This is a genomic window from Niallia nealsonii, assembly GCF_002835805.1.
In the GTDB taxonomy this organism is placed as follows: Bacteria; Bacillota; Bacilli; order Bacillales; family Cytobacillaceae; genus Niallia; species Niallia nealsonii.
Genome location: NZ_PISE01000029.1, coordinates 1 through 57671, shown reverse-complemented (window position 1 = coordinate 57671; position 57671 = coordinate 1). Strand labels below are relative to the sequence as shown.

The 57671-nt window shown below is 35.8% G+C and carries 51 protein-coding genes, 2 pseudogenes and 1 riboswitch; of the genes and pseudogenes, 11 read left to right on the top strand and 42 right to left on the bottom strand.

Going from position 1 to position 57671, the window contains the following annotated elements:
* Positions 1-115: 115 nt before the first annotated feature.
* Both CWS01_RS13710 and CWS01_RS13705 read right to left on the bottom strand, forming a co-directional pair.
* Complete coding sequence (locus CWS01_RS13710; RefSeq protein WP_101177760.1) at positions 116-823, bottom strand: M48 family metallopeptidase; 708 nt, start codon at positions 821-823, stop codon at positions 116-118.
* Between the two features lie 16 nt (positions 824-839).
* A complete protein-coding gene (locus tag CWS01_RS13705; protein ID WP_101177759.1) occupies positions 840-1355 on the bottom strand; it encodes a YehS family protein in 516 nt (171 codons plus the stop codon).
* 409 nt (positions 1356-1764) lie between these two features.
* On the opposite strand from CWS01_RS13705, the pseudogene CWS01_RS13700 reads away from it, so the two are divergent.
* A pseudogene (locus CWS01_RS13700) lies at positions 1765-2061 on the top strand (GNAT family N-acetyltransferase); the annotation flags it as partial.
* Positions 2062-2308: 247 nt separating this feature from the next.
* Here CWS01_RS13700 and CWS01_RS13695 read toward each other — a convergent pair.
* Complete coding sequence (locus CWS01_RS13695) at positions 2309-2860, bottom strand: GNAT family N-acetyltransferase (RefSeq protein WP_157827654.1); 552 nt, start codon at positions 2858-2860, stop codon at positions 2309-2311.
* Positions 2861-3096: 236 nt separating this feature from the next.
* Positions 3097-3510 (bottom strand): VOC family protein, encoded by a 414-nt coding sequence (locus CWS01_RS13690; RefSeq protein WP_101177757.1) that lies wholly within the window; start codon positions 3508-3510, stop codon positions 3097-3099.
* A gap of 518 nt (positions 3511-4028) precedes the next feature.
* On the opposite strand from CWS01_RS13690, the gene CWS01_RS13685 reads away from it, so the two are divergent.
* Entirely contained in the window at positions 4029-4847 is an 819-nt protein-coding gene (locus CWS01_RS13685) for a mechanosensitive ion channel family protein (RefSeq protein WP_101177756.1), read from the top strand.
* Between the two features lie 408 nt (positions 4848-5255).
* Here the strand turns inward: CWS01_RS13685 and CWS01_RS13680 are convergent, their stop codons facing one another.
* Complete coding sequence (locus tag CWS01_RS13680) at positions 5256-6284, bottom strand: alpha/beta hydrolase (RefSeq protein ID WP_101177755.1); 1029 nt, start codon at positions 6282-6284, stop codon at positions 5256-5258.
* Between the two features lie 627 nt (positions 6285-6911).
* Positions 6912-6996, bottom strand: a riboswitch (cyclic di-GMP riboswitch).
* A gap of 154 nt (positions 6997-7150) precedes the next feature.
* Here CWS01_RS13680 and CWS01_RS23485 point away from each other — a divergent pair.
* On the top strand, positions 7151-7420 hold the full coding sequence (locus tag CWS01_RS23485; RefSeq protein ID WP_101177754.1) for a tyrosine-type recombinase/integrase: 270 nt from the start codon (positions 7151-7153) through the stop codon (positions 7418-7420).
* Positions 7386-7754, top strand: coding sequence for a tyrosine-type recombinase/integrase (locus tag CWS01_RS13670; RefSeq protein WP_101177753.1), 369 nt, complete (start codon positions 7386-7388; stop codon positions 7752-7754). The genes CWS01_RS23485 and CWS01_RS13670 overlap by 35 nt, the downstream gene beginning before the upstream one ends.
* A 111-nt stretch (positions 7755-7865) precedes the next feature.
* On the opposite strand, the gene CWS01_RS13665 is transcribed toward CWS01_RS13670, so the two are convergent.
* From CWS01_RS13665 to mutS, 3 genes are all read right to left on the bottom strand, one after another.
* Positions 7866-8495, bottom strand: coding sequence for a chloramphenicol phosphotransferase CPT family protein (locus tag CWS01_RS13665; RefSeq protein ID WP_101177752.1), 630 nt, complete (start codon positions 8493-8495; stop codon positions 7866-7868).
* Positions 8496-8661: 166 nt separating this feature from the next.
* Positions 8662-10557 (bottom strand): DNA mismatch repair endonuclease MutL, encoded by a 1896-nt coding sequence (gene mutL / locus CWS01_RS13660; protein ID WP_101177751.1) that lies wholly within the window; start codon positions 10555-10557, stop codon positions 8662-8664.
* Between the two features lie 66 nt (positions 10558-10623).
* Positions 10624-13248, bottom strand: a complete 2625-nt coding sequence (gene mutS, locus CWS01_RS13655) for a DNA mismatch repair protein MutS (RefSeq protein ID WP_193603780.1) — start codon at positions 13246-13248, stop codon at positions 10624-10626.
* 306 nt (positions 13249-13554) lie between these two features.
* On the opposite strand from mutS, the gene CWS01_RS13650 reads away from it, so the two are divergent.
* Positions 13555-13824 (top strand): excalibur calcium-binding domain-containing protein, encoded by a 270-nt coding sequence (locus tag CWS01_RS13650; RefSeq protein WP_101177750.1) that lies wholly within the window; start codon positions 13555-13557, stop codon positions 13822-13824.
* A gap of 154 nt (positions 13825-13978) precedes the next feature.
* Here CWS01_RS13650 and CWS01_RS13645 read toward each other — a convergent pair whose 3' ends face one another.
* Together CWS01_RS13645 and CWS01_RS22410 are read right to left on the bottom strand one after the other, a co-directional pair.
* The gene (locus tag CWS01_RS13645) at positions 13979-14530 is read right to left on the bottom strand and encodes an outer spore coat protein CotE (protein WP_101177749.1); all 552 of its coding nucleotides are present in this window, start codon (positions 14528-14530) and stop codon (positions 13979-13981) included.
* A gap of 209 nt (positions 14531-14739) precedes the next feature.
* Positions 14740-14895, bottom strand: a complete 156-nt coding sequence (locus CWS01_RS22410) for a hypothetical protein (RefSeq protein WP_157827652.1) — start codon at positions 14893-14895, stop codon at positions 14740-14742.
* Between the two features lie 136 nt (positions 14896-15031).
* On the opposite strand from CWS01_RS22410, the gene CWS01_RS13640 reads away from it, so the two are divergent.
* The 3 genes from CWS01_RS13640 to CWS01_RS13630 all read left to right on the top strand — a co-directional run bounded on the left by CWS01_RS13640 (position 15032) and on the right by CWS01_RS13630 (position 16190).
* Positions 15032-15415 carry a hypothetical protein gene (locus CWS01_RS13640; protein WP_101177748.1) on the top strand — a complete coding sequence of 128 codons (384 nt, stop codon included), beginning with the start codon at positions 15032-15034 and terminating at the stop codon, positions 15413-15415.
* Positions 15416-15456: 41 nt separating this feature from the next.
* Positions 15457-15729, top strand: coding sequence for a hypothetical protein (locus CWS01_RS13635; protein WP_101177747.1), 273 nt, complete (start codon positions 15457-15459; stop codon positions 15727-15729).
* A gap of 107 nt (positions 15730-15836) precedes the next feature.
* Complete coding sequence (locus tag CWS01_RS13630; RefSeq protein WP_101177746.1) at positions 15837-16190, top strand: hypothetical protein; 354 nt, start codon at positions 15837-15839, stop codon at positions 16188-16190.
* Between the two features lie 114 nt (positions 16191-16304).
* On the opposite strand, the gene CWS01_RS13625 is transcribed toward CWS01_RS13630, so the two are convergent.
* The 25 genes from CWS01_RS13625 to CWS01_RS13500 form a co-directional block, all read right to left on the bottom strand.
* Positions 16305-16679 carry a RicAFT regulatory complex protein RicA family protein gene (locus tag CWS01_RS13625; protein ID WP_101177745.1) on the bottom strand — a complete coding sequence of 125 codons (375 nt, stop codon included), beginning with the start codon at positions 16677-16679 and terminating at the stop codon, positions 16305-16307.
* Positions 16679-18223, bottom strand: coding sequence for a tRNA (N6-isopentenyl adenosine(37)-C2)-methylthiotransferase MiaB (miaB, locus tag CWS01_RS13620; protein ID WP_101177744.1), 1545 nt, complete (start codon positions 18221-18223; stop codon positions 16679-16681). The genes CWS01_RS13625 and miaB overlap by 1 nt, the downstream gene beginning before the upstream one ends.
* Before the next feature lie 258 nt (positions 18224-18481).
* Positions 18482-19417: a dipeptidase gene (locus CWS01_RS13615; RefSeq protein WP_193603779.1), complete on the bottom strand. Its 936-nt coding sequence runs from the start codon at positions 19415-19417 to the stop codon at positions 18482-18484.
* Between the two features lie 183 nt (positions 19418-19600).
* A complete protein-coding gene (spoVS, locus tag CWS01_RS13610; protein WP_016201204.1) occupies positions 19601-19861 on the bottom strand; it encodes a stage V sporulation protein SpoVS in 261 nt (86 codons plus the stop codon).
* 288 nt (positions 19862-20149) lie between these two features.
* Positions 20150-20947 (bottom strand): TIGR00282 family metallophosphoesterase, encoded by a 798-nt coding sequence (locus tag CWS01_RS13605; RefSeq protein WP_101177743.1) that lies wholly within the window; start codon positions 20945-20947, stop codon positions 20150-20152.
* Positions 20948-21037: 90 nt separating this feature from the next.
* Positions 21038-22609 carry a ribonuclease Y gene (gene rny / locus CWS01_RS13600; RefSeq protein WP_101177742.1) on the bottom strand — a complete coding sequence of 524 codons (1572 nt, stop codon included), beginning with the start codon at positions 22607-22609 and terminating at the stop codon, positions 21038-21040.
* A gap of 390 nt (positions 22610-22999) precedes the next feature.
* Entirely contained in the window at positions 23000-24049 is a 1050-nt protein-coding gene (recA, locus tag CWS01_RS13595; RefSeq protein ID WP_101177741.1) for a recombinase RecA, read from the bottom strand.
* Positions 24050-24241: 192 nt separating this feature from the next.
* On the bottom strand, positions 24242-25480 hold the full coding sequence (locus CWS01_RS13590) for a competence/damage-inducible protein A (RefSeq protein ID WP_101177740.1): 1239 nt from the start codon (positions 25478-25480) through the stop codon (positions 24242-24244).
* 214 nt (positions 25481-25694) lie between these two features.
* Positions 25695-26273 (bottom strand): CDP-diacylglycerol--glycerol-3-phosphate 3-phosphatidyltransferase, encoded by a 579-nt coding sequence (pgsA, locus tag CWS01_RS13585; RefSeq protein ID WP_101177739.1) that lies wholly within the window; start codon positions 26271-26273, stop codon positions 25695-25697.
* Between the two features lie 160 nt (positions 26274-26433).
* Complete coding sequence (locus CWS01_RS13580; protein ID WP_101177738.1) at positions 26434-27333, bottom strand: helix-turn-helix domain-containing protein; 900 nt, start codon at positions 27331-27333, stop codon at positions 26434-26436.
* Positions 27334-27352: 19 nt separating this feature from the next.
* Entirely contained in the window at positions 27353-28144 is a 792-nt protein-coding gene (locus CWS01_RS13575; protein WP_101177737.1) for a DUF3388 domain-containing protein, read from the bottom strand.
* A 260-nt stretch (positions 28145-28404) separates the two neighbouring features.
* Positions 28405-28662: a DUF3243 domain-containing protein gene (locus CWS01_RS13570; protein WP_101177782.1), complete on the bottom strand. Its 258-nt coding sequence runs from the start codon at positions 28660-28662 to the stop codon at positions 28405-28407.
* Positions 28663-28765: 103 nt separating this feature from the next.
* Positions 28766-29488: an elongation factor P 5-aminopentanone reductase gene (gene ymfI, locus CWS01_RS13565; RefSeq protein WP_101177781.1), complete on the bottom strand. Its 723-nt coding sequence runs from the start codon at positions 29486-29488 to the stop codon at positions 28766-28768.
* A gap of 124 nt (positions 29489-29612) precedes the next feature.
* Positions 29613-30899 carry an EF-P 5-aminopentanol modification-associated protein YfmH gene (yfmH, locus tag CWS01_RS13560; protein ID WP_101177736.1) on the bottom strand — a complete coding sequence of 429 codons (1287 nt, stop codon included), beginning with the start codon at positions 30897-30899 and terminating at the stop codon, positions 29613-29615.
* Positions 30899-32179 carry an EF-P 5-aminopentanol modification-associated protein YfmF gene (gene yfmF, locus CWS01_RS13555; RefSeq protein WP_101177735.1) on the bottom strand — a complete coding sequence of 427 codons (1281 nt, stop codon included), beginning with the start codon at positions 32177-32179 and terminating at the stop codon, positions 30899-30901. The genes yfmH and yfmF overlap by 1 nt, the downstream gene beginning before the upstream one ends.
* Positions 32180-32730: 551 nt before the next feature.
* The gene (locus CWS01_RS13545) at positions 32731-33690 is read right to left on the bottom strand and encodes an ABC transporter permease (protein WP_101177733.1); all 960 of its coding nucleotides are present in this window, start codon (positions 33688-33690) and stop codon (positions 32731-32733) included.
* Complete coding sequence (locus CWS01_RS13540) at positions 33691-34749, bottom strand: ABC transporter permease (protein ID WP_101177732.1); 1059 nt, start codon at positions 34747-34749, stop codon at positions 33691-33693.
* Entirely contained in the window at positions 34742-36277 is a 1536-nt protein-coding gene (locus CWS01_RS13535; RefSeq protein ID WP_101177731.1) for an ABC transporter ATP-binding protein, read from the bottom strand. Before CWS01_RS13535 ends, CWS01_RS13540 begins: the two co-directional genes overlap by 8 nt.
* A gap of 343 nt (positions 36278-36620) precedes the next feature.
* Complete coding sequence (locus CWS01_RS13530; RefSeq protein ID WP_101177730.1) at positions 36621-37679, bottom strand: BMP family lipoprotein; 1059 nt, start codon at positions 37677-37679, stop codon at positions 36621-36623.
* Positions 37680-37752: 73 nt separating this feature from the next.
* Positions 37753-38484 carry a GntR family transcriptional regulator gene (locus CWS01_RS13525; protein WP_101177729.1) on the bottom strand — a complete coding sequence of 244 codons (732 nt, stop codon included), beginning with the start codon at positions 38482-38484 and terminating at the stop codon, positions 37753-37755.
* A gap of 324 nt (positions 38485-38808) precedes the next feature.
* A complete protein-coding gene (locus CWS01_RS13520) occupies positions 38809-41154 on the bottom strand; it encodes a DNA translocase FtsK (protein WP_101177728.1) in 2346 nt (781 codons plus the stop codon).
* A 355-nt stretch (positions 41155-41509) separates the two neighbouring features.
* A complete protein-coding gene (locus CWS01_RS13515) occupies positions 41510-41737 on the bottom strand; it encodes a YlzJ-like family protein (RefSeq protein WP_101177727.1) in 228 nt (75 codons plus the stop codon).
* Entirely contained in the window at positions 41734-42471 is a 738-nt protein-coding gene (locus CWS01_RS13510) for a ClpP family protease (protein WP_101177726.1), read from the bottom strand. Before CWS01_RS13510 ends, CWS01_RS13515 begins: the two co-directional genes overlap by 4 nt.
* A gap of 290 nt (positions 42472-42761) precedes the next feature.
* A complete protein-coding gene (locus tag CWS01_RS13505; protein WP_101177725.1) occupies positions 42762-44438 on the bottom strand; it encodes a ribonuclease J in 1677 nt (558 codons plus the stop codon).
* A 442-nt stretch (positions 44439-44880) separates the two neighbouring features.
* Positions 44881-46218, bottom strand: coding sequence for an amino acid permease (locus tag CWS01_RS13500; RefSeq protein WP_101177724.1), 1338 nt, complete (start codon positions 46216-46218; stop codon positions 44881-44883).
* Between the two features lie 305 nt (positions 46219-46523).
* Here CWS01_RS13500 and CWS01_RS13495 point away from each other — a divergent pair.
* A pseudogene (locus CWS01_RS13495) lies at positions 46524-47538 on the top strand (IS1595 family transposase).
* 125 nt (positions 47539-47663) lie between these two features.
* Here the strand turns inward: CWS01_RS13495 and CWS01_RS22685 are convergent.
* Both CWS01_RS22685 and CWS01_RS13490 read right to left on the bottom strand, forming a co-directional pair.
* The gene (locus CWS01_RS22685; RefSeq protein ID WP_168714400.1) at positions 47664-47837 is read right to left on the bottom strand and encodes a hypothetical protein; all 174 of its coding nucleotides are present in this window, start codon (positions 47835-47837) and stop codon (positions 47664-47666) included.
* A 317-nt stretch (positions 47838-48154) separates the two neighbouring features.
* On the bottom strand, positions 48155-49498 hold the full coding sequence (locus tag CWS01_RS13490; RefSeq protein ID WP_101177723.1) for a cation:dicarboxylate symporter family transporter: 1344 nt from the start codon (positions 49496-49498) through the stop codon (positions 48155-48157).
* A 442-nt stretch (positions 49499-49940) separates the two neighbouring features.
* Between CWS01_RS13490 and CWS01_RS23480 the strand changes: the two genes are divergently transcribed.
* A complete protein-coding gene (locus CWS01_RS23480) occupies positions 49941-50498 on the top strand; it encodes a glycerol-3-phosphate acyltransferase (RefSeq protein ID WP_157827651.1) in 558 nt (185 codons plus the stop codon).
* Positions 50499-50539: 41 nt separating this feature from the next.
* Positions 50540-52144: a GNAT family N-acetyltransferase gene (locus CWS01_RS13480; protein ID WP_101177721.1), complete on the top strand. Its 1605-nt coding sequence runs from the start codon at positions 50540-50542 to the stop codon at positions 52142-52144.
* Between the two features lie 241 nt (positions 52145-52385).
* On the opposite strand, the gene dapA is transcribed toward CWS01_RS13480, so the two are convergent.
* The 5 genes from dapA to dpaA form a co-directional block, all read right to left on the bottom strand.
* Positions 52386-53252 (bottom strand): 4-hydroxy-tetrahydrodipicolinate synthase, encoded by an 867-nt coding sequence (gene dapA, locus CWS01_RS13470; protein WP_101177719.1) that lies wholly within the window; start codon positions 53250-53252, stop codon positions 52386-52388.
* 38 nt (positions 53253-53290) lie between these two features.
* Entirely contained in the window at positions 53291-54517 is a 1227-nt protein-coding gene (gene dapG / locus CWS01_RS13465; protein ID WP_101177718.1) for an aspartate kinase, read from the bottom strand.
* A gap of 250 nt (positions 54518-54767) precedes the next feature.
* Positions 54768-55817, bottom strand: a complete 1050-nt coding sequence (asd, locus tag CWS01_RS13460) for an aspartate-semialdehyde dehydrogenase (RefSeq protein ID WP_101177717.1) — start codon at positions 55815-55817, stop codon at positions 54768-54770.
* 224 nt (positions 55818-56041) lie between these two features.
* Entirely contained in the window at positions 56042-56638 is a 597-nt protein-coding gene (gene dpaB / locus CWS01_RS13455) for a dipicolinate synthase subunit B (RefSeq protein WP_101177716.1), read from the bottom strand.
* Positions 56635-57534 (bottom strand): dipicolinic acid synthetase subunit A, encoded by a 900-nt coding sequence (gene dpaA / locus CWS01_RS13450; protein WP_101177780.1) that lies wholly within the window; start codon positions 57532-57534, stop codon positions 56635-56637. Before dpaA ends, dpaB begins: the two co-directional genes overlap by 4 nt.
* Between the last annotated feature and the right edge of the window lie 137 nt (positions 57535-57671).

The following is a 57671-nucleotide window of genomic DNA, read 5'->3' as shown; positions in this document are numbered from 1 at the left end:
ATATATAAAAAATCATTATAGTTAATCAACGATTTGTTAGCATTATCATAGATTCCATTCATTTCGTATGGACGTTTCTTCTGCTTCAAAAAACAGAAGAAACGTCCCCATAGTACTAAACAGTCATTTTCCAACTAGACAACTCTAACCAATTCTCCTGTTCCTTATAATCAGGCATTATTTTCCCAACAAGGCGCCAGAAGGAGCGATCGTGATTCAGATGGACCAAATGGCACATTTCATGAATGACTACGTAATCAATCACCTTCTGTGGCGCCATTGCCAGTCTCCAATTAAATGTTAACTGCCGTCTTGAATCACACGTTCCCCATGTGGTTTTGCTATCAGAGATAGAGATGGAACGCGGTTTTGTCTTAAAGTGGCTTTGATAGGAGGAGATACTCTTCTCTACTAACGCCTTACATTGTTTATAGTAAAATCGTTTTAAAGCTTGTTTTATTTTTTGATCGTCATGCTGCCTCACATAAATATGTAACTTATCAGCTTCAAACACTACATGGTCCTGCGTAATACTTGGATCACCGTGAATCTGTATTGGATAGGTTTTTCCTAAATATAAAAAGCTCTCTCCATGTTCATAGACCTTCTCCTTTGTCCCATGCATTCTATCCTTCATTTCTTTTAATTTTTGCTGAATCAGGACCCAATTTCCCTCTAATAATTTAAGCACTTGTTCATTAGATGTTCCTTTAGGAGCAAAGACTTCAACAGTTCCATAACCATCTAATTTTATAGCAAAGGAACTTCGATTTTTGTATTGTATTTCGTAATGTATTGTCTCACCTAAAAAGGTATGTATCATTTTATCACCTGTATGCTTATCCCCTGTATCTTACAGTCAATCCTCTTAAGAATTTCCTAGCAAAATTATCTCCGCATTCTTTATAATTCTTATGTCCTTCTTTTCTTAATAAAGCGCCTAATTCTCCTTTAGATACGACGATTCCACCATCTTCGAATATGTCCAGCATATCCTCACTTGTTAATGATAGGGCAATTTTCACTTTCTTTAATAAGAGATTATTCACATTTGGGGTTTGGTTAATGGACGGTTCTGGTGTATTAGCCTGACCTGGTTTAGCTTCTTGTTTTCCTCTTTTAATGGTAATTAAGCCATTTAAAAATGAATCCAACATAATGTTATTGCATTTCATATTTTCGTCAGTATCAGCTAAATTCTCATCCTCGTCATAACTATCCTTTGTTTTTGTGAGGATCTTTAGCACTTCATCCTTTGTTGTCTCAACTCCGCCAAGCTTGAATATCTCTACCATATCTGTATTTTTTAAATCCAGGGCATATCTTAATCTAATTAATATATCGTTATTATCCATCTATACTCCTCCTATAACTTGCTATATGTAAAATAGTGACTGGTGTGGCTGCAATTTCAATCAATTTCATTCACTTCTACAAATATATAACTTCTCATATTTATCAATCTTCGTCAACTCCTGAGAAAAAACACTAGCCATGCTCGCATTATGCCCTAACAGACTATTCCTAATAACAAAAATCAGACCATAGATAAATTAGTGATTTTGTTCACGAGTGAGGCCTGGCGCCAATTCATAGTGATTAACCAATATGCGTTAGTTTATCAGGATTCCTCATATTTTGTTATGAAAATAAATTTTAGAAACTAATTACAAAAACTATTTATGGTACGTTTTACATTCATGTATCAGCTAATAAATTCTAAAACCTCATTTACTTATGGTACGGATAGATGTTGAGAACATTGTCAATTCTTTGGCACTTGCTCCAGTTTCTGTTGCACCTGAATATCAGAAAAAAGGAATTGGAAGTCAATTAATTTATGCTGCCTTAAAAAATGCAAAAGAGCTTAGTTATCGTTCAGTAATTGTTTTAGGACATAAAGACTATTATCCAAAGTTTGGTTTTAAACTAGCTAGCTTATGGAATATAAAAGCTCCATTTGAGGTGCCTGATGAAGTATTTATGGCACTAGAATTAACCGATAATTCTCTTGAAAATGTGCATGGTATCATTCAGTATTCAAAAGCTTTTTCGGAGTAAAAGCTAGACAAATGATTAGACATTAATAAAAAAAGATCGTCAGAGAAAATGTTGTAAAACGTTTTTTCTATGACGACCTCTTTTTGAGGAGGTAAAATCCACTAAACATATATACTTTTCCTATTTAACTATGCTGTCCCTTTCGTTCAATAATTTCAAAAAAGGACCAATGTATTCAAACTTACTCTAAAAAAGCCACTGAACAAGGTTGTAGAACTTTAAAATCCAAAGAGGCCTCCTAATCTTCCTACTTTCCACCTCCACGAAACGATAGCCGGTGAAAGATATTGATACACACAAACAGTTCTTCTCCAGTTATCTTCCTCGAATCAGCAATGAGAGGAAGATACATGGCATGATAGGTTTCGGGCACCCAGATGTAGTGATGGACATACTCTGTGAGAAGAAAGCCGCATGATTGCCAAAAAAGAATACGTCTTCTATTATCTAGTGTTTCCTCTGACTCAGCCTCAATAATTAATTTTTGATATCCCTCAACAGCTGCTTTCTGTCGCAGGTAATCAACAAAGTGTTTGCCAAGTCCATGACCTCTATCTTTTTCAGATACGGCCAAATAGTCGATGATCATAGCCCGGTCAGATACAAGCTTCCCTGTAAGAGCCATAACAACCGCTACCGACTCGTTGTATCCCACATGAAGCTCGGCAATTCCTTGTGCAAACATATTTTTGATGATCTTAACCGGCTTAGCCCCCTTATCACCAAATGCCTCTAAATAAAAGGGACTTACGTCCTGCCAAAGTTCTTCGTCCCAAGTGCCAACTGTTTTAATTTTCATAAGGATTTCTCCCATCTAACTTGTTGTTCTAATTTTGCAGCAGGTGAAATAGTGTTAAATTTCTTCCATTAGAATTGTGTCTTACGGTTATAAGAGCTATTTTAATCAAAATATCTACCTCTATAGTATTTTATTTAGATGCATACTTCTTCAAAAGATATTGAAATTCTTTTCCTTCTTCAACTCCCTCCGTTAATATGAAAATGTGTAAGGCATTCATGGATTAACCGACTTCGTTAACTCTTTAAGTAATCACAAAGCTCAATTAAAGTTCCATCAGTCGAAGCTGGATTAATATATATTAGTCTTCTTCCGCGTAAATTGGTACGGCGTGTATTCTCTAGAAAACGAATCCCATTTTTACTCGCTTCATGTATGGCAATCTCTAAATTGTCGACTCGATATGCAATATGATGTACACCTTTCCCCCGTTGTTTTATAAAACGCGCCATTGGGGAATTTTTATTAGTTGGTTCCAATAACTCAATTACTTTATCAGCGGTTTTAACAACAGCCACATGCACTTCAACACCTGGGGCATCACTTGTATAACGATCTTCCAAACTACCATTTAATACATTAAGGTAGAAGGATAGAGCATCATCGATATTTCTTACTGCGATTCCCACATGATCTAAAACATAGTTCAAAATATATTACCCCCATCTATCATATCTTTATTAATATCATGTTAATTTTACTTGCCTACTAGCAAAACAGATAGAATTTTTGCACAAAATCACTCCATTTCGTTTCTTCAGATAACAAATTAGTATCACTTTCCCACGATTTCATTGCATTTCGAAAAGCATCTACCCTGTATTTTCCCACTCATCTTTTCGATCAATTTTATCCCATTTTAACAATTGAATGAATTAAGTCCTTTTTAGTATTTGTTTAACTAACCTCCCTTTAGTCTATAAGAACGAAAAAAGGATATCAATCGTGCCCAGGATCAATTCCCTCCTTGATCTTTATCTCATATCTTTTAATATCCATTCAGCAGCAGCAATCACAGTATTGGCAATATAATTAATCCTCTAGAAGCACGGGTAAGGCTTCTTTTTTTTATGGAACCATGCTATTGTTAAGCTTTGTTGGGAAAGGAATTTTTTTCTCCTTAACCGCATTCCTTTGGTATAGTGTATAAGAAATAGGGAGTGATAGGATGTTTTTCTTAGAACTGTTCCAGCAGTTGCCCGTAAAAATTTTAACGGTGGCACTGCTGATTATAATCACGGTTTATTTGATCCGCAAATCCATTAAGCTTTTCTTTGACAAAACGAGCTTTTTGGATGAAAAGCGGGAAGAAACATTAATGCATTTCACCAACCAAGTGACAAAGGTATTGGGACTGGTGATCTTCTTTATTTATGTGCTTAGTCACTTCTTTAAGCTAGAAAAACTTGTAACTGGTTCGGTTGTGGTGGCAGGTGCCTTGGCATTGATCTTCCAGCATATCATCCGCGATTACATTATGGGGTTGACCTACTTGTTTGAGCGCCAGATCCATCACGGGGATTATGTCATCATTAATGGAAACCGTCAGGGGAAAATCGAGGAAATCAGCATGCGTCACTTGAAGATTCGCCAGTATGACGGATACCTTTATACGATCTCCTATAGCAGCATTATGGAACTTCAGAACGGAAACCGGGGAAGGCGCCGGGTAAACGAAAACCTTGTCCTCAACTATAGGCAAAATCCAGACGACGCCTTCAAGGTGATGGAAGAAGTGGCACAAACATGCAACGAGAAATACGGTGAATACCTGTTGAAGGATGAGCATGGCATTCCTTTAGAGAGCTTCAAATTTAACCAAATCACCGAACTGAACGTGGATTTTAGGGGGCACCGGTATTCATTATCAGGTCTTGTGAAGGAAGGGGATTTTGTAGAAGCAAGCAAAAAGGTGAGATATGAACTGGCGATGGCTGCCTACAAGAACGATTTGATGATGGCGGAGAGCCTCAACACAAGCCATTAAAAAGCAAGAGTTCATATCTCTTGCTTTTTTTCTGTTGTTTTTATGAATACAACAAGTAAAGTCCTGTAAGGCATGGAAGACAAGTCCAGGTAGGTGGTTCGGACCCCCTACCGTTGTACTCCACCACATATCAAACTTAGAATTCTAAGCTTAAAGTCGTACTCATGGTGAAATAGATTCCCTTCACAACCGAGGTAAAACTCGATATACAAATCGGTTGGATCGATGTGCGGAAAACCTGATGGAGTATGGGCATGTCACCTCCAGTTTACTTCGCTTTTTTCTTAATCTACTAACCTTCCCGATTGTGATATCAGGAAAGCAATTCTTCTTAATGAAGGAATGCCCCCGGTAGTTTAAATATAATTCTTTACAAACTCTCTTTCAGGGAAGAAAAAACTACCCTATTCATTTTATAAATGTATCGCACATCCACTCATAAAATTTTCCCTTCTCTTCAAACTGTGGATAATGAGCTGATTGCTCAAAAGTAATAAATTCCTTTTTATCAGCTTCAACTCTATCAAAATATTTTATTGCTGCATTAGGTGAAGTCATATAATCATATTTCCCCATGATAAAATAGAATGGCAATTCAAGTTTTGTTACGATGGAGGGTAATGGGTTGTCTGTTAAATTCTTTAACAAAATATTTTGAGAATAGGTTAGCCCATAGTTATAACGAATTACATCTAATAAGTTATACTCGCTGCTTAATAACATACCTATGTTATCACCATCGGGGTTATCAATAAGTCTTGTAGCCCCACCATATTTTATAACATAATTTCGTGGGGTAAACATATCGCCATTTTTGATTTTTTCAGTTAACCCTTGCAAATATAAAACATCATCCGTATTGCCAGCATTTTTTGCCTTTTCAATAGTATAATTCAAATTGTCAATCTCGCTTTCTATTGTATCACTCATCTGTCCAATACCAATATATGCTTCATATTTTTCAGGGGACTTAGAGGCAGCTTGCATTCCAATATATGTACCATAAGAATGACCAATGAGTATTACCTTTTCTTTACCAAGACGTTCTGTTATATAATTCGTCATAGCCAATAAGTCCTCTACCAATAACTCTGGTGAAAGCTTGGAATAATCCTCAAAAAAATGATATGATTTTCCACTTGCTCTTTGATCGTAATTAACAACCGTAAATTTCATTTCCAATAAGTCCTGATATTTATCAGCATACGGTATTTCTGAAGTTCCTGGTCCTCCGTGTACAAAAAGAATAACTGGATTATCCTTATCATCACCACGTATCATAATTTCGTGAATACTTCCATTTATCTCTACCTCTTCTAATACACTTATACTATTATCGCCTTTTATATGCTGAGTCCACGTGGGACGAAAAAGTACTATTATTAGTAATATCATAATTAATCCAATAAATTTTAGTGATTTTTTTATAGCTTTCATATGAATCCTTTCTGCTGTATATATTTATTTGTAAAGTAAAAATTAATATTCAAAAAAGCGAATGCTTTTATTTCACAACCACATATATAAATTTAACATATATTGGAGTAAATTAATTTGTTTATTTATTTGTAAATAACTGAATAAGATTGTAGAACTTTAACAGCCAAACAGGCCCCAAACCTTCCTCCTTTCTACCTCCACAAAACGATAGCTAGTGAAAGGTATTGGATACACATAAACAGCTCTTCTTCAGTTACCTCCCTCGAATTAGCAACGAGATGAAGATACATGGCATGGTAGGTTTCCGGCACCTTCATCTCCTCTTTATATATTTCTCTCTATACATATAAGTTTTTCTTGATGTATGTAAAAAAAGAGCCCTGTGGAGGACTCTAATTTTTGTTATTTAGTTGTTGCACAATAGTATCCTTCAACATAAGAGTTCGTTAGTTCAAAATAAAAATATAGCTCATTAGAAAACTAAGTTTGATTACTAGCTTTACCCATCCTATAATTGATATCCATAAAGGTACACTAAATAACGTGCCCCAGAATACACCCACAAAAAAATTGCACTCATAATTCATTAATTAAATCCTCCTCTAAAAAGTACGGAGGTCAGCATTCGGTAACTGGCTAGCATAGTCTAATGACGATAGCCCCTATAGTTTTGCGTCATTGCTTTTCAACAATTTTGCCTTTTCGTACTCTTTACAATTCAATCGACAAAAATCGGTATATTTTCATAGGTAATTAGGCCTTTTTAACTTTAATAAATAATGAAAAACCTTAGTATTCTGCTTTATAACTAGTATTCTCCTGCTCAAAAGGTATTTCTCTGGTTAGGCGTATGCCGTAGTGATATCTTAACAAGGGATGAAGTAAGTATATTTCTAGAAACAGCAAGGAATTGCCCTAAACATCATTATTTCATCGCCTCTCTCCTTTTACGAACTGGTATTAGGAAAGGCGAATTATTGGGGTTATTGTGGGAAGATATTAACCTTGAAGAAAAGACAATCAGTATTACAAAATCACGGAGTAATTTTGGGGTGAAAGAACCTAAAACATTATCAAGTTATAGAACTATTTCTATTGATGATATTCTATATAGAAGAAATAAAGAAATATAAGGATTGGCAGGATAAGAATAGAGAAAAATACGGTATCAATTACGTGGAGTCTGATTATGTCATTACAACATGGAATGGCACACCAATGGGAACCTTTAGCATTAACAAAGTGATAAGCACCATTATTGATAAAGCAGTTTTGCCCAAAATTAGTCCACATGGTTTGCGCCACACACACGCCATTATGATGTTAGAAAGTGGCAACGATATAAAAATGGTGAGTGACCGCCTTGGCCACTCATCCTTAAATATGACAACAGATGTCTATTTACATATTACGAAAAAGCATGAAAAAGAAAGTGTCTTACGATTGGAATCATATCTTAAAGACTAGGCTCTGTTAAACGCTAGTATTGATTTTTATCAGAGAAAAAAAGCCGGACTAAAACCGGCTTTTGAGTTCCCAATTAAACTAACGCCTCCGTTTGTTGAATAATAAATTTAGTTAACCTCCCTTACTCATATCTGCAATTTGTTTAAATGCCGTACCATATGGCTCTGTTTCTAATTGCATTCGGATTGCACCTGCACATTCTTCAGAGCTTAAAACCGATGTATCAAGTTCTAAATCATAAATACCAGGCACATGAACGGAATCTTGCCAAAGAATCACGGGTTGCGGTACATCCCCATCTTCTGTGTAACCAGTGTTCCAAGTTTCAATTCGTCGCTCCATAACAATATCTAATGGACATCGAATACCTACAAATAACACAGGGAAGTCCTTTAAAAGGTTAGCACAATTATAAAGAATACCCCTCCGAGCTGAATAGACATCATGATGTCCAACATCAACCACAACGTTCAATCCTAAACGGCTGTGTGCAGCAATTGACTCGTACATTGCTTGATATAAGGTAACAATTAAAGGCTCTAAATCAGGACGTTCTCCCCCAGGTCTTAGTCCAATTCCTGGTTGATAGTTTTGAGGGGTCATCTTCATAAACGTATCAACCCCTAGATTCATCCATACTCCATCAACAGTATTCTGGACAATCGTAGCAATACTTGATTTCCCTGACCGAGGAGTTCCGTTTAGAATAACAATGTTACCGAGTTTATTAGTATTTGGCACTAAACTTCCTCCTCTAATCTTATTTGTACTCTAATAAAGTAAAATTCTTTAATTACTATTGAATTAACCTGCCTGTTCGTTACATAAGAGAATCAACAGCGTCGTTTAACAAAACCAAAGATTAAAAAAGTGGGGGCAAATTAAAATTCACCCCCTAGAAACCCCGCTACATCACGCGCTTAAACATCTTCTCCATTTCGTAGCTTGAGTAATGCACAATGATCGGTCTGCCGTGCGGGCAGGTAAATGGATCGGATGTGGTGCGCAGTTCGTCTAGCAAACTTTGAATTTCATCGTTGCGAAGATGGCGGTTGGCTTTGATAGAGCCTTTACAGCTCATCATGATTGCTGCTTCTTCGCGTAATAGTTTAATATTGACTTTTTTCATGGAGAGCAGCTGCTCAATCATTTCTTCTATCGTTTCTTTTTCTTCTCCTTTTGGAAACCATTGTGGATGGGAGCGTACTAAATAACTGTGCATGCCAAATGGCTCAAGGAAAACTCCGACTTTTTCTAATTCATGTTTGTATTCTTCAATCTTCATCCATTCATCTAATGAATATTCTAGTGTTAAAGGAATTAATAGTTCTTGCAAATCATTGTGTACTTGACCGACTTTTTCCCGGAAAAATTCGTATTTGATTCGCTCTTGGGCTGCATGCTGATCAATAATATACAAGCCTTTTTCATTTTGAGCAAAAATATAGGTGCCATGCATTTGCCCAATTGGATAAAGTGGAGGAACACGGCTGCCTTCTGCCACATCCTCTAAGATTTCATCTTCCCACTCTACTTCTTTTTCTTCTATCATCGGAGCCGTTTCTTTTGGCTCTTCGAAAATAACCGGATCTGTTGCTTCAATCTGCCACTTTTCTATTGGCTTTAGCGGTTCTTCTATCGGTGCAATAGATGACGCTTTTTCTGCTTTTGACTCATAAAAAGCCGGGACAGTTTGTTCTGTTTTCGGTGTAAAAACAGACTGCATCGCTGGTTCTTTTACTATATCAAAGGTAAAAACGGTTTGTTCGTCTTTCTGCCCTTTTGCTTTTTCTGTGCGAATTAAACCTTTTGGAATCAATTCTTTTTTCTTAAATGCGGCTTTAATGGTTGAGCTGACCAGTTCATTCAATTCTTGTTCTTTGCTGAAGCGAACTTCCATTTTGGATGGATGGACATTCACATCTACTAAAATTGGATCCATTTCTACATGCAAAAGCACAATTGGAAACCTGCCGATTGGCAATAGTGTATGAAATCCATCTTGTATGGCACGAACTAATGAATAGTTTTTAATAAAACGTCCATTAATTAATGTCGAAATATAATTTCTCGATGCCCGGGTTATTTCAGGAAGAGCCATATAGCCTGATACCGTAAAATCAAGGGAATTTCCTCTAATGGGAATCATTTTTTTGGCGATAGTTAAGCCGTAGATGCTTGCGAGTACTTGTCTGACATCTCCATTGCCATTTGTATGAAGAATCTTTTTATCATTATGCACTAAACGAAAAGATACTTCTGGATGGGAAAGAGCCAGCCGGTTGACAATATCGGTAATATTCCCTAATTCCGTATGAATGGACTTCATATATTTTAGCCGTGCTGGTGTGTTGAAAAATAAGTCTTGAACCGTCATCTCTGTTCCTTTTCTTGCAGGAGATTTCTCTTGTTTGACAAGATGTCCCCCTTCTAGCTCTATACTAGTGCCAGCTTCCCCTGTGGATGTTGTCATCATAATCCGAGAAACAGAAGCAATACTTGGAAGAGCCTCTCCTCTAAATCCAAGTGTACGGATGCGGAAAAGATCGTTTTCATCTTTTATTTTACTTGTAGCATGGCGCTGAAAGGCTGTAAGCACATCTTCCTCGTCAATCCCTGCACCATTATCAAGAATACGAATACTTTGAAGCCCCGCTTCTTCCAAAAAGATTTCAATTTTGGTGCTTTTTGCATCGATGCTGTTTTCCACTAATTCTTTGACAACAGAGGCTGGCCGTTCAACTACTTCACCTGCAGCAATTTTATTCGATAATGCATCATCGAGCTGAAATATTTTTGCCATCTAATCCCCTACCTTTTAAAATCAATTCGGGCAAAAGTATTATACTTATGCCCGAATTTTTTAAGTTTAATCGTTTTTTATTTTTTTATGAAGTTCATATAATGTATTTAATGCCTGCATTGGCGTTATATCTAAAATATCTAATGATTTAATTTTTATAATCAGCTGCTTTTCTTTTAAAGACAGGTTTTGTGCTGGCTTTGTTTTTTCCTCTGCTTCAAAAAAAGAAAGCTGGCTTTCATTCACCTTGTCTTCTTTTGGCTCTTTATTTGCCAAAACTTGCGGCTGCTTGATGATTTCTCCTACTTGTATTGGATCTTTTTGTTCAAACTCTTCCAACAGGGCTTGGGCTCTATCAATTAATGCTTTTGGCAATTCTGCTAGTTGGGCAACATGAATACCATAACTTTTGTCAGCTGCTCCTTCTTTTATTTTATGAAGGAAAACTACTTTTCCATTATGCTCCATTGCACTGACATGAATATTTTTTAAGGCAGAAAGCTCCGTTTCTAATACCGTTAGCTCATGATAATGGGTCGAAAACAATGTTTTTGCACCAACGATATGATGGATATGTTCAATAATAGCTTGAGCTAAAGCCATTCCATCATAAGTGCTTGTGCCTCGGCCAATTTCATCAAATAGGATAAGGCTGTTTTTGGTAGCATGAAGCAAGGCGTTTTTTGCTTCTAACATTTCTACCATAAACGTACTTTGACCGGAAATCAAATCATCTGCTGCCCCAATTCTTGTAAATACTTGATCGAATAATGGCAGCATCGCACTTTCTGCAGGAACAAAACAGCCGATTTGCGCCATAATGCTTGTTAAGGCGACTTGGCGCATATACGTACTTTTCCCCGACATATTTGGCCCTGTAATTAACAGTACTTCTCTTTCCCCATGCATATCGCAGTCATTTGGCACATAGCTTTGAGAATTCAATACTTTTTCCACAACTGGATGGCGACCATTTTTAATAGACAACACTCGTTCATTGGAGAATATAGGCTTCACATATTGGCGTTCTTCACTAACCGTTGCAAAACATTGGAGTACATCTAGTTCACTTACTTTTTTCGCTAAGTTTTGCAGTCTTGGAATATATTCTTTGACCGTTTCTCTTATGTTTGTAAATAAGTCATATTCCAATCCAACGATTTTTTCTTCTGCCTGCAAAATTAAACTTTCTTTTTCTTTCAATTCTGGTGTAATATAGCGTTCTGCATTGGCAAGAGTTTGTTTTCGCTCATATTGGCCTTCTTGAAGCAAATGGACATTTGCTCTTGTTACTTCAATATAGTAGCCAAATACACGGTTATAGCCGATTTTTAATGATTTAATGCCCGTTTTTTCCCGCTCTTGTTTTTCTAATTGAGCAATCCATGTTTTTCCGTTGCGGCTTGCATCCCGATAGCGATCCAACTCTTCATCATAACCATCCAAAATAATATTGCCTTCTTTAATAGACAGAGGTGGGTTTTCCACAATAGCCTGCTCTAAAAGGTCTGCCACTTCTTCGCAAGGATCTAATGCTTCTGCCACTTCTTGCGCTTCTTCAGAAAGAAAACTGACAACAAGCTCTTTAATGGATGGGACTTGCTGAAGGGAACGCTTCAACTGTACTAAATCTCTTGCATTCACATTTCCAAATGCCACTCTTCCTGCCAATCTTTCTAAATCATACACTTCTTTTAGTTTTTCCCGCAGTTCCATTCGTTCAAAATATTGACTGATCATTGTTTCTACTAAACTTTGACGATAATTGATTTCTTGTTTATTTAACAGGGGACGATCAATCCATTGTTTTAAAAGGCGACCGCCCATTGCTGTTTTTGTTTCATCCAAAAGCCACAAAAGAGACCCTTTTTTTCCTTTGGAACGAATCGTTTCTGTCAATTCTAGATTTCGTTTCGAAAAATAATCTATTTTCATAAATTGATCAATTTCGTAGGCAGAAATTGGCTGCAGGTGATCTAAACTTCTTTTTTGCGTGCGATATAAATAATGAAATAGTCGGGATGCAGTAGAACGCAATTTCTGCTCTTCTATTTCCTGCAGCAGTGTTTCATGAGCTGCTGCTTCTTCGGTTGTATTTTCATAGGAAAGAGTTAAAGTATCTCGTTCTTGCAGGCGTTTTTTTAGATGCTCATTAAAATCACTTGCGATAATCACTTCTTTTGCACCAGAAAGAGACAACTCATTTAAGCAAGCCTCTATGCCTGCAAGCAAGGTTGCCTTCGATTCCCCTGTAGAAAGGTCGCTGTATGCAAATCCAAACATCTCATGGTCAAATGCTGTAATCGTTGCAATATAGTTGTTTTCTTTGTCTGAAAGATTTTTTCCTTCCATCATCGTTCCTGGTGTGATCAGCTGAACAACTTCTCTTCTTACAACTCCTTTTGCTTGCTTTGGATCTTCTGTTTGTTCACATATTGCCACTTTGTAGCCTCGTTCAACGAGCTGTTCGATATAATTAGGAGCAGAATGATGGGGTACGCCGCACATTGGAATACGCTCAGCACCGCCCCCTTCTCTGCTTGTTAATGTTATTTCTAATTCTTGGGATGCTTTAATTGCATCCTCGAAAAACATCTCATAAAAATCCCCAAGTCGAAAAAATAAAAAGGCATCTTGGTAGTCTGCCTTTACTTGTAGATATTGTTGGATCATTGGCGTATAAGTTGTCATAATTTCCTCCATGCACTTGCACTGTTTCATCTCATTTTCTATTTATCTATTATAGCATAAAGTAAAACTTCCATCAGTGGAGGATTTCTCCATTCCGATGGATGATTCCTGGAACCAATCAGACTTTTGTGAGCAAGTTTCTCCCAACTACTCATTTTGTTCACTATCCAGGATTTTATTTATTAATATAAGAAAACAATTTAGAAACAATTTTTATACTATTAATATAAAAAACTACTAGTATCTTTCCAATTTTTGATTTATACTATTTTTTGTAAAAAAAGTTAATTAGAGGGGAACTCACATATGAAACGCATTTTATCTGTAGCATTATCATTATCACTTATTGCAGGATTGCCTTTGTTTCATACAGACAATGCAGAGGCAAAAACAAAAATCAAAGCATATCCAAATTGCAAAGCCCTAAATAAAGACTATAAAGGCGGCGTAGCCATATTAAAAACAACTAAAAATAAAGGCGGCAAAACTTACTATAAACCGTATGTATCGAAAGATTTATATAATAAAAATAAATCAAGAGACCGCGATAAAGACGGCATTGCTTGCGAACGGTAATTAATTCCTACTATATGGATTGTTATTCGTTTTCATTTAATAAAACTTGGGGATAAAACGAGTTTTTGGTTCATTCATGGAAAACCATAATTTTTACGAATGAACCAAAAATCAACAGTGTGAAGAAAAAAGAACTAAGGACAGCTCCTAGTTCTTATTCTTCTTCACATCCAACAATAAAGTCTGGATTTAAATCTTCAAATTCTTCATCTTCCACTTCATTATCATCGCACCAGTCATCATCATCGTTTGCACAATGCTCTGTACATACTTCTACACAAATCGTTGTTTCTCCAATTACTTCTACAATAAATTCTCTTTCTACATGAACAATAATTTTATTGCCATTTGGCGAAATTACTGCTTCGATACAATTTGGCTGTTGAAGTACACGCGCGATTACATCATGATCTTCTAAGCAATCAGGATCACGATATTTTAATTTCACCACATCACAATACTCAACTCGTTCTGTTACTACTTCTGTTCTTGTATTATCATCATAAGAATACCAAACATTAACATCGTAGTAACCTGTTATTTCTACTTTTTTGCCAACCTTCGCTGCTTCATAGGTATGGTTGATAATCCAGCAGCCTAGTATGCTTGACGGGCTGTGATCAGGGCAGATCGTATGGTGAGACTTTGTAAACTTCCGTCCTTTCGCAACGACTGCTTTTGTAATAATCTCTCTATATTCTCCCATTTTCGAGCGAAACCTCCTCATTCATTTTCATTTCATCCTATGCGTGATAGGAGACTAGTGTGCGATGTTTTTCTTAAGCTTCTTTATAATTATTAAGCCTACTTCATTGTATGAAAAGCACGGGCAAGTGTTCTTAGTATCGATTATTTTTCTAGTCTAATATAATGGCTTCCTTGTTTGCTTTCTACTTTTAAAAAGTTTTTTAATTTCTAGAATCCTTTAAACTTAGATGTTGATTGCAGTGAAGGGCCTTCACTTTCCGTTAAGTGGACACGAAGCCGCTTCGTCTCTGCTCCTGCAGAGTCAAAGTCTGTCTCAATTTTCAAAACAGTAATTGCACCTTCCACTCCAATTACTGAGTACAAAAATTAACAATCCGCTGTGAATCAATTTCTAAAAAAGCTGCCAAGCAAAAAAAATATGCGTTTGTATCAATACATTCGCGGATACAGCTTGGTCCATATTCTATATACTGTACTATACGGTAAGGGGGTGAGGGAGTTGGCAGGGAATTTTAATATAAAAGATCAATTAGATTTTAAATTTAATGTAAATGGCAAAGAAGTTTCTGGTGAAGAAGGAGCAAAACACGCACAAGAATTATTAAGTAAAGTGTCATCTGAAATGGGTGATTTACTAAAAAAATTAGGCAAAGATGTAACAAGCAATGTAGCAAACAAAGGGGTAAACGCGATTAAAGATAAAGTGATTCCAGCTAATATCAATATAGACTCTATAAAAGACATGCTGAATCAAGAAAAATTAAATGAATGGAAAGAAAAACTACCTGTCATTGATGCGTCAACAGATGATGGCAATTTCCAAATAAATGTGAATGGTAAATCTCTATTTACCCTAAATATTTCCAACTTTATAAAAAAATAAGGAATATAAATTCCTAGATAACTTGAAAGGAGGTGAATTTTATGTTGTCTAATCGTTGTTCTGCTTCAACAAGACCTTCTAACTCTGATGTAGAAAACAGCACTACAGAATTACGTGCATTCACTAACGCTACTCAAGGTAATGGTAACCTTGCTAACCAATTCACTGCTGCTGGGGCTGCTGGTGGGGCTGCTGTAGGTGTAAACTTATTAAACTTCTTCGTTGGTGGCATTCTTGTAAACTCTAACACTGCTGGTGATGCTACAGCTGTTTCTTATAACGAAAACACTCCTACACAAACTAACGAAGCTTAATAAAAAATAAATCTTTTCGATAGCTAGTAATTGTCCCCTACAGATTTTTATTTGGAGGGGACAAATTGCTTTTTTCTCCATAATATACATAGAAAGGAGAGGAGTATATGAAAAAAGAAGAAAAAACGATTGGGTTAACGGCGGAAAAATTACAAAGCTTAGGTGTGCCAGAAGAATTAGTTGATAAAATCTTAGAATCAGGAGGACCTTCTGTTAATACACATGCAGAAGGAGGAAATGGAGGGAGCGCTGTCAGTTTAACATATGTAGATAATTATTCGACGCTTTTTCTTGTCTATACATTCCTTCTGCAAACGATAAACAGTGGAGATCATAAAGATAAAGAAACAAAACTTTTAAATAAGTCACTGCTTGCAACTTTACAAACAGCGATGAAAGAACAAAAAGAATACCGCCAAGCTTTTTTACAGGCGGTAAATATTTTAAATCATAAAAAGTAACTTCTAAAAAATTAGAAAGTTAGTTCAGGCTGTCGACCAACGTTTTCGATCAGCCTGAACTTTTTCAATTTGGATTGTGTTTATACTCTCAACTAACTTTCCTAAATAAGGAAGTTAGTTTTTGTGTGTTTTTTCTTCTAATTCGTTTGCAACATTCGCAGCAATTGTTTTGGTTACCATTTGCAAGATATCATTTACTTCATTTTGCGATTGTTTAAATTCATCTACAATCGGCAATTCGTCAATTTCTTGTTGAAGTTGATTGATTTTGTTTTCTGTATCTTTTAAAGCAGCGTATTTTCCATAATGCTGCAAATTAACAGCCTGTTTTTGAAGTTTTTTAATTTGGGCAATTTTTTCATTCACTTTTTTATTATTGTTAATTTGCTGTTCGGCTCGTTTATAAAACTCTACTTCTTCTGTTTCTGCAATCATTTTGGCAAGTTCTTCTGTGCGACGGATAATTTCTTCCCGAGTGAACTTAGCCATTAGTTTGTCTCAACAGTCTCAACAACTTCAATCATTTCTCCCTTTAATGACCATGTTTTTGCATCCGTAATTTTCACTTTTACTAAGTGGCCAATGGAAGATTTTGGTCCAACAAAGTTTACTAGTTTATTTTTGCGAGTATAGCCTGCAAGTACATCTGGGTTGTTTTTACTTTCCCCTTCTACTAGCACTTCAACAATCTGGTCTTGATAGCTCTTCATTGCATTTGCACTCATTTCATTAACAAGGGCATTAAGTCTTTGCAGACGCTCTTTTTTCACTTCCATTGGTACATTGTCCTGCATTTTCGCTGCAGGTGTACCTTCACGTGGGGAGTAAATAAATGTATAAGCAGCTTCAAAACCTACTTCTTTATATAAAGACATTGTTTCTTCGAATTGCTCGTCCGTTTCATTTGGATATCCAACGATAATATCTGTTGTTAATGTTAAGTTTGGAATCGTTGCTTTCATTTTGCGAACCAATTCTAAATAGTGTTCTCTTGTGTATTTGCGTGCCATAATTTTTAATACATCTGTTGAACCAGATTGTACTGGCAAATGAATATGTTCCACTAAATTGCCGCCGCGTCCTAATACTTCGATTAAATGATCGTCAAAATCACGTGGATGGCTAGTTGTAAAACGAACTCGTGGAATGTCAATTTTGCACATTTCTTCCATCAAATCGCCTAATCGGTAAGTGATATCAGTAAAGTCTTTTCCGTATGCATTTACGTTTTGTCCAAGAAGGGTAATTTCTTTATAGCCTTGTGCTGCTAATTGACGAACTTCTTGAATGATGTCTTCTGGACGTCTGCTGCGCTCTTTTCCTCTTGTATATGGAACAATGCAATACGTACAGAATTTATCGCAGCCATACATAATATTAACCCATGCTTTGATTTTTCCATTGCGGACTTTTGGAAGGTTTTCAATAACATCTCCTTCTTTAGACCAGACTTCCACAACCATTTCTTTAGACATATACGCTTCTTGAAGAATATTTGGCAGACGGTGGATATTATGTGTACCAAAAATCATATCTACTTGGTTATATGTTTTTAGAATTTTATTGACAACCGATTCTTCTTGTGACATACAGCCACAGACACCAATTAATAAATCTGGTCTTTCCGTTTTTAAATGTTTTAAATGACCTAATTCACCAAACACTTTATTTTCTGCATTTTCGCGGATTGCACATGTATTTAATAAAATAACATTTGCATCATTTACTGTATCTGTCGGCTCATAACCTAATGCTAAGAAAATTCCTGCCATTACTTCTGTATCATGTTCATTCATTTGGCAGCCATATGTGCGAATATAGAATTTTCGTCCTTCGCCCATACCGCGGAATTGTTCTGCAATAGAAAAACCTTTATCATATTGAATTTCTTCTTTGCCTCGTTTTTTTGCATCTTTTAAAGATGGCGCTTGATAAACTGTTTCAAAATATTTGCTGTAATCCTTGACGGATTTTTTGTCCGAAGAATTAGCTGTATCCACTTGTTGACTTTCTAAACGTTGTTTTTCATTCATATTCTATTACTCCTCTCTTATCGATGATTCTACTCCTCATCCATAAGCATCATTTCATTTTAAACTATCATTTATTTCTCGTTGCATAAACTTTTACATTATAATAGTATAAGGGTTTCAGCATCGTAAAACAATAGCTACGTCTTTAAAAGGAATACTCTATTAACGTACACTATTGATTTTTTGAATTAAACTATTTGTTTTTCAAAAATAAACTAACTTTTTTCTATTTGGCTCATGCATGAATATAGCAAAAAACTATCTAGCCGGAAATCTTTGCACCATGTTTTGATATAAAAATCTCTCCACTTGGCTGGCACTATAATATTTTATTAACTCCTCTATTAAATGTGGATAATCACTAATAGAATGCAAATTTTCAACGGTATGTGTAATGCCATCGAAGTCGGAACCAAATCCAACATGATGTTCTCCTCCGAGGGAACAAATAAAATCTAGATGGCGCAAAATATCTGTAATTGTGCTCGTTTGAGTACCATTTAAAAATTCTGGGACAAATGTTATTCCTATTACACTATTCATTTCAATTAATGCTTTTATTTGATCATCTCTTAAATTGCGAGGGTGTGGACAAAGTGTATAGCTGTTAGAGTGGGAAGCGTATGGAAATTGAGCAAGATCGATTGTATCCCAAAACCCTTGCTCTGAAAGGTGGGAAACATCGCACCAAATCTTTTGTTTGTTTAATTGTTTTACGACTTCCCGTCCAAATAAAGAAAGTCCAGCTCCCCTTGGCTCTAAAGCACCGTCAGCAACCGCATTGGCATAGTTCCATGTAAGCCCCACTGCTGCCACTCCTGCTTTCAGCAATGTTTTTAGCTTCAATAAATCACTGTCAATTGCATCACAGCCTTCTAATGTTAAAATTGCCCCAATCTCATCTTCTTCTAAATTTTTTATATCTAATTGTGATCGAATTAATTTTACATTTGGATATCGTTTCAGAATTTTTTCATCAAAAATCTCCACCATAGCGAGAGCTGCCTGAAAACGCATGTCTGGATGAACAGATTCTGGTATATAAATTGCAAATGACTGAATTTTACTGCCGCTTTGTTCCAAACCTTTTAAGGTAACTTGCAGTTTTTCACTATCATAAAAAGCAATGCTTTTGTCTAAAAACATTTTATACAATACATCACAATGTCCATCAAAAAAGTCCAGAACAACCATCTCCTATGTTTAATATGCTATCTTTTTCTCATTATATCAATCTATTTTCGAAAAAAGAACCTGTAAAGCTTTTTGCTTTACAGGTTCACTTCTCCATCCTTTTGAGCAGATCAAAGAAAAATTTTCAAAATAATGACATATTTTTCGTTTATTTACTCTCTCTTTTTTATCGTTTTGCCATACTTATCTAGGTTCCACAATAAGCTTGATGGCTGTTCTTTCTTCCCCGTCAATAACAATATCGGTGAAGGCTGGGATACAAATTAAATCCACTCCGCTAGGTGCTACAAATCCTCTTGCGATGGCTACTGCTTTTACCGCCTGATTTAATGCACCTGCACCAATAGCTTGGATTTCTGCTCCACCTCTTTCTCGCAGAACACCAGCAAGCGCACCAGCTACAGAATTGGGACTAGACTTTGCCGAAACTTTTAATATCTCCATTTCTAGCTCCTCCTTGTTTAACCCCCCCGCATGACTCACTTTTGTGAGACCATATCAGGAATATATATCATTCCATTGTTACTATATTCCGCTTTTAAAACACATATTCCAGCTTGGACATAAAAATTTCGTAAATAACCTTAAATATTAGCAGTTTTTTATTGACATTGTTGAAAATAGATAAAAAAGAGACTTTTGAAATACTATCTTCCCCTTTTTCATTTAAGGAAGAATATTGATTTCAAAAGTCTATAATTGCTGTTTAGTTTAGCGATTCATGCCTTTTCATTATGAATAAAAGGGATGATCTTCGTTAATTAAAATACGATCGATTTTTTTTGCTTTACCTGTTTTTTTGTCTACTTCAATAATGCAGCCACTAAGTTGTGTTCTTCCTGATTTTGGCGGCTCAAAGCGAGTTGGCATATTTGTTAAAAATCTATTTAAAACAGCTTCTCTCTCCATTCCTAATATGCCATCATAAGGTCCTGTCATACCAACATCTGCCATAAAGGCTGTACCGTTAGGCAAGATGCGGTTATCTGCTGTTTGCACATGTGTATGTGTTCCTACAACCGCTGTTACTCTTCCATCTAAATACCAAGCTATTGCCTGTTTTTCGCTTGTCGCTTCTCCGTGAAAATCAACAAAAATAATATCCGTTCTTTTTTTCGCTTCTGCTACCAATTCATCTGCTTTAACAAAGGGATCATCACTTGGATTCATAAAGGTTCTTCCTTGTAAATTAATCACAGCTACTTCGATATCATTAATTTTTACAAACACCATCCCTTTTCCAGGGTTATTTTCTGGAAAATTAGCTGGTCTTACTAAATATTTGGCAGTATCAATAAATTCAAAAATTTCCCGATTATCCCATGTATGATTTCCTAGTGTTACCGCTTGTGCTCCCACTTCTAAGAAACTTCGATAAATCTTTTCTGTAATGCCTTTTCCTCCCGCAGCATTTTCGCCATTAATAATAGTCATTTGTGGACGATATTTTTCTTTTAATTTTGGGACATACTCTTTAATCATATCTCTTCCCATAGAGCCGACAACATCACCGATAAATAAAATATGCATAACTACATTCCTTTCTTTTGTGCAGCTGGCTATCAATGTATAACAAAAGTCAAGTGCGTTCAAAATAAAAACGGTGCAAATGCACCGTTTTTATTTTGCGTATTCAACAGCTCTTGTTTCCCTGATTACCGTTACTTTAATATGGCCCGGATAATCTAGTTCTTCTTCGATTTTTTTACGTATATCTCTTGCTAATCGATGTGATTCCAAATCATCTACAATCTCTGGTTTCACCATAATGCGAATTTCACGGCCCGCTTGAATAGCAAAGGATTTTTCAACACCATCATAAGATTCGGAAATTTCTTCTAACTTCTCCAGACGACGAATATAATTTTCTAGTGTTTCTCTTCGCGCCCCTGGTCTCGCTGCTGAAAGTGCATCTGCAGCAGCTACTAATACAGCTATAATAGAAGTTGGTTCCGCATCGCCATGGTGGGATGCAATACTATTGATGACAACAGGATGTTCCTTGTATTTTGTTGCAAGCTCTACACCTATCTCTACATGGCTTCCTTCTACTTCATGGTCAATTGCTTTTCCAATATCATGAAGAAGTCCTGCTCTGCGTGCAAGTGTTTCATCTTCTCCTAGCTCTGCAGCTAAAATTCCAGATAATTGAGCTACTTCAATACTATGTTTTAGAACATTCTGTCCATAACTAGTACGGAATTTTAAACGACCAAGAATTTTGATCAAATCCGGATGCAGTGCATGAACGCCAACTTCAAAAGTAGTTTGTTCTCCGATCTCACGAATATGTTCATCTACTTCGCGACGAGCTTTATCTACCATTTCTTCAATGCGTGCAGGATGAATTCTTCCATCTTGAACAAGTTTATCTAATGCAAGTCGAGCTGTTTCTCTTCTAATCGGATCAAATCCAGATAGAATAACTGCTTCTGGTGTATCATCAATAATCAAGTCAATTCCAGTTAATGTTTCAAGTGTACGGATATTACGGCCTTCTCTACCTATGATTCGACCTTTCATCTCATCATTAGGCAAGTTTACAACAGAAACTGTTGTTTCTGCCACATGGTCAGCCGCACATCGCTGGATAGCAAGCGACAAAACTTCTTTTGCCTTTTTATCTGCTTCTTCTTTCGCTCTAGTGTCACTTTCTTTAATCATTACAGCGATATCATGAGCTACTTCTTGCTCTGTACGCTCTAAAATGATGGATTTTGCCTCTTCTCGAGTTAATCCAGAAATGCGCTCTAGTTCAGTCTGCTGTTTACGAACCATCTCGTCCACTTTGCTTTCCATCTCTTCTATATGCTGTTGTCTTTTATTAAGAGAATCGTCCCTCTTTTCTAAAATTGTTTCACGTTTATCTAACGTTTCCCCTTTACGATCAAGGATCTCTTCTTTTTGCAATAAACGATTTTCTTGTTTTTGTAGTTCATTTCTTCGATCACGAACTTCTTGTTCTGCTTCAGTACGAAGCTTGTGAATCTCATCCTTTGCTTCTAACAAAGCTTCTTTTTTCAATGCTTCTGCTTCTCGTTTGGCATTTTCAACAATTTGATCAGCAGTAATTGTTGCACTATTGATTTTTGCATTAGCATTGGATTTTCGAATAAAATATACAACAAAGCCAACAACGGCAATGACGATTAGGCCAAGCAAAATGGAGATGAGGATTATTATTGGATCCATCATTTTCACCTCCTCTTGCTATGAACTTGTGTTTGTTACGATTTTAAAAGTATTGGCTTTTAGTAGGCTTTTCTACATAAACGTACTATTGAGCCGTCAGATTTTTAAAGTTTTCATACTCATAAAAATGTAAAATATACAATATAATTGTATAGTTGTGCCAATTCATTGTCAAGAGCTTGAATTGGGAGGTTTTGCCCTATTTTTTATAAAAATAAATTTATTGTAAATTGTTGATATTTTTCTTTAAACATATGTATATCTATTTAATCCCTTTTTTCTTTACTGGCGTTCAACTTAAGTATAAATCGCTTTCACAAAAAATAAAAAACAGTCGGAAGGAGCTAACATTCTCATTCCGACTGTTCACTAAAGATAGTTCTACTCTTATTAGTCAATCAATTCAAATGTATCTTGATCTTGATCATTATCTGTATTTTTTAACGTTACTTCTTTATCCAATCCGTAATGCTCACGAATTTTCAATTGAATTTCGTTTCGGAGTTCTTTATTTTCTTTTAGAAATTGTTTTGCATTTTCACGGCCTTGCCCTAATCTTTCTTCATTATAAGAATACCAAGATCCGCTTTTTTGTACAATATCCAATTCAGAACCTAAATCAATCGTTTCTCCTTCTTTAGAAATGCCTTCACCGTACATAATATCTACTTCTGCTACTCTAAATGGCGGTGCTACTTTATTTTTCACTACTTTAATTTTTGTTTTATTTCCAACCATTTCCGTTCCTTGCTTTAATGTTTCAGCACGACGAACTTCTAAACGGACAGTTGAGTAAAACTTAAGTGCACGTCCTCCAGGTGTTACTTCAGGGTTTCCGAACATTACTCCAACTTTTTCACGAATTTGGTTAATAAAGATTGCGATTGTTTTTGATTTATTGATAGCACCAGAAAGTTTACGCAATGCTTGTGACATTAAGCGCGCTTGTAACCCCACATGAGAATCTCCCATTTCGCCTTCAATCTCCGCTTTTGGTACAAGTGCTGCAACAGAGTCAATAACAAGAATATCAACAGCGCCACTTCTTACTAGTGCTTCTGCAATTTCTAAAGCTTGTTCCCCAGTATCTGGTTGAGAAAGCAATAATTCATCGATATTAACTCCCAATTTTTGTGCATAAACTGGATCCAAGGCATGCTCAGCATCGATAAATGCAGCTTGTCCCCCTATTGCTTGCACTTCTGCAATCGCATGAAGAGCAACTGTTGTTTTACCAGAACTTTCTGGACCATATATTTCAATAATACGTCCTCTTGGATATCCACCAACACCAAGTGCTGCATCTAGAGCCAATGATCCGCTAGGAATAGTAGAAACAACTTTATCTGCCTGTTCCCCTAACTTCATAATACTACCTTTACCGAATTGTTTTTCAATTTGCTTTAACGCCATTTCTAGCGCAGCTTGACGATCGCTCAAAAAGATTCCTCCTTTAATATATAAAAATGAATCACATTCTATTAAAAGCAACTAGATTCATTTGCTGTTCATGAATATATACTAAATATACTCTTTTTGCGGCCAGTTGTCGAGCAAAAAGAGAACATTCATTCGTTTTTTTTATTTCCAATTTTTTTACGATAATAAAGAGAACAATAGAAAAAGGTTATTTTATGCTTCCAATGCTTTTAAGATAAAATACTGACCATATCTAACCGTTCTTTTTCTATTGCCTTCTCTCGTTCCTGCAAGCATCAACTTTTCCACTGCTGTCGCCTTGCCTTTTACTGCAATTCCTAAATAAACCGTCCCGGCAGGATGACCTTCTAATTCATCTGGTCCTGCTACACCTGTGAAGCTGATGCCAATATCAGAGTTTAGTAGCTTTTGCACATTTTCTGCAAGTTCTTTTGCACACTGCTCACTTACAACTCCCATCTCTTTAATGGTGCTTTCCTTGACAGACAGAATATCTCGTTTCACTTCATTTGTATAACAAACGACACCGCCCTTAAAAATGCTCCCTGCGCCCGCAACGGAAGTCAGTTCTTGTTGGAACATTCCCCCCGTCAAGCTTTCTGCTGCTGCAACCGTAAGTTCTTTTTCCTTCAGTTTTCTGACAAGCTCTTGTACAAGTGTTGTATCATCATAACCATAAAAATACTCGCCTACACGCTCCAATATTTTCTGCTCGGTTTCCTGAATCAGCTCTTCTGCTGTTTCCATAGAGTCTGTTTTGCTTGTAATGCGCAATGTTACTTCTCCATCTCCTGCGAGCGGTGCAATAGTTGGATTAGCTTGAGCATCAATCAAGTCTTCAATTTTTGTTTCCAACAGTGATTCTCCAATGCCAAAAAAGCGAAGAACTCGTGAAAGAATGACTTCTTTATTAGTTAATTTTTCCTGTAATGCACTAATTCCATATGTTGCAAACATTGGCTGCATTTCACTAGGAGGTCCTGGCAGCAGCATATAATGGCAATTGTTTTTGGTTAAAAACATCCCTGGTGCCATGCCATGATTATTGCTAAGCACTTTGCAGCCATCTAGGACAAGGGCTTGTTTTTTATTATTTTCCGTCATTTTTCTATTTGTTTTTATAAAATACTCTTTAATAGACTCTAAAGCCTCTTTATCAAAAACGAGTTCTAATCCCATATGTTTTGCAATTGTTTCTTTTGTTAAATCGTCCTTTGTTGGACCAAGTCCACCTGTAAAAATAAGCAAATCAGAGCGGCTTTCTGCAATTTTTATCACCTGTTCTAAGCGATTATGATTATCTCCTACTGCTGTATGATAAAAAACATTTACTCCTAATTCAGCTAATTGTTTGGAAATAAATTGAGCATTTGTATTAGCAATTTGTCCAAGCAATAATTCTGATCCAACTGCGATGATTTCTGCGTTCATGTTTTGTTCCCCTTCCTAAACCTTTGCTGATTTTTGTATATATTTACATTACTCATTTTAAAAACTTTTCGCAATGAATACGCCTTCTAAATAGAAAAGAACGGTAAAATAATTTCCCGTTCTGTTTCTTTAGCCTATAAAAACAGAAGTCAGTAGCAAAACTTAATCATTCTCCCCATTTTTACAGCTTTCTTATTTAATTTATAGCACAAAACTATTTAGATGAAACAAAAACTTGTTTGTTTTTTGCAAAATAATCCCATCCAGACCAAACAGTAAAAATTAAAGCTACCCATAATGCAATATCATCAAAGGGAAGGGAAATTATTTCAAAAATCATATTATGTAAAAGCAAAACTGAAATAGCCACGATTTGTGCCCATGTTTTAATTTTTCCGAGCATATTTGCTGCAACAACTTCTCCGCCTCCCGCAAGCACTAAACGAAGACCGGTAACAGCAAATTCTCTCGCAATAATGGCTATTGTAATCCATGCAGGAGCTAGTCCAAAATCAACTAATACAATTAAAGCAGAAGAAACTAATAATTTATCGGCAAGAGGATCTAAAAACTTCCCTAGATCTGTTACAAGATTATATTTTCTTGCATAGTAGCCGTCAATCCAGTCTGTTGTTGATGCTAAAATAAAAATAAGCGCACCGATAAAATGTGCAACTGGCAATGTGACACCAAGCAGCGTCATCTCTCCCCAGGAAAAATTGACAAGTAAAATAATTAAAAAGACGGGGATTAATAAAATCCGTGAAATTGTTATTTTGTTTGGTAAATTCATTTTTGCTATTCCTCCGATTTGTTAAACTTTAAACATTTGCATCCTATTATTTATTCATATACACATTTAGAAACATAATGATCTCCAATGCCCATATAAAATCATTAGTATTATACCCTATAAAGTGGGAAAAAGGCGAAAAATAGCCATCATATGATGACTATTCTTTCTCCTTAATGTAGCGGATTGTAATATCTTGTCTCACATATTTAGATGGAGATACGGCATAATCAATTTTTTCATCGTTTACATATATTTCTGTGGCGGTTGAATTTCCAATCACAAGAACAGCTTCCTCTTCTTTCGATAAATCTACCGTTTTAGAATCTGTTTCACCTTTTTTCAGCATACCTTGGAAGAAGGAATAACCTTTGCCATTTTTGATATTTACCCAAGTTTCTCCAGTTGAAACTAGTTTCAACTTAAATTGTTCCGCATTTTTTACTTCATAGACGGTATTTTTTCCTTGTTTGCTTTCAACAGAAATTTCTTGTTTTGGCGTTTCTTCTTTTTCTTCCTCTTCTGTCTGCGTATTTTCTTTAGCAGCATCTTCTTCTGTTACAGCTTCTTTTTTATCTTCTTTTTCTGCTTCTTTTAATTTATCTGACTCCTCATACACAGCAGAATTTTTTTCGTTATTATTTGAAGTTGTATCTGTTTCCGATCCTTTTACAAAAAAGAAATACCACACTAAAAAAATAATGCCCACAACAAGAATGCTGATAAAAATAGTCGGCAGAATATCCCAAAATTTAGAGTTTCCTTTTTCCATTGCCTTTTTTGTTGTTACTCTGGACAGCTTTTCTGGAATATCATCATTTAAAGATGCTGGGATTTCTCCTTTATACTCTTCAAATAGCTCTTCTGGCGATAAATCCACCGCTTCTGCATATTGTTTAATAAATGCACGCGCATAAAAACTGCCAGGCATTAGGCTATAATTGCCTTCTTCAATTCCTACCAAGTAGCGAGTTTGAATTTTTGTTATTTCTTGCAATTCCTCTAAACTTAATCCCTTTGCTGCTCTTGCCTCTTTTAACCGATTACCTAATTCACTCATTTAAACACCTTCCAACGTACTAAAAATCAAAACCTTCAAATTCACTTCCTAAAAGGAGTGCATTTCTTTTACGAACATCATAAATAATTTCTTCATCAGGCTCATGCCTTAATTCAATAATATAATCGAAGTCTTCAATCGTGTATTCCGTGCTTTGTATAAATGCATCTGGATGCTCGACTACTTTCACTGCTGGAATTCGCATAATTTCTCGAATTAATTGCCAGTGTTTTTCATTCATTTGTTTAGAGGAAACAATGCCATCAATAATAAACAGGCTGTTTTCATTGTATTCATCTTGAATCAAGGAACTCCGAATCGTCTGCTTTAATAAAGTAGAGCTGACTAATAGCCATCTTTTATTTGCAGAAACGCTTGCTGCAATAATCGATTCTGTTTTGCCAACACGAGGCATGCCTCTAATGCCAATCAAACGGTGACCCTCTAGTTTATATAATTCAGTCATAAAATCAACCAATAGCCCTAATTCATGTCGCACGAAGCGAAATGTTTTTTTATCATCTGCATCTCTTTGTATGTATCGGCCATGGCGTACTGCTAAGCGATCTCTTAAATGGGGAACCCGAAGCTTTATAAGCTTTATTGTGTCCATTGTATATAAAATCGATTCGAGTCTTTTAATTTGTTCATCTGAGTTTGCTCTTATCAATAAACCTCTTTTTCCATCATCTACTCCATTTATGGTCACAATATTAATGGAAAGCATTCCAAGTAAAGAGGAAATATCTCCTAATAAGCCAGGCCGGTTTTTTTGAATTTCATATTCTAGATACCATTCTTTTTTCTCCAAAAGAATCCTCCTGCAAACAAATAGATTTCACTTACATTTCCTTTTTATCACTCTATCTATAATAAAGGAAAGAAGCAAAAGATGAAAGGAAAAACAAGGTGGAAAACAGAAAAAAGTATTTTTATTATCATGCATCATTTAGAAGGAATAAAAAAAGGAGGCATTTGGGTTAAATACGCATCCATACCACCATAACTGCTGTTCGTTTTCTGTATGGTTATGCCATTAAAACCTTCCTGCCGCCTTTTTAGATAAATTATTTAGTTACTGCCGTTATTTTGCACAAGTTTCACCATGATATTAGCAATTGCCTGCTGCTCTTCTTGTGATGCTACAGACCATAAATCTGCAAGGACTTTTTCTTGTTCATTTTTTGGCTGTACTTGGTTGGACAAGTAATCGCCAATTTGGAAAGCAAGATCTCCAACTACTTCTTTATTCATGCCTTCATTTTGTGCATGGTGCAAACGATCTGCCAAAAAGTCTTTCCATTGATCCCAAGATTCTAAAATAGACATACGAATACTCATTCCCTTCCTAAATTAAAGTGTATTACGTAGTTATTTTGGATAGATGCCGAGCAAAATATGCATATACTTTAATGGCAAAAAAGGGAACCTTCTAAACAGACCATCCTCCATTAAGGGATAAGATTTGTCCTGTCATATAAGAAGATTTTTCTGAAAGCAAAAACAGCACACTTTCTGCTATTTCTTCTGGTCGTGCCATTCTTCCCATAGGTATCTCACCCTGAATAGATGTTTTTTCCTCTTGGGTAAAACTTGCCATCATATTTGTATCGACAGCACCTGGAGCAATTCCATTCACCCTTATTCCATTAAACGCCAACTCCTTGCTTAATGCTTTGACAAAGGCAATTTGCGCTCCCTTAACCGTAGAATAGGCGACTTCCATACTTGCCCCTATTTGCCCCCAAATAGACGAAATAACAATAATGTTACCTTCTTGTTTGGAGAGCATTTTCGGCAGAAGATCTCTTGAAATATACATAATAGAAGAAACATGAATATCCCATAGACTCTCTACCATTTCATCTTGTATATCTGTAAACAGCCCATAATGGCTGATTCCGCTAGTATGAACGATTCCATCAATGGAAAAAATAGAATTTATAATATTTTTATAATCCCCTTTTTTTCCTAAATCACAGCGAATAGGCAGATAGTCTTTCCCAAAAGGCTCCAGCTCTTTCAGTAATGTTTTCATTGCTTGTTCATTTTGATTATAATGCAAGTATAAAGAATAGCCCTTACTCGCCAATAAATAGGCAACTGCCCTTCCAATTCCTCCAGTTGCTCCTGTTATTAATATAGATTTCTCCAACAGCCCTGCTCCATTTCTAAAATAATTATCTGATGCTATCCACAAAGAAACAGACACAATGACTTTTCTCATTGTGTCTTTCCTAAAAACTCTTATCTCATATTGATTTTATGGATTGAAATTCTTATGCTTTCGGTACAACTTGACATACTGTAATCCGATCTTCTTCAATTAACCGTTTGGCGGCATTTGCTATATCTTCTACTGAAATTTGCTCAATTGTTGGAACTACATCAAAAAGGTTCATGTCATTAAAGGAATATCTTGTAAACTGATTGGCAATATATTCTGGAGAGTTAACAGCACGCAAAAATGCACCGATTTTTTTCTTTTTTGTCCGCTCTAACGTATCGTTTTTAAATTCAGCTGTTAACGCGCTTTTCAGCATTTCTTTAATCGATTCCGCTAACTTGTCAGGATCACTCGTATCTCCGCCAATCATTGCAAAACCAAAGCCTTGTTCCTGTGTATAATCATAAGAGAATGAATCATCGATTAGCCCCGATGAAAATAATGTTTGATAATTTTCTGAGCTATTGCTGAATAAAAGATCCAACAGTATGTTAATCGACAACTCATTTTTCAGCATGTCAGCACCAGTCTGATTTACATCTACTGCTTTTATGCCCACTAAACATTTTGATCCATGCACATTCATTTTCAACACTTGTTTTTTCTCATGAACTTCATTTGGTTCTTCTTCAAATTTGCGCTGTATTTCACTTTTATTTCGATATTCTTTTTTCCCTTGATTAGTTTTTATTTTCTCCATATATTCTTCTGGGTCAACTGGACCAACAATAAATAGAAGCATATTGCTTGGATGATAAAACGTATGATAGCATTCATACAGCATATCTTTTGTTATATGGGAAATTGATTCAATCGTTCCTGCAATATCAATTGAAACAGGATGATTTTTATACATATTTTGAATAAGTCCAAAATACAGACGCCAGTCTGGATTATCATCATACATCGTTATTTCTTGACCAATGATTCCTTTTTCTTTCTCCACTGTTTTTTCTGTAAAATAAGGATCTTGCACAAAATCAATTAAGGTTTCTAAATTATGCTCCACATTGGATGTGCTGGAAAAAAGATAGGCGGTTCTTGTAAAAGAAGTAAAGGCATTTGCCGATGCTCCTTGTTTGCTGAAGTTTTGAAACACATCGCCATCTTCTTTTTCAAATAATTTATGCTCTAAGAAATGGGCGATTCCATCTGGAACTTTTGTATATTCTGTGCCATCTAATGGGATAAATGTATTATCAATTGACCCATAATTTGTGGTAAACGTACAAAATGTTTTGTTGAATCCTTTTTTCGGTAAAATATATACTTTTAATCCATTATCGAGCTGTTCATAATAAAGGTTTTCTTGCAACTGTTCAAAAGAAATTTTCTCCATTATGCATTCCCCTCCGATCCTGTTAAGAAATACACCGTATCTAATTGGATTTTTCCTGCTACTTCTTTAATTTCTTCTTTTGATACTTTGCTGATCCTTTTCAGCCATTCAGACATTTCCACATATGTCCCACTTACAGCATTATGATAGAATACTTCGATCATTCCTCTTGGAGTATCCAATGTTTCAAGCATTTGATTATGGATAACTGCTTTTGTCTGCATAATTTCTTCTTCCGTAAATTTTCCCTTTTTCATTAAATCTAATTGCTCATTAATAATGGAAACAGCCTTTTGATAGTTTTGCTGATCAATTCCAGACATAACAAGGAGTAGCCCCTTATGACTTTCCACACGACTTGCTGCGTAATAGGCAAGACTTTCTTTTTCTCTGACATTAAGGAATAGTTTGGAATGAGAAAATCCTCCGTATATTCCATTAAACACTTGAAGAGCGTAATAATCTTCATCCCCGTATACCACATTTGTGCGGTAGCCGATGTTTAATTTGCCTTGTTTAATATCTTGCACTTCTTTAATTTCTTTGTCTTTTTCTACTGTACGGGCCAGTTTGCGGTCAATAGTTTTGATTTGTCTTTCTTTAAAAGGAAAAAGGGTTTCTGCATAACCAGCTACCTCTTCCACTTCCAAATCACCGACAATATAAACATCGATTTGATCTTCATTTAATGCTGTTTCATAATAAGAATATAAATCTTTTGCTGTAATAGCATCTACTTCTTCTTTTTCTCCATTGACACTAAGCGAATAGGCTTCCTCTTTACACATTTCTTGGATTAAACGAAAATTAGAATAGCGCATTTTATCATCATACACAGACTGAATTCTTTGTTTTAATGCCCGTTTTTCATTTTCGAGCGTTTGTTCATCAAAAGCTTGGTTTAAAGCATTAGGGTGAAAAATAATTTCCGCTAAAAATTCCATCCCTTTTTTTAATAATGGAGTAGGATCAGATAAAAATTTCTCATTAGCTATTTCTAATGAAAAGGAAACAATATGATATTCCCCTTTTTTGGATAAATCTACAAAAAAAGTAGCACCATACAACTCTTCTAAATACGAACGCAAAGCAGTTGTTGTACTGTATTTTTTGGAACTATTTTGCAGAATATATGGCAAAAGAGCACGTTTTGTAGCATTTTCTTTTTCTAAGGGAGTTTTCCATTTAATCACAATGTTATTTGTTTTAAATTTATCGGTTTTAACAGTATGTAAATTAAAACCTTGAAACTTTTGTATTTGCTCAGTCGCAATACTCATGACATTCCTCCTAATTGTTTCTTTATTACTAGTCTATTTTGTAAAGTAAAAGCCTACTAAATAGTATTCTCTCTATTTATGATGATATTCTAACTATAACGGTCTTGCTCTGTCATTTTCAAGTTATAGGAGGGAATTAAGAGAAAATTATGGAAAAAAGGTAAAAAGCAGTGATCTAAAGTATTTTGGATTCTCCTTGCCTCTCATGTCTTCTCGTTTTTTTACGCCGCCCTTTTTTATTCGCTGTCCTTCCTTTTTTGCGGAACTTGTGGGGAAAACTAGACAAATTCAAATTTAATATAGGTTGATTTCCGTTCCAGGATGCTCGCTTTCCGCAGGGCGGGAAGTGACCCTCCTCGGCGTAGGTCTCACCTGTCCCGTTAATCCCACAGGCGTCTCGCACCTTTCACTCCAATCAACCTGTTTTAACAATGGATTTCATTGAAACTATCCGAAAATCAACAATCTTTTAGAAAACAGCCTTAATATAAAAAGAGCCATCCAATGATAAATCGACCATTGGATGGCTCTTTCAAAATAAAGGAAAAAAATTATCTGCTTCCTTTAATATAAGGAACACCAGATGCCTTCGGCGCTTCAGCACGGCCGATAAATCCTGTTAACGCAATAATCGTTAATACATATGGTGCGATTAATAAGTATACATTGGGCACATTTTCAAGGAACGGAAAGCTGCTTCCAACAATACTTAAACTTTGTGCAAAACCAAAGAATAATGCTGCTCCCATTGCACCAAGTGGATTCCATTTACCAAAAATTAATGCAGCAAGTGCCATAAACCCTTGTCCACTAATCGTTGCATGAGTAAAATCATTTGTAATGGATTGTGCAAATACAGCACCTCCAATTCCGCCAAATGCTCCTGAGAGAATAACCCCAATATAGCGCATTTTTGTTACGTTAATTCCCATTGTATCAGCAGCCATCGGATGTTCCCCAACAGAACGGAGACGGAGGCCAAATGGCGTTTTATACATAACAAACCACGCGATAATAGCAACAATAATTGCTAAATAAGAAGTCCAATATGTGTTTGTAAAAAATAGTTCCCCAATAACCGGTATATCTTTTAGTACAGGAATATCGACTTTTTTGAAGCTATATTGAATCGTATCTGTTTGTCCTTTTCCATAAATCAATTTGACTAAAAACATGGCAAGGCCAGCAGCAAGCAAGTTGATGGCTACACCGGAAACCGTTTGGTCAGCGCGAAATGTAATCGATGCTACAGCATGCAGCAAAGAAAATAATGCGCCAATAACCATCGCAAACAATAAAGCGATCCAAGGCGTCCATGCACCCAAACTATCAGCAAATGTTAAATTAAATACAATGGAAGAAAATGCTCCCATTAGCATTAAACCTTCTAATCCAATATTAACAACTCCAGCTCTTTCTGAGAAGTTCCCGCCAAGTGCGGTGAAAATAAGCGGTGCAGCCCATAATAGCGAAGAAGGAATGACAATTAACAAAACATCCATTAATCCCACTTACTTCTCCCCCTTTTTACTTTTATTTTTGCTTATTTTCTCCAAAAATAAGCGAATCATATAACTTGATGCTACAAAGAAAACAATTAAAGCAATGATAATATCTACCATTTCATTTGGAACACCTGCTTCAAGAGGCATATTTAATGCTCCTACTTTTAAAAATCCGAATAGGATAGAAGCTAAAACAATGCCAATTGGTCCATTTGCTCCAAGAAGGGCTACAGCAATTCCATCAAACCCTACTCCTGTAAATCCGCCTTTAATACTAGCATATTCAAATGTGCCCAAACCTTCCATTGCACCTGCAAGACCTGCAAATATACCAGAAATAACCATAGAAAGAATAATATTGCGATTTACATTCATTCCTGCATATTGTGATGCCTGCTGGCTAAAACCAACTGCTTTTAACTCATATCCTTTTGTTGTTTTTTCTAAAATAAACCACATGATAAAAACACATAAAAGGGCAATTAAAATTCCCCAATGCAAACGAGAATGATCTGTAATGCTTGCTAAAAAGTCCGAACGCAATGTTGCAGAAGGAAAAACGTTTTCTGTCCTGTCCGCCTTGTCTGTTATTACATTGCGAATCATGTAGTTTGTTACATGCAAGGCAATATAGTTCATCATAATGCTGACAATTACTTCATGTACACGAAAACGTGCCTTTAAAAATCCTGGAACAAATGCCCATAGTGCACCAGCCGCTGCTGCTGCAAGAACAGCAAGAGGCAAATGAATAACTTTTGGCAAGTCGAATGCTACCCCAACCCAAACGGCTGCTGTCCAGCCAACAATTAATTGACCCTCTACCCCGATATTAAATAATCCTGTACGGAAAGCAAATGCTACAGCTAAACCTGCCAAGATTAACGGTGTCACCTGGCGAACAACTTCCCCTGTAAAATACACTTCTCCGAATGCACCATTCCATAATGCCGTATATGCATCAACAGGGCTATATCCTGTAACAAGCATAATAATCGTTCCAACAATCACACCAAGCAGTACAGATATGACGGGAATACTTATTTTCTTTACTGTATTAGACATTCTTCTCCACACCTACTTTTTTATCATTGGATCCAGCCATTAATAGACCTAACTCTTGTTCTGTTGTTTCTTTTGGATTTACTGTAGCAATAATTTGACCATCAAAAATAACAGCAATGCGGTCACTTACATTTAATATTTCATCCAATTCGAAAGAAATAAGCAGAACGGCTTTGCCATTATCACGCTGCTCAATCAAACGTCTATGAATAAATTCAATTGCGCCAACATCCAAGCCTCGAGTCGGCTGTGCCGCAATCAATAAATCAGGATTGCGGTCTACTTCCCTTCCGATAATGGCTTTCTGCTGATTTCCTCCTGAAAGCGCTCGAGCCGGTGTATGCATGCTTGGTGTTCGCACATCAAATTCTCCAATAATTTTTTTGGCCTGTTTATCCATTTCCTTTTCATTTAAAATGCCATTATTAGAATAAGGTTTTTGATAATAGTTTTGCAGAACAATATTTCGGCCAATAGAAAAATCCAGCACCAATCCATGTTTATGACGGTCTTGGGGAATATGACCTAACCCGCTTTCGGTTATTTTGCGAGGCGTCAACACACTTATTTCTTTGCCATTTAATGTGATGCTGCCAGAATCTTTTTTAATTAGCCCAGTAATAGCTTCAATCAATTCAGATTGACCATTTCCATCTACTCCAGCAATCCCAACAATTTCGCCTGCTTTTACATCTAGGTTAAGAGATTTCACGACATTAATTCCTCGTGAATCTTTTACATTCAAATCTTTGATAGACAGCACCGTCTCTTTAGGTTCAGCAGGTTGCTTATCCGTTTTAAAGGTAACTTCTCTTCCCACCATCAAGTTAGCAAGTTCGTTTGGATTTGTGCTGCTTACATCATATGTACCAATTCCTACCCCTTTCCTAATAACAGTCACACGGTCACATACTTCCATAATTTCTTTTAACTTATGTGTGATTAAAATGATGCTTTTTCCTTCTTTAATCAGCGTTCGAAAAATAGCAATCAATTCTGTTATTTCCTGAGGAGTTAATACGGCTGTCGGTTCATCAAAGATTAAGATTTCTGCCCCGCGATATAATGTTTTTAAAATTTCTACCCTTTGCTGCATCCCAACCGAAATATCAGCAATCTTGGCTTTGGGATCAACCGAAAGTCCATATTTTTCTGAAATTTCCCGCACTTCTTTTTCTGCTTTTTTTAAGTCGATTTTCCCTTTTTTTACCGCTTCTTTTCCTAAAATAATATTTTCAGTAACAGTGAATGTATCTATCAACATAAAATGCTGATGAACCATTCCAATTCCTAAATCATTTGCAATATTCGGATTGGAAATCTCCACTTTTTTTCCTCTAGCGCGAATCTCTCCCTTTTCTGGCTGATACAAACCGAAGAGCACATTCATTAACGTCGATTTTCCCGCACCATTTTCTCCAAGCAATGCATGGATTTCTCCTTTTTTCACTTGAAGTGTAATATTGTCATTGGCGACGATACCAGGAAATTCTTTGCGAATATTTAACATCTCAATTACATATTCCATTCGTTTCACTCCTTTTGTTGTACGGAAAACATAAACATTAGCTAAAAATTTTCCAGCTAATAAATGGCAAAATCAGTACAGTTAGAAAAATCTATCGATAAAAACTGCCAAAAGTTGTTCCTTATGTATTTTCTTATCTTACTATAATTTTACCAGGATAAAATTTTTTATAAAAAATAGAAGCAATCTTCTATTCTTTAGATAAAATTTTAACAAGATAAATAAAAAACGCTGCAAACATTTCTACAATCCCTTAGCCTGATTATCATTCATAAGCGATAAAAAAGGAATAAGTGTTTGCAAAGCAAAACACTTATTCCTGTCAAAAATTCTTAGCTAGTCATTACTTAGCAGGTTTATCAGGAACAGTGTAGTCACCGTTTTTAATTTTAGCTGTCCACTCTTCAACAGCAGCATCGATATCTGCTTTGTTTTCTACTTCTTTATTCACTTCAGAAAGACCAACGCCATCTTCTGCTAAACCATAAACAAGTGATTCTCCACCAGGGAATTTACCATCTTTTGCTTTATTAGAAACGTCTTGCACTGCTGTAGCAACACCTTTTAAAGCAGATGTTAATACGATATTGTGCTCACCAACAACACCTTCATTAGATTGATCAGAGTCAACCCCAATTGCCCAAATATATTTATCTGGATTTTTTTCTTTTAATTCACGAGCTTCTGTAAATAATCCAGCACCTGTACCGCCTGAAGCATGGAATACTACGTCAGCGCCTGAAGAATACATTTTGCTTGCAATTGTTTTCCCGATTTCCGGTTTATCAAAAGCACCAGCATATTGTACATCTACTTTTGCTTTTGGATTTGCAGCCTTTACTCCATCAACAAATCCAGCTTCAAAACGACCAACAACTTCCCCTTCAACACCGCCGATGAAACCAATTTTATTTGATTTTGTTGCTTTACCAGCAGCAACACCAGCTAAGAAAGAAGCTTCTTGTTCTTTAAATGTAATGCTTGCAACGTTTGGCAAATCAATTACAGAGTCAACAATCGCAAAATGTGCATCTGTTTGCTGTTCTGCAATTTCTTGCACTGCTGCTTGCATCAAAAATCCAATTCCAAATACTAGGTTATTCTTTTGACGTACTAAGCTGTTTAAGTTTGTTGCATAATCAGCATCTGATTGTGATTGCAAATAATCAATACCATCGCCTTTTTCTAAGCCATTCGCTTTACCAAAAGCTTGCAAGCCTTCCCATGCAGATTGGTTAAAAGATTTATCATCTACTCCACCAACATCTGTTACCATTGCAACTTTAAATGCATCTTTATTCTCTGATGCATTTTCCTTATCATCGCTTTTACCACAAGCCCCTAAAACAGTCCCAGCAGCAAGCACTAAAGACAGCGCCAAACCAAATTTACGCTTTTTCAAGGTTTGTACCCCCTAATTTGTATTTGTATTGTGTTTAAAAAGTGAGAATGCATTACAATAGTCTTTCCAAACATTAAGAATAAATTCGTTTTCTTAATACTTGGAAACTGAATTTATCAGCTCTAAAGTAATTAACCGAATAAAGAATAGGCTCGTCCTTTTCATCATAGTGCATTTGTTTTAATACAAGCAACGCAGTTTCTGGCTCACACTGCAGAACAGGAGAAATTTTTTCATGATAACCAATCGGCTCAATTTCAGCAACAGCATATGTAATGTTAATATTCGCTTCTGTTTCTATCAGCTGAAAAATCGATTCCTTTTCATAGGAAAGATGTTCAGGCAAAATCTTCGTCAGCAGTTTATCTATACAATAAACAACTGGTTCGCCATTTGCTGTTCGAACACGTTCAATTACTAGAAACTCCTCTTCCGCCTGTACAGTGAAGCGGCGGCTATCTTCATCCGTCGAACATTGAGTATATGAGCTTAAAAAAATTGTTCCTGGATTCATGCCAGCATTGCGAATCATATTTGTTACACTGTTTAATTGCTCAATCCCCGACTTAAACATCGGTTTGCAATTGACAAATGTACCAACACCATGCCTGCGGATAATGACATTTTCTTCTTCTAACGTGCGCAGCGCTTCACGAAGCGTTGCTCTGCTTACACCTAATCTCTTTGCCAGTTCAAATTCAGATGGGAATTTTTCTTTTTCTTTATATATCCCCTTCTCAATGTCACTTTTTAAGCGATCAACAACTTGCAAATATAAATGTCGACTATCAGACTTGATAAGCATGCTTTGCATCCCCCAAATAAGTTTTCTAAGACATCAGACCTCTGATGTTCAATCATTCCTACTAATCGAAAATACTATAACACTTTTTCCAACATAAATAAATAGAGTTTTAAGAATTTAATCAAAAAAATAGAAATAAACAAATAACTAGACAAGACTACACTAATTATTGTTTATTTCTACCATTTAATTAGACTATTCCTATTTTATTTTTCCAATAAAAACCAACTTTTTCCTATAAAACCTCTTGGAATACAAGCTATCTTAATCTATACATAGAAAAAAGAAAATCAATTAGTATAACCTATTTCGCCTCTCTAATCTCTATAAAACCTCTTCTGACTGTTTAGAAACTAGAACTGTTCTTGGTTTACTTCCCTCATATGGGCCGACTACTCCTCTTGCTTCCATTTCATCAATTAGCCTTGCTGCTCTTGTATAGCCGATGCGAAATCTTCTTTGCAGCATACTTACAGAAGCTGTCTGCATTTCTGTAATCAATTCTACGGCTTCATCATACAGCTCATCTTCGACTGCCCCTTTTTTCTCCACAACTTCATCTGGAATCATGTCTTCTTGATATTGGGCTTTCTGCTGGGCAATAACAAAGTCTACCACTTCTTCCACTTCTTCATCTGAAAGAAATGCACCTTGAACTCTGACTGGTTTGCTTGCACCATACGGGAAAAAGAGCATGTCTCCTCTTCCCAGCAATTTCTCTGCACCACCCATATCCAAAATCGTTCGAGAATCGGTTTGGGAAGAAACGGCAAAAGCAATTCGAGATGGAATATTTGCTTTAATAACACCTGTAATAACATCAACAGACGGCCGTTGTGTCGCAATAATTAAATGAATGCCTGCAGCACGAGCCATTTGTGCAAGCCTTGTAATAGCATCCTCTACATCAGAAGAAGCAACCATCATTAAATCAGCCAACTCATCCACAATTACGACAATATAAGGAAGCAATGGCTGTTTCTCATTTTCTTCCCTATTATATTTTTTAATATATTCATTATATCCTTCAATATTTCTTGTACCTGTATGAGAAAATAATTCATATCTTCTTTCCATCTCACTTACTACCTTTTGCAGCGCCTGTGATGCTTTTTTCGGATTTGTCACAACAGGTGCCAGCAGATGAGGAATACCATTATACACATTCAACTCTACCATTTTTGGATCAATCATCATTAATTTTACTTCATGTGGTTTCGCCCGCATCAATATACTTGTAATAATTCCGTTAATGCAGACACTTTTCCCGCTTCCAGTTGCTCCAGCTACTAGCAAATGAGGCATCTTATTTAATTCTGCTGATACAGCATGTCCCGTAATATCTCTTCCAAATGCAATTAAAAGCTTTGCATCCCGTTTATCGTCTTTGTTCGCTTCTAGTACTTCTCTTAAACCAACCATTGCCACTTCAGAATTCGGCACTTCAATTCCAATTGCCGATTTACCTGGAATTGGCGCTTCAATACGTATATCTTTTGCCGCTAATGCTAAAGCTAAGTCATCACTTAAATTAACAATTTTGCTAACCTTTACGCCAACATCTGGATGAACTTCATATTTTGTTACGGCAGGGCCTAGATGGACTTCTGTCACTCTCGCCTTTACGCCAAAGCTTTGAAATGTCCGCTCAAGTTTTGCAGCATTTGCGTGAATTAACTCATATTCCCCACTTTGATCTGTTTTCCGCGGGAGTTTTAATAGTTTTAAAGACGGCAATTCATACTCCGTATTTTCCACTTCTGTAAAAGCAATTGGTACACTTTGCTCTTCTTCCGGCTCCTGTGTGACTGTTTCTTCTATCTTTTCTTCCTCGTTTGAATAAGCATTTTCTGCAAATGTGGATATAACCGGTTCTGGTATGTATGGTTCTTCTTGCGTTCCTTGCGGCGGGTTGACAATTAACGGCGTCTGTGCTTGCGGCTGCTGTTGCTCTGTTTGCGCCTCTTGTCTGCGACGTTCTTTTTTCATTTGTTTTTCTTCTTTTTTTGCTTGTTTTTTTGCTTGGCTCTTTTCCTTCCATTCTGTTAGATCTTCTTTAAAGGCTATCCACTGTCCAAGCAAAAACTCCCAAATGGAAAGCATCACTTTGCGAAATGCCCCACTTAATGTTTTTCCAGTTAAGAGCATGCCTCCAATAATGATTACAATAAAACTAATCATCTTTGTTCCTGCTGTATCAAATAAATAATGAAACAGTGCAAATAGCACGGCGCCAATCATGCCGCCTCCAAGATCGACAGTACTTGATTGTTTATTCACTTCCATCCAAAATATTTGCCATGTATTATAAATAACACTTGGATTTTCAAATCTGCCTTGGCTTGACAGCATATTAAAAAGAGTGACATGACTTAACAGCAAAAAAGCTGCTACTATCAAGTATATTCCATTTAATTTTGTACTCCAAAGAAATGGTTTTTCTCGCTTCCACATTAAATACCCGCCATATACAATCATTCCAAGCAGACAAAGCATGTACCATTCCCCTGTAAAGAACCGAAAAAACTCTACTATTGTTTTTCCGACAACCCCAAGCTGTAGAATGGAGATAATCGCAATTGTTATCACCACTAATGCAGCCAATTCATATTGCAAAGTTTGCTTTAGTTGTTTTTTCTTTTTGGTTTTTCTTTTTTTCCTTTTAGCCATGTTATCACCTAATAATTTTAAATTTCAATTTTTTCTTCATCCACGCAAACTATTTCTTGTATATTTATCCATTCAGCAAGCATAATCCTTTGTTTTCATCAAAATAATTGGAAAAGTATCTTCTTATTTTTTGAAACACGGAGAGCAGCCTTATCTGTTGGCTGCTCTTTTTTTGCACTTATACACCAGTTTTTCTTTTGGCTCCGTTAAACTTGTCTGTTGATTTCGACTATAGGCATTCCCTTTGAAGCGTTTTTCAAAGAAGGAGTCTCGCACCCTTCACTCCAATCAACAAAGTGCCAAAATCAACAATAAACTTTAACATAGCCTTTCTTTTAATTATATTATAACATAATTAAAAAATGAAAGATTCATTTACATTCAGCTTTGTCCCAGGTTGAATGGGAGAATGCAAATAATGATTAGGGTCTGTACTTAAAATCCGAATCACTTCATATTGATGTGGTTCATTTAATTCTACAAGCAAAGGTATGCCATTATAGTTGATTACCCGCTGTTTTTCATAGATATCTTGGTGGATTGGAAATATTAATTCATCCGGCATCATCGTATACATGATCATTGTACCAAGCCTTCATTCTTTTCTTTTTGCAGATCAATCAATTCATTCAGCTTTGTCATTGCTTCCCCAACGCCGCCAACCCCGTCAATCAGTCCTGATTTTACTGCATCAATGCCAATTACATTTGTGCCAATGTCTCTTGTTAAATTTCCTTTTGCAAACATTAAATCTTTAAATTCTTCTTCGCTGATTTGGCTATGCTTCTTGACAAAATTCACTACTCTTTCTTGCATTTTATCCAAATATTCAAATGTTTGGGGCACACCTATTACAAGTCCTGTTAATCGAATCGGGTGTATCGTCATTGTTGCTGTTTCTGCAATAAAAGAATAATCGCATGAAACCGCAATTGGGACACCTATTGAATGACCTCCTCCAAGCACTAAAGAAACGGTTGGTTTGGAAAGGGATGCAAGCATTTCCGAGATTGCTAAACCTGCCTCTACATCGCCTCCCACAGTATTTAAAATAACAAGCACCCCTTCTATTTTGGGGTTCTGTTCGATTGCCACGATTTGTGGAATAAGATGTTCATATTTAGTCGTTTTATTTTGTGGGGGAAGCTGCAGGTGCCCCTCAATTTGACCAACTATTGTTAAACAGTGAATTTTCGAATCTTGAGCCATTTGTGGAACATTCGTTTGACCCAGCTGCTGTATTTTTTCCATTAAGCTAGATGGCTTATCTTCCTTCGGCTGTTCATCTGTATTATTTCTTTCCGTATTATCTGTCACAATAAAATCTCCCTTCCTTACACAATATATATGTAGTATGAAGCGAGAGTGGCAATTTCATGCGAGCCAAACAGGAAATAAAGTGAAACTTCAATCAGTAGCAATTTTCATCATGCGGCAGTCGAACAGTTGAGATGGGCAGTTCCCTCTTTTCCGAAGGAGATTTATTCTCACCTAACTCATTAAGCTATGCCCTTTCTATTCCTTAAAGATGAGTTCTTCTCGTCTATTCAGGATAAAATAAAAAAAACTGTTTCAGCAAGCAAACGCACTTGCCAAAACAGTTCTTTTTATCTATTTCGTACAGGTTTCACTTCCATAATAATCGGAAGAATCATTGGTCTTCGTTTTGTTTTTTCATATAAAAATTGATTTAATGTATCACGAATATCTTGTTTGATGCCGGTCCAATCAAAACTTTCCTTACTGATGCTTTTTTCAACAATATCTTTAACACGAGTCGCCGCTTCTTCTAACAGCTGTTCAGATTCTCTTACATATACAAAACCTCTTGTAATAATTTCAGGCCCTGCAGATATCTTTCTTTCTGCTTTATTTAAAGTAACAACAACCGTTAAAATACCATCTTGTGAAAGAAGTTTCCGATCTCTGAGCACAATATTTCCAACATCACCGATTCCGCTTCCATCAATTAACAGATTTCCAGCAGAAATTTTCCCTCCATTGCGGAACTTTCCATCTTTCCATTCGATTACTTCTCCAATTTCAGGAATAGAAATATTTTTGCGATTAACGCCACATTCTTCCGCAATTTTTGCATGAACATGCAATAAGCGGTACTCCCCATGTATTGGAAGAAAATACTTTGGCTTCATCACATTAATCATAAACTTTAATTCTTCTTGACTGCCATGATTGGAACTATTAAATAATTTATTTCCTGAAATAACCTTTGCACCAGCACGATACAGCATATCAATCGTTTTTCCGACAAAAACTTCACTACCAAGAGTCGGTGATGCAGAAAAAAGAATCGTATCTCCTTCACCAATTGTTACTTGTTTATGATGTTTCCTTGCCATCTTTTGCAGCGCTTCAACCGGTTCACCTTTTGCTCCTGTTGTTAAAATGATGGTTTCACTCTGGGAATAAGACTGCACTTCATTTAATGAAACAAGTACATCTTCTTCCACTAGCAAATAATTATTTCTTAATGCGATATTTAATATACGCTGCAAATTTTTCCCCATAATTGCCACTTTGCGCTTTGTTTTGGCAGCCGCATCAAAAATATGCTGAATTCTATTTAAATCCGTTGCATAAACTGCTGCAATAACTCGGCCGTTTGCACGCAAAAATGCATGGTATAGTTCTTGTGTTACCGTTGCATCAGAAACGGAATATCCTGGTTTATCTGCATCTGTGCTTTCTGATAATAAACAAAGTACCCCTTTATCGCCAATTTTCGCCATTTCTCCGTATTCTGCTTTATAAAGAGGTGCCGCTGTCTGGTCAAATTTAAAATCACCAGTATAAACAATAGCTCCTTCTGATGTATGAACGACTACCGCTACACTATCTGGAATGCTATGATTTGTTTTAAAAAAAGAAACCGTTGCTGATGGAAATTTCAGTACTGATTTTGATGTAATTATTTCAAACCGTGCTTGTCCTTTAAAATCTTGTTCTTTCATTTTTTCTTTTGCAAATTCTGCCGTTAAACGCGTCGTATAAACCGGTACATCCAGTTCTCTTAAAAAATAGGATAATCCACCAATATGGTCTTCGTGTCCATGTGTTAAGAAGATCCCTTTAACTTTTTCCGCATTTTGCTTTAAATAAGTAATATCTGGGACCACAATATCAATTCCCAGCATTTCATTTTGTGGATACATTAAGCCGGCATCTATCACAAATATGTCTTCGTCCACTTCTACAGCAAACATATTTTTTCCGTTCTCCCCTACTCCTCCGAGGGCGACCAGCTTTATTTTTTCATTTTTCATAAATTTTTGTTTCCTCCTATGTTGAGTTAGGCCGACCATTGATCAGTTATCATTATTATACTTTATGTTTGAAAAAGTTTACAACCAATTTATCGAAAACATCTTATTATAGGAGAAAAATCTTATTATTTTCGACCAAAACATGTAAACGCTCACATACTAACTGTTACAAAATTGGCATTGCTTAGCAAATCTACCTCCTTATAAAGGATTTTAGTATAATTCATGTAGAAACACTGCATAATTACTATTTATTTTTTGTTCTTTTCTCTAGGTTGTGTGAAAGTGAATAATTAATTTTTGCATGATATTAATTGGAGTATAAGGTAGAGAAGACTTCTGCTGCAAGTGAAATTCAACAGAAAAGGTCAAAAGATCCCTTTCTAAAAAAATATGGCAAACACCTATTCTAAGAACAGGCATTTGCCATATTGGTGGTGTTTTATATGTCTTTTTTAAATTTAAATATAGAGAGAATTGCTAATACAGCAATAATAACTAAACAAGCTATAATACTGATGCGATTTGCTTCGTTTAATACAAAAGTTATCGCAATAGCGCCTAAAACGACAGCTGTAAATGCCGAAATATATGGATAGCCCCAAAGTTTAAAGCTAGGGTTACTAGGATAGCTTCTACGCAATTTTATTTGCGCCAAACAAATACTAATCCAAACAATAGAAACGATAAATCCAGGAAATGCCATTAATAAAGTAAAGACTTGATCTTGGGCAACAAGAGCAATCATTGATCCTAAAACAAGCACTACTGCCATCACAAGCAAACTATAGACAGGAACACCATTTTTGGATACTTTTGAAAATATTTTTGGCCCTTCCCCTTCATCAGCTAATGAATACATCATTCTTGTACAACCATAAATGCCTGAATTCGCTGCTGACAATACAGCTATGATTAAAATAAAGTTCATTAAATGATCTGCAAAAGGAAATCCAGTCATGGACAATACTTGAACAAAAGGACTAGATTCGTTTGTTAATTGATTCCATGGTATTAATCCACAAATAATTAAAATCGGCAATGTATAAAATAATATAATCCGGAATATAAAACTTTTAATTACTTTAGGTAAGACTTTTTCTGCATCTTTAGCTTCTGTTACGGTTACACCGATTAGTTCAGATCCCCCATATGAAAACATAACAATTAATAATGCTGCAAAAATGGATGTCCCGCCGTTTGGAAAAAAGCCCCCATGACTCGTAAAGTTTTCCAAATAGTTTGCTTGTCCACTTGGAATAATGCCAAATAAAATGCATGCACCTAAAATAATAAACACAATAATCATGGCAATTTTTATTCCCGCAAACCAAAATTCAAATTCCCCATAGTTTTTTACATTCATCATATTAATCGCAATAAGTAGTATAGAGCATATTAAGCTTAAAACCCATAATGGAATTGACGGCAGCCAATATTGCAAAAAGCTTCCTGCAACTACGACTTCTATAATACAAACTGCTAGCCAAAGAATACAGTACAGCCAGCCTGTAATAAACGATAATCTGGGCCCGAATGCTTTACGTACAAAACCTTTCATATTAGTATTTGGATAAACCATTGCCATCTCTGCGATAGCCCCCATTACTACAAGCAGCAATAATCCTGCAAATATATAAGCAACCACTACACCAGGTCCTGCCAAAGAGACTGTTTCTGCACTCCCTTTAAAAATCCCCGTGCCAATTGCGCCCCCCATTGCCATTAAACTAATATGCCGAGGCAATAATTTTTTCTGTAGCTGATTCGTTGTTGCCATTGTTTCTCCCCCAGGTTAAAAATTCTGTATTACTTAGTGAGTTAACGATACTTTAGCAAGTTAAATCACTAATAATATACTTTTTATCATAAATTAAAAAAGGATGTTTCACAAGAATAAATTATAAGGAAATCTTACAATTCTGATAAGTCAACAGCATCTTCATAACTCTCTTTTGAATATATGAAACTAAATATCTTTATTTTATATTTTGGCTCTGTTAAAAAATATTGTTGATTTTCGAAAACATGCAAAATTTTTGGTTATACTATATTTATAGAAACCAATTAGGAGTGTACGACCGCATGAAAACAGCCTTTCGTAATTTACTAAATCATATTAAGAAAATAGACCCACGCCAACAAGAACAATTGTTTTGGACATTAAAAAACACTTTATTTCCAATTGTTCAAACGGGTTCTCTTGTAGATGAAATGAGGGAAACTCGTTTCGCGGAGGGTTTCGCATGTCCTCATTACACATGTGAATTCGTCGTTCGGTTTGGTAAATACAAAGGTCGTCAGCGTTACCGTTGTAAGGCTTGTCGTAAAACATTTAATGACTTAACTAACACTCCAATGCACGGAACACATTACCCTAAATATTGGACAGAGTTTATCAAACTAATGTTTGAAGGACTTTCTCTTCGAAAATGTGAACAAATTTTAGGAATTAAATGGGTCACACGCTTCTATTGGCGACACAAAATCTTAAATGCACTAAAAGAAATTAAAGTTGATGGATTTGAAGGTATCGTCGAAATGGATGAGACCTCTGAAAAAGGTAGTAAACGTATATCTGGTCGTAAAGGTCGCAAACGTGGTGGTATGTCAAAATTCCGAGGTATCAGCCGTGAGCAAGTTTGTGTATTGGTTGCCCGTGACCGAAACAAACAAACTGTTTCTACAGTAACTTGTTTAGGTCGAATTGTAAAATGAAAAGTCGAGGAAACGATTGGTCATTTATTGAATTCAGATAAGATTTTATGTACGGATGCTTGGCGAGCTTATATGACATATGCGAAAGAAAAGGGAATGGAACATTATCGTATCAATACATCGAAAACTGGTGATGTTATCAAAGGAATTTATCCTATCCAAAACGTAAACGGTTATCATGCGAGATTAAGTCATTGGATTGACCAATTTAAAGGTGTTGCTACAAAATATCTTGATAATTATTTTGGCATGGTTTCAATTCCTCGAAATGAAAGGTTTTGACGCAACAACGTCGAATATAAAAAAAGTGTTTGTCAGTACCACGCTATGCGAACACCATTTAACAAACCAACAAATTCGCCAATCAAAGTTAGTAATCTAAAATATTTAAACAAACCTTATTCAACTAAATGGCAGGTTAGTTGAATAAGGTTTGTTTTCCTATTAGAATATCTAAAAGTGGAACAAAAAAGAAATATACTAGGGGACAGTTCTTTCAAAGAGGTATTATTTCACTTTTTTTAGAGGTGAAATTACTTTGTTATAAAAATATCTTTCCCATTTAGCTAACAAACTGTTCCTATTTTCACCTCGTTGTATTTCAATTTCGTGTTTTTTATGAAATTTGGCTACTCGCTTATTATGTTCTTTATGCCAATAATGGAGAGATGTTTGCTTCATTTTTATTCCTCCTTCTAATTTTATCATAATGATTATACCTGTAAAATTGTTAATTACAAAGCTATTTTAGCCAACAAGTTTTGACATAGAGGAGGCAAATATTTTCTATTGAGGAGATTAATTTCTAAAAATCAAATGTAATTTTCTTATATAACTAATGCATGCATTAGTTGAATAGCATTAAAAAGACTGTTTGGTCAAAACAGTCTTTTTTAGTACGCAAAAATCAACATTTTAGTTTAACAGAGCTTATATTTTAAAAATGCAATAATCCTCTGAGTATTTTTCTCAGAGGATTATTGCATTAAATTTTACTATTAAGATTTAGCTGATAGAAATACCTCTTCATTACTTTGATTTCTTCGTTCAGAAGGAATTTGAATCGTCCCTCCTAAAACTCCTTTAGCACGTTTTGTATCCAGCAAGTTTTCCCAACGAGCGATAATAAATGCTGCAACAGCATATCCAATAATATTTACAGTCGTACGAAAATTCCCCATAAATCTATCTGGTGCAAGCATTAAAGCAACTGCCGCTACTGATATGGAGCCTGTTGCTGCTGCAGTTGCAGACAAAGCTACAAATGCTGAACCTGGAATTCCTGCCATTCCTTTTGAAGTTAATAATAAAATTCCCAGCATTACAAGCTGATCCGCTAAAGTTAGATCAACACCTGTTGCTTGAGCCAAAAACACAAGAGCGATAGAAAGATAAATGGATGCACCATCCAAATTAAAGGAATAGCCAGTCGGCACTACTAGTCCAACAACTGCTTTATTGCATCCGGCTTGTTCAAATTTATGCATCAACTGAGGCATAACCGCTTCTGTAGAACCTGTAGCAAACGCAAGCATAACTTCTTCCCGTATAAACAAGATTAATCTCCATAAACTCAATTTACAAAAAACTTGTAAGATTACTGCTAAGACTAATAAAAAGAGAATACATGCAGCTGTCATTGCCACAAATAGCTTACCAAAAGAAGCTAAAGTATTTAACCCATACTGACTGACCGCAACTGCCATCGCACTAAATGTAGCCAATACGGTTAGTTTCATAATATATCCCATAATTTTAAAGAGAACGGAATTTACATTTTCCACCACATCTATTAATAGCTCAGAGGTACGTCCTCCAATATGAACAAGAGCAATCCCAAACAAACAGGAAATTAGCAGGACTTGTAGCATAGAATTATTAGCAAATGCACCAACAGCACTATCTGGAATCATATTTAAAATAAATTCTCCTTCACTTGGAAGGTGAGAACCATTTGTTTTCTCTTCTACATCACTTGTACTTAAAGTAGCAGGATCAATATTCAATCCTACGCCTGGATTCATGATATTTCCAACTACCATTCCAATAACTAGGGCAAACGTTGTAACTATTTCAAAGTACAATAAAGTTTTGCCACCTATTTTTCCTACTGTTTTAATATTGCCCACTTTTGCAATCCCAACAACTACCACTCCAAAAACTAATGGTGCAATAATCATTTTAATCAGTTTAATAAATCCATCTCCTATCGGCTTAAGCATCGTGCCGACGTTTGGCCACAAATAACCGACTAAAATCCCTAATACAATCGCTGTCATTATCTGAAAAAACATCCCCTTATAAAAAGGCTGTTTCTTCGCTGCTAAAATTTGTTGATTCATTGGTTACCTCCATATTCTAAATATTCATAAACGAAAAATTTTTCTTTCTTTTCTGAATGTTAACTTTTCTAACATAATACAATGAATAAATAGATATGTCATTGTAAATAATCAACAAATCTCGTTAGCAATGATAGCTAATTTAACTAAATTATTAGTTAAATTAGCATTTTTATCACATAGTAATACCTCTCCTTATGGCTATTAAGGAGAATGAAGAATCTAATTGGCTAGAATCTTGCCCACAAAAGCCTCACTAGTTCAACAGCAATCAGCCGTAAGATCCTTTACAGGTTATTGGCTGAACGCTATTTCCCTTTTATTTTCACTATCAATTTTTCCGTTTGGATCATTTATTAAATCATTTATTTTTAGTCTAATTGCATATAATATATAATTAGTCGTTTTTTAAGAGGGTGAGATTATTTTATTTTTCTATTTTTTGCTTGCTTACTGTACTGGAAATATTCTTTTTGGATTTGTAGTAAGCAAGTTTTTAGCCAATAAAGATATACGAAAAGAAGGAAGCAAAAATGCTGGTGCAAGAAATGCTGGAAGGCTATATGGAAAAAAAGCTTTTATTTGCACCTTTTTTGGGGATGCATTAAAAGGGGCTTTTATAGTTTATCTTGGCAGGGTTTTGGACTACTCAACTAGTATTCTATTATTAGGCTTATTATTCGCTTGCGCTGGGCATATCAAGCCGATTTTCTTTCAATGGAAAGGAGGCAAAGGGATTTCTGCCTTTATAGGGGGAATAATTGTCATACAGCCTATTTTTATCGTCATCATTTTAGCGAGTTTTCTTCTCTTTTATCTTATTTATAGAAGTTTCACTGTTCCTGGTCTGCTTTCATTGGCAACGTGCTGCGTTTCCTTTCTATTCCTTAAAGAAAATATTTTCAGCTTTTTTATTGCAATGATCCTTATGGCAATGATCATTTTATCTCATAATATTCCTTTAAGACATTTTATACCAAAAAAAGTGAACACTAATTAATTACTAGTTATTTTATTATAGTTTTTGAAAGGTGGATTTGAATGAAAAAACAATCACCATATCTTTTTAAGCTAGCGAATTTGCCTCATGAGTTTGAACAAATACATCAGTTGAACTATGAAACATTTGTGGAAGAGATTCCACAGCATGAAAAAAAGGAAGAAAGGGCATTGATTGATTCTTTTCATCAACAGAATACCTATTTAATCGCTTTAAAAGATCAAACACTCATTGGAATGGTTGCAATTCATGATAATCGGCCATTCTCTTTAGATAAAAAGTTAGGATCCGTTGAAAACTATTTGCCTATTCATTCCTCCAAAATATGTGAAATACGCTTATTATCTATTCGAAAAGAATATCGAAAAACAAAAGTTTTTATCGGACTAATGCGAATGCTTTATCAATATTTTATCCAGCATGATTATACATTGGCTATTATTAGTGGAACGACACGGGAGTTAAAGCTTTATAAGCACATGGGATTTATTCCATTCGCTCATTTAGTGGGACAAACAGGGGCTTTTTATCAGCCAATGTATATAACAAAGGAAATTATTAATCAGTCAAAAAATTTATATCATCGTCAAGTATCTTTTCTGCCTGGTCCAGTCGAAGTAAATCATGAAGTGAAATCAGTTCTCCTTCAAGATGTTATCCCACATAGAGATCAAAAGTTTTATGAATTGATGAAATCTGTACAGAATAAGCTTTGTTCTTTAACTTCATCTGCATATGTACAAGTATTGCTTGGTACAGGCACCTTAGCTAATGATTGCATCGCAGCACAGCTTAGTTTGTTAGAGGAAAAAGGATTGATCTTAAGCAATGGAGAATTCGGGGAAAGATTAATAAGTCGTGCAGATCGTTTTAAATTAACTTACTGCTCTCTTAGAAAAAAATGGGGAGAAGCGTTTTATGAAGAGGATCTTTTAGAAGTTTTAGAAAAAGATATCAAATGGATTTGGTACGTTCATTGTGAAACATCAACCGGTGTTTTGAACTCCATGGACATGATTTCTTCTTTTTGCGAAAAGTATGAACTAAAGGAAATAGTTGATTCCATTAGTTCGATAGGTGCACTCCCATTACAGTTAAAAAATGTATACCTTGCTTCAGGAGTAAGCGGCAAAGCCTTAGGTTCGCTTGCTGGTTTATCCTTTGTTTTTCATAATCATCCTATACAACCAAGCTTACAATTACCACCTTATCTAGATTTAGGAGAATACTTTAAGAAAAAAAGCATTCCTTATACCCATTCTTCCTATCTGCTTTCCACATTAGATGCCATACTTTCTGTGGATTTCAGAAAAAAATATATACATATAAAAGATCTTTATTCTCTTGCCTATAAAAAACTGAATGAAAAAGGTTTTTCCATATTAGCCGATTCACAAAACGGGGCTTTTCCTATTCTAACTATTTGTATTGAAAAGGACTTATCCTCACGTATGTTGGGTGACTTGATGAAAGGACAAGGATATATCCTTCATTACGAAAGCAGCTATCTGTTAGAAAGAAATTGGATTCAAATTGCCACTATTGGACAGATTGCATTAGAGGAGATGAGTAGAATGATTGACCTTTTTACAGCGTTATACCATTATTTAAGAAGTGACAGAGTAGATTCTATCATGGCCAACTAATTAGATACTGCCTACCCCAACTCTCTCCCTTTTGTTCCTTGAGGAGGGGAATAAAAAATAAAAGGATCAGTTTCCACATTATATCTATCAACAGTTCTTAAATAACCATAGATATATTTGTGAGATCTGATCCTTTTTTTTTGCAAAAACTCTGTACTTAGTTTTTTAGAGATTTTATTCAAATTCCTAAATAAAAACCTTATCCAATTACCAAACAGCTCAAAAATTAAAAAGCATATAATCAAATATAGGAAATAAGTTTAGTGCGTTCTTCCTCTGTTAACGGCACTAATGGCAATCTTACGGAACCAACATCCAATCCTTTTATCTGAAGAGCTGTTTTTACTGGCACAGGGTTTGGTGCCATAAACATTGCAGACATAATAGGCAATAATTGCTGATGAATCTTTGCCGCTTTCTCTACATTCCCTTCTAGAAATGATGTGACCATTTCCTGCATCTCATTTCCAATTACATGAGATGCTACCGATATTATGCCACTTCCGCCAACAGAAAGGATTGGCAATGTTAAGCTATCATCCCCACTATATACAGCGAAATTATCTTTTGTCCCTGCAATAATTTTTGTCATTGCTGTTAAATTGCCGCTCGCTTCTTTGACAGCAACAATATTATCAATATCATTAGCTAAACGAATAATCGTTTCTGGTTCAATATTTACTACAGATCGCCCAGGAATATTATAAACCATTACCGGAAGCGATGTATTTTCAGCTACCGCTTTAATATGCTGATAAATCCCTTCTTGATTTGGTTTGTTATAGTATGGACCTACTACCATAACAGAGTCTACTCCTGCCGCTTCTGCTTGTTTTGTTAATTCGATGGAATCATATGTGTTATAACTACCTGTTCCTGCAATTACTGGAACTCTCTTTTCCACTACATCTACCACATGTTTAAACAAAGCAACTTTCTCTTGCTTTGATAATGTTGGCGATTCTCCAGTCGTACCTGCTACTACTAACGAATTTGTTCCATTCTCAAGTAAATAGTTAATTAACTGTGTTGTTTTTGGAAAATCAATATGTCCCTTTGCATCAAATGGTGTAATCATGGCCGTTGCTACCCTACCAAATAAACCCATCGTTCCACTCCTATTCTCATTTTCAATCTTGTTGTGTTTTAATGTAACACTTCTTTTTCTAATTCAAATGCATTATGCAATACATTTACGGCTTTTTTTAAGTCTTCTTGCTTTACAAGCACCCAAATCGTCGTATGACTATCAGCAGATTGTAAGATGCGAATGCCTTCTTTGGATAATGCCGTCACAATTTTAAAAGTTATTCCAGGAACACCAGCCATACCTGCACCAACAACAGATACTTTAGCACAATCTTTTTCTACAACAGGTTCATAGCCCATTTGCTCTAAAACAGAAATTGCCTTGGCTGTCATTTCAGCACTTACTGTATAAACAACACCATTAGGTGATATATTGATAAAATCAACGCTGATTTCCTCATTCGCCATTGCTTTAAACACTTGTGCCTGCAAATCATATTGGTCCTTTTTAGCAAATACCTTCAATTGTGTAACAGGGGCTACATGAGCAATGCCTGTTACAGGTCTTTCTTTTATATCACTGCCCATATTTTCAGGGCTAATAGTTGTTACTAGCGTACCAAGCCCTTTAGAGTATGTGGAACGAATTCGTATGGGAACTTTTGCTTGCATAGCAATTTCAACCGCTCTAGGATGGATAACTTTTGCGCCTTGATACGCCATATTACAAACTTCTGTATAGGTAACAACAGATAAAGGTCTCGCATTTTCTGCAATACGGGGATCTGCTGTCATAATTCCCTCAACATCTGTAAATATATCAATTACTTCTGCATTTAAAGCTGCACCTAATGCCGCTGCCGAAGTATCACTTCCGCCTCTTCCTAATGTAGTTGTATCGCCATTTGCAGAAGCTCCTTGGAATCCTGCCACAACAACAACATCCATTGTTTCCAGCTCTTTCTTTAAACGTGCGACATCCATCTCGATAATTCGAGCTTGATTAAAATCATCATTCGTTACAAATCCAGCTTGTGCTCCTGTTAAGGCAGTCGCTTTAATATCGTTTTCCACTAACATTTCGGTAAAAACAACACTTGAGATGATTTCGCCGCACGATAAAAGCAAATCGTTTTCCCGTTTGCTTAATCTATTTTCTGCACCGCCAATTAAAGACAATAGGGTATCTGTTGCATATGGTTCTCCTTTACGGCCCATTGCAGATACAACAACCACTGCTTTATATCCTTCTTGCAATGCATCTTCAATATGTTCTTTTGCTTTGTTGCGGGCTTCTTCGTCTCTAACGGAAGTTCCGCCGAATTTTTGTACAATTATTTTCATTATAAACACCTCAATACACTTAAAAAAAGTGCTATTTTTGAGGGTTCTCTACTCTAGAACAGTTTGCACTTCATTTTCCACTTTAAAAAAATGAAGCACAATTATTCAATGCTGTTTTAAAGACCCTCTATTTCTTTCAACATACATAGTATAGACTGTTTTCTGAAATTGTACAGAAATGCATCTTTATCTATTTATATGTTAAGCAGAGAGCACTACTTTGTTGCTACTGTCCATAATTTTTTTAAATTTATTTTACGATTCCTAATTCCACTAGGCTTTCAGCAATTTGAACAGAGTTCCATGCAGCACCCTTTAATAAATTATCCGAAACAACCCACATATGGAAGCCATTTTCTACATCTAAATCTTTTCTGATACGACCTACAAATGTATCATTTAATCCAACACAATTAGCTGGCATTGGATAAATTTGATTTTCTGGATCATCTTGCAATACAACACCAGGAGCTGATTTTAAAATTTCTTTTATATCAGCAACAGTTACATTATTGTCATTTAATTCGAAATAAACTGACTCTGAATGACCTGTTGCCACCGGTATGCGCACACATGTTGCTGCCACTTTTAATGTATCGTCATGCATAATTTTTTTTGTTTCATTGATCATTTTCATTTCTTCATAAGTGAATCCATTTTCTGTAAACACATCAATTTGCGGAACTGCGTTAAATGCAATTTGATAATGTTTTTTATCACTTTTAACTGGAAGGATTTTGGGCTCGAAGCTTTCATTATTAATGATTGCTTTTGTTTGGCTGTTTAACTCTTCAACCGCCGCCGCACCAGAACCAGAAACTGCTTGGTAAGTAGAAACTAACACTTTTGACAAACCGTATTTTGCTTTTAGCGGCTCTAGCGCTACTACCATTTGAATAGTAGAACAGTTCGGGTTTGCAATAATTCCATTATGTTTGAACAAATCTTCTTGATTTACTTCTGGTACTACTAACGGCACATTCTCATCCATACGGAAGGCACTTGTATTGTCTACAACAATTGCTCCATGTTCCACAGCATGTGGAGCTAATTCTTTTGAAACCCCTCCACCTGCGCTGAATAAAGCAATATCAATTCCTTTAAAGCTTTCCGGTGTAGCTTCTTGCACTGTCACTTCTTGCCCTTTATAAGTAACCTTTGTCCCAGCTGAACGTTTAGAAGACAAAAGAGTTAATGTTGAAATCGGAAAATCTCTTGATTCAAGTGTTTTAATCATCTGTTGCCCTACTGCTCCAGTTGCTCCAACTACTGCGACGTTAAATCCTTTTTTTTGCTCCATTTAAAGGCTCCCCTTCCAAGGTGAAAATTTCTCTATAGTATACAATAATGACGGCGACAAGCTCGCCGCCATCAATGAATATTCTTTATTTTAACATATTACGCACATATGAACAGAATCTTTTTTCTGATTCTTTCAAAAAGATGATCAGAAGCGTAATAACCTCTAAACTTTTTGATGTATAAACATCTTTTTCTTCAAAATAAAGGAATAAAATCCAGCATTTAATCTAAATATTTTTCAATAATAACGGGCTGAATTTGTTGGCCTTCAATTGCTGCTTCAATCGTTTCAGGAAGCGCCGCCATTCTAGCTACCATAGAATTAGGTTTTTTCACCGGATCATCTTGACCAAATGGAATAAAATAAATATTTTTTGTTGACATTAGCCGCATTAAATTAACTCCATTTAAACCAAGAGCATCATTTGTAGAAATGCCTAATACTACCGGCTTTTGATTGCGCAATGTAGCTTTTGCTGCCATTAAAACAGCATTGTCTGTCATTGCATTGGCAAATTTGCTCATGCTATTTCCCGTAAGCGGGGCAATAACCATGCAATCTAGAGGAATTTTTGGTCCTAGTGGCTCTGCATCGACAATACTATCAATGGTTTGATTACCAGTTAATTCCTCTATTTTTCCAATCCATTCAAATCCTTTACCAAAGCGAGTATTCGTACTCTTTACATTTCCTGTAACAACTGGAACAACATCTGCACCAAGGTTTACTAATTTCTCTATTTGTGGATATACTTCTGCATACGTACAATGTGATGCGGAAATGCCAAATCCAATTCTTTTATCTTTTAAGCTCATTATGACTGCTCCTTTCCCTTTTGCAGCTCCTCGTGTAATAGCTGTGACAGCACATCTGCCAAAATATTTCCAGCAGTTTTCGGTGCAACAATTCCAGGCAAGCTAGGTGCTAATAAAGCTTTAATTCCTCTTTTTTCTGCATATTGAAAATCCGTTCCTCCCGGTTTGGAAGCAAGGTCGATAATTAATGTATGCAAGGGCATTTTTTCAATTACAGTAGAAGTAACAACTAAATGAGGAATGGTATTTATACAAATATCAATGTCGCCAACTTCCTCTTTGAGATGATTTAAATGCACCGGTGTTAAGCCCATTTCTATAATGCGGGCCAGATGTTCACTTGTGTTTGCTGCAACTTTCACTTTAGCTCCTAATGCATGGAATGTACGTGCAACACTCATGCCTACACGTCCTAACCCTAATACAATGATGTTAGAACCATGAATGGTTGTGTCTGTATGCTGAATTGCCATCATTATTGTTCCTTCCACTGTTGGAATCGAATTTAATATGGCAACATCATCTCTTTGAAACAACTGTACTAAAGATCTGTTTGCATTTTTGGTAATACTATTCAAATAAGCATTGGAAATTCCTGAATAAACAACGCAATGAGGAGGTGTCTTTTTTAGTAGTTCTTCCGTCAAATGTACTTCCTCATTAGAAAAAATGGTGTCTACCTGTCCGTCAAGTGTTGTTCCTTTTACAGGTATAATAATAGCATCAATCTTTGAAAAATCGACTCCATCAACTTTTTCTTTAGCAGCTCCTGTAAAAGCGTGATCTAGCTGTTCAAAGCCTATTAAAGAAAGCAATGCATTTTGCTCTGTTAGTTTCCTGACGATTTCGAGCTGTCTCGCATCACCGCCGATAACAGCGATTTTCATCCCTGTCAGCATGAATATTTCACCTTCTTTTTTATAAAAATCCTCCTTGCAATGAATCATATTACTTCAACATCTTATGTAAATACTCGTTATTCGGTGAGCTTCTTTCCTGAATTTCTCGGAAAAACAAAAACCGCAGCTTTTTTCTA

Coding starts and splice junctions, on each gene's coding strand:
- CWS01_RS13710 (WP_101177760.1), bottom strand. CDS start 823: ATGATACATACCTTTTTAGGTGAGACAATACATTACGAAATACAATAC.
- CWS01_RS13705 (WP_101177759.1), bottom strand. CDS start 1,355: ATGGATAATAACGATATATTAATTAGATTAAGATATGCCCTGGATTTA.
- CWS01_RS13695 (WP_157827654.1), bottom strand. CDS start 2,860: ATGAAAATTAAAACAGTTGGCACTTGGGACGAAGAACTTTGGCAGGAC.
- CWS01_RS13685 (WP_101177756.1), top strand. CDS start 4,029: ATGTTTTTCTTAGAACTGTTCCAGCAGTTGCCCGTAAAAATTTTAACG.
- CWS01_RS13680 (WP_101177755.1), bottom strand. CDS start 6,284: ATGAAAGCTATAAAAAAATCACTAAAATTTATTGGATTAATTATGATA.
- CWS01_RS13670 (WP_101177753.1), top strand. CDS start 7,386: ATGATATTCTATATAGAAGAAATAAAGAAATATAAGGATTGGCAGGAT.
- mutL (WP_101177751.1), bottom strand. CDS start 10,557: ATGGCAAAAATATTTCAGCTCGATGATGCATTATCGAATAAAATTGCT.
- mutS (WP_193603780.1), bottom strand. CDS start 13,248: ATGACAACTTATACGCCAATGATCCAACAATATCTACAAGTAAAGGCA.
- CWS01_RS13650 (WP_101177750.1), top strand. CDS start 13,555: ATGAAACGCATTTTATCTGTAGCATTATCATTATCACTTATTGCAGGA.
- CWS01_RS13645 (WP_101177749.1), bottom strand. CDS start 14,530: ATGGGAGAATATAGAGAGATTATTACAAAAGCAGTCGTTGCGAAAGGA.
- CWS01_RS13635 (WP_101177747.1), top strand. CDS start 15,457: ATGTTGTCTAATCGTTGTTCTGCTTCAACAAGACCTTCTAACTCTGAT.
- CWS01_RS13630 (WP_101177746.1), top strand. CDS start 15,837: ATGAAAAAAGAAGAAAAAACGATTGGGTTAACGGCGGAAAAATTACAA.
- CWS01_RS13625 (WP_101177745.1), bottom strand. CDS start 16,679: ATGGCTAAGTTCACTCGGGAAGAAATTATCCGTCGCACAGAAGAACTT.
- miaB (WP_101177744.1), bottom strand. CDS start 18,223: ATGAATGAAAAACAACGTTTAGAAAGTCAACAAGTGGATACAGCTAAT.
- CWS01_RS13615 (WP_193603779.1), bottom strand. CDS start 19,417: ATGGTTGTTCTGGACTTTTTTGATGGACATTGTGATGTATTGTATAAA.
- spoVS (WP_016201204.1), bottom strand. CDS start 19,861: ATGGAGATATTAAAAGTTTCGGCAAAGTCTAGTCCCAATTCTGTAGCT.
- CWS01_RS13605 (WP_101177743.1), bottom strand. CDS start 20,947: ATGCATATTTTATTTATCGGTGATGTTGTCGGCTCTATGGGAAGAGAT.
- rny (WP_101177742.1), bottom strand. CDS start 22,609: ATGGATCCAATAATAATCCTCATCTCCATTTTGCTTGGCCTAATCGTC.
- CWS01_RS13590 (WP_101177740.1), bottom strand. CDS start 25,480: ATGAACGCAGAAATCATCGCAGTTGGATCAGAATTATTGCTTGGACAA.
- pgsA (WP_101177739.1), bottom strand. CDS start 26,273: ATGAATTTACCAAACAAAATAACAATTTCACGGATTTTATTAATCCCC.
- CWS01_RS13580 (WP_101177738.1), bottom strand. CDS start 27,333: ATGAGTGAATTAGGTAATCGGTTAAAAGAGGCAAGAGCAGCAAAGGGA.
- CWS01_RS13570 (WP_101177782.1), bottom strand. CDS start 28,662: ATGTCTATTTTAGAATCTTGGGATCAATGGAAAGACTTTTTGGCAGAT.
- yfmH (WP_101177736.1), bottom strand. CDS start 30,899: ATGGAGAAAATTTCTTTTGAACAGTTGCAAGAAAACCTTTATTATGAA.
- yfmF (WP_101177735.1), bottom strand. CDS start 32,179: ATGAGTATTGCGACTGAGCAAATACAAAAGTTTCAAGGTTTTAATTTA.
- CWS01_RS13540 (WP_101177732.1), bottom strand. CDS start 34,749: ATGTCTAATACAGTAAAGAAAATAAGTATTCCCGTCATATCTGTACTG.
- CWS01_RS13535 (WP_101177731.1), bottom strand. CDS start 36,277: ATGGAATATGTAATTGAGATGTTAAATATTCGCAAAGAATTTCCTGGT.
- CWS01_RS13525 (WP_101177729.1), bottom strand. CDS start 38,484: ATGCTTATCAAGTCTGATAGTCGACATTTATATTTGCAAGTTGTTGAT.
- CWS01_RS13520 (WP_101177728.1), bottom strand. CDS start 41,154: ATGGCTAAAAGGAAAAAAAGAAAAACCAAAAAGAAAAAACAACTAAAG.
- CWS01_RS13515 (WP_101177727.1), bottom strand. CDS start 41,737: ATGATCATGTATACGATGATGCCGGATGAATTAATATTTCCAATCCAC.
- CWS01_RS13505 (WP_101177725.1), bottom strand. CDS start 44,438: ATGAAAAATGAAAAAATAAAGCTGGTCGCCCTCGGAGGAGTAGGGGAG.
- CWS01_RS13500 (WP_101177724.1), bottom strand. CDS start 46,218: ATGGCAACAACGAATCAGCTACAGAAAAAATTATTGCCTCGGCATATT.
- CWS01_RS22685 (WP_168714400.1), bottom strand. CDS start 47,837: ATGAAGCAAACATCTCTCCATTATTGGCATAAAGAACATAATAAGCGA.
- CWS01_RS13490 (WP_101177723.1), bottom strand. CDS start 49,498: ATGAATCAACAAATTTTAGCAGCGAAGAAACAGCCTTTTTATAAGGGG.
- CWS01_RS13480 (WP_101177721.1), top strand. CDS start 50,540: ATGAAAAAACAATCACCATATCTTTTTAAGCTAGCGAATTTGCCTCAT.
- dapA (WP_101177719.1), bottom strand. CDS start 53,252: ATGGGTTTATTTGGTAGGGTAGCAACGGCCATGATTACACCATTTGAT.
- dapG (WP_101177718.1), bottom strand. CDS start 54,517: ATGAAAATAATTGTACAAAAATTCGGCGGAACTTCCGTTAGAGACGAA.
- asd (WP_101177717.1), bottom strand. CDS start 55,817: ATGGAGCAAAAAAAAGGATTTAACGTCGCAGTAGTTGGAGCAACTGGA.
- dpaA (WP_101177780.1), bottom strand. CDS start 57,534: ATGCTGACAGGGATGAAAATCGCTGTTATCGGCGGTGATGCGAGACAG.